We start from the raw sequence: 51525 nt of genomic DNA, 5'->3' as shown, positions 1-51525 counted from the left end.
CAAATCAGTCCCGCCGTATGGACTGATTGCAGTACAGCAGTGGGCGCCTCGGCGCCGAAAAGTCAACCCGGCAGCAATCAGGCCGGTGGGAATGGCAGCGATGTTTTCGCTGTCGGCAAACAGTGGTCCGGCGCTACCGCGTCGTGCTCGCTGTGGCAATCCGGGCGTTGACCTGGAGAGTCAGTTGTCAAACGGGCCACAAGCCCGCGTCAGGGTCGATGGTGTGGGAAACCATCGTCTTGCAGTACGGCCGTAGACCGTTATCTACCCGGTCCAGTGGTGATGCCCTATGGCGGATCTGCTGTGCTCTATTTGCAGTTGACTGGCCTAAACCAGAGGGGGATTTCCCCCTCTGGTTTCACCGTTTTCTAACAAGATGAGGTAGACGTATGCTCGGACACCTTGGAATGCACGCATGGGTCGGCAAGGCAATCATGGCCCTGCTGGCGTGGTCGAGTCCGTGGTATTGGGTCGTGCTCGCCGTGGCGTTGGCCACGGTCGGACTGCTGCATCCCGTGCCGTGGACATTGAAGGACGACGAGGACTCATTCGTCGCTCATCTTGTGTTGTGGGTCCGCAAAGCGGCGGCATACACCGCGCTTTGGGGCATCTTGGCGATACCGTTGTTGGTGTATTGCAGCTTCGTTCTCTCGGCTGACACGTCTTCTGGGCAAGCGTCTAGCGTGTTCCTGGAGTGGGGCGCTGATCGTCTGGGCCGCTACTGGATGATGGTCGCGGGAGCGTTCGTGGTTGGCCTGGCGCTGCGTTTCCTGTGGGACCGCTACGCTGTTCCAGTGCTTTCAAAGTATTGGCGATCGCTTCGCATCGAGCAGGAGACTGACAAGTTGGTCGATGCACGGGAGGAAGTCGCCACGCTCAAGGCGAAGGAGTTCAAGCCGGAAGATTACTTTGTCGACGGCAAAATCTTCTACGGCTTGGACGATGATGGCCAGCCGATTTACTTCGATTTGGACAGGTTCCGCACGACGCACCACGCCATCCTCGGCCCGACGAACTATGGCAAGGGCATCGTGCTGCAGAGCATCTTCAAGCAGTGCATCCGGTTTGGTTTCGGCATTTTTTACGTCGATCCGAAGGGCGACAACTGGCTGCCCTACCTGCTGCAGAACGAAGCGAAGGCGGCCGGCCGCCGCTTCGTCTATCTCGATTTGAATCCGGAAGGGCGTGGCGTTTGGCATCCGTTCCTGGGCGGCGCATTCCGCCAACGACGCACGCGCATCGTGCGCGCGTTCAACCTGGAATCTTTCGGCACGGACGCCGATGTGCACAAGGCGAAGGAGCGCGGGCTGCTCGATGACGCGCTCGAAGGCACTGACGGCACGATCAAATCGCTGTTGGAATACGTGAAAAAGAACGCCGAAACAGGGCGCGACAACCTGTCGACCTTGCGCGATTCCTTGCGTGAATGGTCGCGTGTCGACACGTTCTCACAGTCCGTGAAGCGCAAAGGCCATTCGATCGAACAGTGCCTGATGAACAACGCGATTGTGTATGTGCGTGGTGACCTGGCCGACCCGGTGATTAAGGCCGCGACCAAGGCATACATATCGGAGCTGGTGACGGAAATTAAGCGGCTCGATGCAACGCGGCCGGCGCACGTTGTGCTCGGCATTGACGAGCTGAAGTTCCTGGCCTGCGCGGAAATCAATGAGGCGCTGGCCACGATCCGACAGCACCAGTGCAACATGCTGCTGGCCGCGCAGTCGATTGCGAACCTGGAAGCACCGGACGACAAGCGGCTCGATGGTAAGGCGCTGGCACGGGAATTCGAGGTCAACACGCCGATCAAGTTCGTTTACCGCGCTGCTGACGAGCGCACTGCCGAGTGGGCGGAAAACCTGTCGGCGGGGCAATGGCTCAATGTGGTGCAACGCGAGCAGACGAAGGCGAACAAACACGGGGGCGAGCAGTGGGAAGCGAATCGGACGGTTGGCAAGGAGGAACAGCCGGTCGTTTCGCGCAACACGTTGCTGAATCTGCCTGAGCGCATCGCCATTGCTTACATGCCAGGCCGGATTGCTTCCAAGCTGTACACCTGCCACACGCAAATTGACAACAGTGTCGCATCGTGGAAAAAGCCGGAGGAAGACACGACGATGGCGGCATAGCAACCAGGCGGCTCGCCAGGTGCGCATGCACCTGGTGCGCGGCGCCGCCGGCGGTGCGCATGGTTCGGTGCCGGCACAGCCGGCGCTGAACCGGGCGAGCCGCGCGCCTCTGTCTCTGCCATGGCCGCACCTGGTGGCCACCGTCAGAAATATCCCGTTCCGCACGCCAGTTGCGCGATAGTGCGGCTGGCAACGGCGATGGCTTCTAGCGTCTTCCTGGAATATGAACGAACAAAGGGCGGGAACCGAAAGGTTCCCGCCCTTTGTTTTGGCCTGGCGCCGCACGCCCGGCGCGGCCGCAAGGCGGAGGCGCCGGGTTGGGGCACCGCAGGTGCCACGAGCTGGGGCGCCGGCGGCCGCCGGCGTCTCAGCTGGGCGGCCGCGCGATCCAGGCATGACGGCTGCCTGATCCTACGGCGGCACCTCGGGCGGTCGCGTTTCAAAGGGACATACGAAATCGAGCGCAAAGCCCATCACCGCCTCCGCTCGGCCGCGAGCGCGGCCGGGTAGTGCTTGGCCAAGATGAGATTGAGCTTGTCCACCAGATCGGGCCGCTTGAACGTGGCATGCCCGTTCCCGTTCTTGAACCAGCGCAAATGCAGATAGGCGTTTTCGGCTTCTCTGCGCCTTTCGTGCCGCGCGCCGGAAATCAGCGCGTGCATGCCGTTCCTGTGGTCCGCTTCGGGCTGGCCGTCGAGCACGTGGAAGACGCGCATCAGATCGTCCAGTTCGTTCGTCGCGCGGCTGCCTGCATAGCCGCCTGTCATCAGGCCCGTCACGATGACCCGCTTGCCGAACTTGAATGGCTGATTGGTTTTGTAGTCCCAAGAAAGTCGGCGGAAGCATTGCAGGACGCCGCGCTCGAACATGTCGCCGCGCGCCTCGTAGAGTTGACCGAACGTCGCCTCGATGTTGGCGGCGGTCAGTTCAGGCACCTCGCCCTCGGCAATCTGTTTTGCCCACGTATCGCGGGCCGTGGCATCCATCAAGGTGCGCAGCCCGGACTCCTGAAGCAGGTAATTCCAGCCCTCGGCGTCGATGGTGTGCAGGATGCAGGTTTCCGCCTCGTCACGCTTCGCGTAGTCGCCCGTCACGCACACGGTGCCGCGCCTCGAATAGCTGTTGTCAATGACGAGGCGCGGAAAGCCGATATGCGCGCCGCTGGCCAGCTTCTGGGCCTCGCCCAGCAGGTCCAGCGCTTGGCGCACACGTTCCACCACTGCCGCGCGCTGGCTCGCCAGATTGGCGATGCTGACGCTCTTTACCAAGTCGCTCATGATGGGTCTCGCTAGATCGTGGCTGCGGTCTTGTAGTCGGGATGAAAAATGCCGACGCTGTACGCGAGCGAATCGCGCGCACGGCACACAGCCTGGTCATGGTTGCCGCGCGCCATCAGGTCGCGCGCATCGAGCAGGCACAGTGCGGCGCTGCTTTGCATGGCCGCCGTCGTGGTTTCCAGGTTTCGCGCGGCGAGGTTGATTGCGCGGGTAGCATCGTCTTGGGACTTGAGCATGGTGTTTCCCTGCGGTGATGGGGCAGATGACAGCCCCGGCACGCTGGCCGGGGCCAGAGACGTTCAGCATTGCCAGTTCGCGCGCAAGCCGCGCCAGTCTCGGGCCACAAAGCCCGTGGCCGACTCCAGCGCGGCGGCCACGGCTTCGGCGCGTTGGTCCGTCGAGTGGCGGCGGATCGCTGCGGCAAACTCGGGCAAGGTCAGCCGGGAACCCCAGCGCACGAGGTAGCCGCATGCTGTGATGGCGTGGCGGATCAGTTCGTTTTTGTCGGACTTGGCTGCGGTGGTCTTGGTCATGATTGGTCTTCAATAGATTGTGGCTTGCGTGGTCCGAGCCCTCGGCTCGGACCACCTTTGTCGGGTTGCCCGCGCGAGCGGGCGGGGCCGTCTTTTTCTAAGGCGTAGCGCTGGCTTGCAGGACGGAGGGCAGCCAGCGCTTGCCCGCGAGCGCGCGCGCGGCGGCCTCCACCATTTGCCCCTTCTTCATCGCGGCGAGCGGTGCCGCCTCGGCGGCACCGACGCCTTCCGTGACTGCGGCCAGCACTTGTGCCTTGGGCACGTGCGACAAGTAGCTCTCGGTGGTGGCTTCCCACCAGTCGGCCATGTCGAGCGCGACGGATTGCGCGATCACATCGGTTTCGTGCTCGCCCGCGCGCGGCTGGATGCCGTTCACTGTCACGGCAGTGCAGAAGGCCAGCAGCGACAGCAGTTCGTCGCGCGGCATCGCCAGAAGCACCGGCCACAGCGCATCGAGTTCTTCCGGCAGGCGGGTCTTCCAAGCTTCGCTTGCGGCCTCGATCTGCTGCCACGCGCGCGAGGTTTCGATGCTGGCATCAGCCTGTGTGACGGTGTAGCGCATGTCGGTGGTGCGCACGCCGACCGCGTTGGCACGCCAATAGCGTTCCGACCACAGCGACGAAACCAGCCCATAAGCGAGCGTGGCGAGCGCAACATCGGTGCGCTCGATCAGCACCGCCTGCAGGGCCGTGGTGCGTTGTGCGGTCAGGGCGCGGGTGAGCTTTTCTGAAAGGGTGGGTGCGGGTGCAGCGTCGGTGCCGTCACCGTCACCGGATGCGGCGCGCGTGGCGGCGCGCTCGATCTTGGCAGCGGCCTTGCGGTCTTCCGGCTTGATCGCGCCGCGCAGAATCTTGACGGTGTTGTGCTGGAAGAGAACGACAACGCCCGCAAGACTCTTGTCGGCCACGACCTGCATCTGGTCGCTCAGGTCGCTCAATTCGCTTTCGATCTTGTCCCACTCGTCAGACAGCGCCGCATACGCCTCGGATTCTTCCTCGCCTCGTTCCTCCATGCTGCCCATGTCGCGCTCGATCTTGGCTTTGCGGGTATCCAGCTTCTTGATCGCGGCGGCTTCCTTCTTGGTCGGTTCGCGCAGGGTTGTCGGAGCGTGGCCGAAAGCGTCCATATCGCTGTAGCTCGGATTCAGCAGCGCCAGCGCCCATGCCCAGCCCTCGGCGGTGCGGATCGCCTCGGCCTCTGCGCCCATCTTGCCCAGCGCCATATCCCGCACGAGCGCACCGTCAAGCCAGTAGGCAGCGGACTGGAACAAGTCCACCTGCATGCGCCCACCCGCAGCGAGATAGGCATCCTTGCCGACATAGGCGGCGAGGGGGCTGTCCGAGCGCACGGTGTCCTGTCCGAGCAGCGCGCGGCGCAGCTTTTCCGGCGTGCGCTCATGGTGAGGCTGAAACTTCCACACCTGTTCTTGCGCCGCGTGATCGTCCGTGACGGTCATAGCCATCAGTTGTTCAAGCGACATATCGTCAGCGCGATAGGCGGCGATCAGCGCGGGCGACACCTTGGCCAGCTTCAGGCGCCGCTCCACGACAGCGGGCGTGACGCCGTAGCGCGCTGCCACGTCCTCGATGCTGGTGCCGGCGTCCACCATCCTGCGGAAGGCTTCATATTCGTCGGCGGGGTGCATGTCTTCGCGCTCGATGTTCTCCGCCGTGGACAGTTCCAGTGCCTCCGCTTCGCTCTCCGCCAGCAGGCACAGCACTTCATGATCGGCATCGATCGCGCCTTGATCGCGCAGCAGTTCCAGAGCGGCGCGGCGCCGACGCCCTGCGGCGACGGGATAGCAGGTCTTGCGGCCCTTTTTGACTTCGGTGACGACCAGCGGGTGCATGAGGCCATGCACGCGGATAGTCGCGGCAAGCGCCGGGATGTTCGGCAGTTCGCCGGTGCGCACGTTGGCGTCGGAATCGACAAGGCAGGACAGGGGGACGGTAATCAGGTTGCGTTGCATGATGGGTATCCAATGAGAGAAGAGGGAAAGCGGCCAGCGCCCGCCCGGGCGCTGGCCGCGATGGGCTAGGCCTTGAGCTTGCGCATTTCCTCAGCGAGCACCCACAGGGCGCGATTGAGCTTGACGCCCTGGTCAATGCCGTTCACGGCGCGCGTGGTGGTGCGCTTGCCGGTCGCATTGCGACCGCGCACACCGCCCTTGATGATGTTTTCTTGCACGCGGTTGAACGTGGTCCACAGGTCGGGCGCGCGATCATCCATGCGGCGGACGCTCAGCAGGTCGGTATCGGTGATGGGAGCGGGTGCCACGGTTTCGTCGTAGCGCAGGGCGAGCGCGGCACGCGCGAAAGCCTGCTGCTCGCCGCCGTTGAGCGTGAGCGCCTTCATGCCGTCGCGCTGCGTGTCCACAGCCTCGAACGTATCGAGCACGGTGAATGCGCCCTCGATGACTTGATCGATCACGTTGCCCTTGTGCGGGATACGGATGTCCGCGAAGTCGTCGCCAACCACCAAGCCGTTAGAGCAGATGAAGCGATGAACACCGGCCCGCATCTGGTAGGCGCTCGATCCATCGTGGCTGTTGAGCAGGACGATTTCGTTTACCTCTTGCCCCACGTCGACCACGTGGTCGACATGGCGCAGGCGCAACAGGTGTTTGGTGTGCTCGCGCTTGCCATCGTCGCGCACGCGGGTCTGCATTGCCATGTACGGCTGAAAACCTTCCTTGCGCAGGCCGTTCAGCACGTCGATGGTGGGAATGTAGGTATACCGATCGGAGCGGCTTTCGTGCTTGCCGTCCGCGAAGATGGAGGGCGCAACGCGGCGGATGTCGTCATCGGCCAGCGGGGTCTTGGAGCGCACGACGTTGGCATTGCGCAGCGACAGGTAAGACATGGTGAATCTCCTTTAGAGGTTGTTGAGAGCGATCCTCTCGCTCGGACCTTCCTCGCTCCCGCCCCTGGGGGCGGGCGGGGGGTGGGGAGATAAGCCCCTTCCCTCACGGGAAGGGGTTGGGGAAGGGTGGGGTGATGGCAGCGTGAGACACAGCCTGTCGGCCGCGTCGTCAAAGCATCCCCCCACAAGTCCCCCTCACCCCAGGTGCGGGGGTTGTGGGGGGATGCAGACGCGGCTGACGGGCTGTGTGCTGCCGGTTTTCGAGGGGGCCGAGAAGCGGCCGACGTGACAGTGCGCGTAGCGCGCTGGCGCGGCGGATGCCGGCACCCTCGCGCGGCGTGGCAAGGGCCGTGACAGGACAAGCCAGACACGTGACAGTGCGCAGCGCTGGCGCGGGTCTGGCCCTGGCGCGGTCGTTGCTGCCGCTCGTCGGACTGCGCTCCTGGAAGGAGCGCCACAACAGGGGGTGCACCGCTGGCTGGCCAGCGGAAGCGTCAGGGATGGAAGCCCGCCACTGGCGGGGCGAGACAGGCACAGCCTGGCTCGATGCGCAGCACGAGAGCCCGGCCCGAAGCGAAGCGCAGGGAGACGCCCAGGGTGGCAATTGACGGCCAGGCTGCAGACGGAAAACGACGCAGCATCACCAGCAAAAAAATACCTGTTTGCTCCGCAAAATCGCAGGCATAGAATGGCCCGGTGTTGATCGACGTTCTGCCATTCGCGGGGCGTCGATTGACGCTCCCGAGTGGCCTTTTTCATTGGAGGCCATCATGTTGTCTGCAAACCTTATCCCTGAAGTCGAGCTGAACCTGTCTTGCCTGTCTGAAGGGCCTGATTTTCGCCCTGAGAGCAGCGAGGCATATGGCTCCTGGATCATGAAGGGCGCAATACAGATCGGCAGAGGAGCTGGTGCGATCTGGGCTGTTCTGGACGCGCTTCCGAGTCATCCAGACGCAGCTTGGTCGATGACGCTGTACACCAGAAAAGGCACGTGTGTGGGATCGCTTTGGTGCAATGCGAAAACGCACAATTGCCAGGGGCGTCTTTGGATGATCTCGGATGCCTACCCTGCGCTGATGTTGCACTGGTGGTTCAGACTGCCGGCCTGGATACAACGGCTGAGCCGCTTGCATCGAGCTGGCTACGAGCTGAAGCTGATGGGGTGCTATTGGTTGGACGGCAGAATCACTATGAAACCCAGCTGGGAATAATGGTGAGAAGTCGTCAGGCAGCAAGCGGGAAAGGCTTTTTAGCCGCGCGAACGGGGAGGGTGAAAACCTTCCCCGTTTTTCTTGTGACATCTCCAAAACGCCGGTTGTAAAATGACCAGGCATTGATCGACGTTTCGCCATTCGCGGGGCGTCGATCGACGCTCCCGGATGGCTCCACTCAACTTTGGAGATCCATCATGACTCAGACGTATGGTTTGCTGGCCAAGCAGTGGTGTAACAAGCGACTGCCGTTGCGGGTTCTCAAGTCGAACGCCGGGTATTACATTGGCACGGCTGACGAAGACGGCCCATGCTCGCGCGAGTCTGTGGAATATTTCCGCACACAAGCGACGGCACAACAGGCGCTCGACGACGGTGCTTGGACGCAAAAAGAAACGCCGTGAGACACACGGGAATCGGCTCCTATAGCCAACGCAGCACCAAAGCGAGAGGGTTCACCCCTCTCGCTTTTTTCTTGCCGCCGGCGCGCCGGCGCAAGCCTGCGTGGTCACTTCTTCTTGATGAGCGAGCGCAACGCCGCGATGCGGGCCCGGGCGGTGTCTGCGCTGGTCAGCGCAAGGTCGCTCGGGATCGCGATGCCGAGTGCTTTGGCCACGTTGGACACGTAGGGCCGGCGTTGGCCAGCGAGCTGCGCGACGGCGGCCTCGATGGCAGCGTCGCCGACCTGTTCGCGCAACCAGGCGAGGGATCGCCGGTCACGATCGTTGGCGACGATGACGCCAGACCCATCAACGCCGGCCTGCAGGCCGGCGTTGATGGGGGGCGTGTCAGCTGCTGCCGCCACTCGCCCGCCTGCTGGCGGACGCCCTGAAACATCGTCGTCAATTGTTTCCATGGGAAACCCGAAATTTCACCAGCGCTTACGGCAGGAACACCATACCTGGATTGTCGGTAAGCGGAATATCGGAATCGGCCACGACCCGCACCTCTCGGCCGAAGATTTCCGCAAATGCCGTCTGAAGCGAGTACCGCGTGCAGTCGAGATCCCCGTGCGCATTCATGTGCGGACCATCCTTCAACGTGATCTCGGCCAGCACTTCATCTGTAGCGTCTTTTGCTTTGATAAAGATTTTTGTGGTGTTGCCGGTTGTCATCATCCGTCTCCTTTGCCGGCCAGGCCGGCTCATTCTTGAGTCGCTGCCGTTGAGAATCACTGCGTGCCCAGCGCAGCGGTCAGCGCTTCCACCTGGCCAACGGTGAGATCCGCCAGCGCGACGTGCGCGCGGCCGTCATAGATCATCAGGCCGTAGATGCAGGCGAGGGCCCGGGCTTGCGCGTTCAAGGCGAACTCACCGCCAGGCTCTGCTGCACGCCAGTAGTTGATGGCTTGCTCGATCTGCGAGATGGTGTACGTAGTCATATCGCCCCTTGACGTTTCAATGCATTAGAAATGCGTTCCTTTGCGATGGCGCATATCGGATCATTGACATAGCGAGACTCAAGGAACGCCTTGATTTGAATACTCGAAAAATCCGCCCAAGGATGTTCGCAGACAAGGTTCGCGTTGTAATCCTTCAGCACAGGCCACGCAACGGTTGCCATTACTGCTACGAAGGCTGCTCCTACGATAAGTCGAAGGATTCTCTCAGTACGACCTGTCGTCATAAGCCACGCGACAAACGCGAGAAGGGTTGCGCCAATGAGAAATAGAAGAAGCATGTCGTTGCCTTCAACGATCTGAATACGGCATTGATTGCGCGTGCAGCTGCAGGAATGCCTGCGCATAGAGCTGCGCGAGCTGAGGGTTGCCGCGAAACACATTCCAATTTTCGGAATTCCTCTCGTCGCCGGCGCGCGTGAAATTCATGCTGCCCAGGCCCACGATGTTGTCGTCGATAACGACGGTCTTCTGGTGCATGCGAGGATGCGTCCAGTCGATCCGCACGTGCACGCCGGCGTGCACCAGGTAGGTTGCCACGCTGTAGGACGAACGAACGTTCTCCTGGTCAAGCACCACGCGCACGTCGACATGCCGGCGCGGATCTGCAGCTTGCGCAAGCGCGCGGGCGATGCGTGGGTGCGTGAACTCGTAGCCGGCAAGCCACACGCGCGTGTGGGCCGCCTCGATGGACCGCGCGATCGCGTCGGCGGCACCGCCGGCCGGCGAGAAATAGACGGTGACGGTGCCGGTGTTCTGCAGCGAGACGCCTTCTGCATAGCTGCCGATCGGAGACAGTGCAACAGTGCTGGCCAGCACCAGGCCGGGCACAAACGAGGGTAGGCGGCGCGGCGTCATTTCATGGCTCCGGCGTTGAGTGGATGGAGCAGCGCGCTCACGTCCGCCTGGCAGTTCATAAGCACCTTGACACCCTTGTGGATGGCCAGCGCGCAGAATTCCGGTTCTGGAATCTGCGCCGTTTGTGCCGCCTCTCGCATTCGCCTGTAGTCATCAGGATGCATTTCAAGCGTGACCGTGATCCGCTGCATGTTGTGGCCTGTCCATTCGGTATCAGTCGTCTGGTGCGTCACATCAGGAAACCTAGATTTCGAGCTTGATGCCGCGTGTTTCGGCCCATGCGGCAAACGCCTTGTCGCGGCGCAGGTGCTGACGCAGGATGTATTCGCCGATGTCATCCATGGATAGTTCGGCTTCGTTCATCTCCCGATAGGCATCCTGGTAATGCAGCAGCGCGGCATGCAAGCCCGCTGGAATAGTCAACTTGAGCGTGGCGTGCTGCGGAACCGGCTTGGCGACGGGCAGCATGAGGCGAGCTTTCTTTTCAGTCATGGTTTTGCGTTGAGGGTGGGTGAGTTGGGCACGTTGACGGCGCGCAGAAGCGGAACGCCGGCAATGCGTGCAATAGAAGAAATGCTTTGACGCTGAATCTCGCCAACGGCCAGGCCGTCGTCAAACCAGTTGTTGGCAAGGCCGAGCAGCACATCCGGGCGAACCAGGAACAGGCGCCAGTGCGGCCAGAACAGGAAGTCTTCGTAGCAGATGGAAAACGCCGCACGGTGGCCATCGATGGTGAGGAAGTCTTGGCTAAGGTCACCTAGAACGGCGCTCAGGGGCGCCATGGGCCGCCACAGGCCTGCCGGCACCGGCTGGCGGCTGTCGAATCGGCCATCGCCAGCGCCGAGCACGATGGCGCTGTCAGCGTAGCGGCGGGGTGATTCCGAAACGAGCAGGTCAACACCCATGACGAGTGTTTGCCTTGAGTCCTTGAGTTGAGTAAGTGAGCTATCCCACCAGAACTGCGTAGAGTCCCGCCACAGACCGGTCATTTCTTCCGGCAAGACGACCACGCGCGCGCCGGCGTCGAACGCCTTGCGTGCGGCGAGCTGCAACGCTTCGGAGCGCGCATAGAGGGCTGCATAGCTGGCCTGGTCGAGCTGGCCCATTGCCGTATTGACCGCGACCCAGCCCGCCGGCGGCCGTGGAAGCGCCTCGGATGAGGCCACAGGAGCAACCAGGAGCACCAACGCAGCGCCGAGCGCGGCGGGCCGACGCACAGGGAACAGCCACAAGGGATAGCACGCCAGCCCGGCTAAAACGAGAACGGCATACACCAGGCTGTAGATGCCGGCACCCGGGAGCAAGACGCTGGCGACATGCAACGGCGAGACCCAGCCGACGATGCCGATGGGTGGCACGGTCGATACCAGCAGCGCCAACGCCGCGCGCCACCAGAGGCCGCGTTGACGCGATGCCGGCGCCGGCTTGAGCACCATCCATGGCATTGCAAGCACGCAGGCCTGGGCGATCCAGAACGCGACGCCGACGGCGAGTGCCGGCGTCGCACCCAGTTCGCCGTGGACCGAGAAAAACCGGGCGCATACGACCGGGATGTCACGAGCGGCCACCAGGTAGTAGCCGGCCCACATCGTGCCCGCTGCAACTCGGCCCGGGCTTGCCGCCCAGAGCACCGGCAGCGCAAGCAGCACGATCACCCAGTTGCCGGGATACCAGGCGGCGAACGCGATGCCAGCACCGGCCGCGGCGTAGGCGAGAGCTGAGAGCAACGTTTTGGCCTGCATGCTGGCTTACTGGTCTTGTGACGCCGCTGCGCCCGTGGTCTTGACCGGCGCGGCAGCGCCGCGCAACACCACCTGTGGCACACCATCCACGTACCACCTCGTTGCCCGAGCTTCCTGGTTGCCCGCGCGGAAGATCAGCACATTGGCCTGATAGCTGATGACGATGTATGGATAGCTGCGGCGCCAGCTGAGAAGTGCGGTGCCGTTGGGCGTCTCAGTGAGGATGGCGGGCACGTGCGCCGGATCATCGAATTGAACGTAGATGTACTGGCCATCGTCGAAGACCTGGAACGGTTTCACCATGTCGGCGCCGCTGGTGGTCCAGCCGAAGTTGTACGCATTCGGAGCCGCGAATGCGCTGGCGGGCAGAACGGCGGCGAGCATCAGCGCGCAAATGAAGCGAACAAAGGATTTCATTGGTAGCACTCCCCAGCAACGGTATTAGGTGGAATTCGGATAGGCGCTTTGGTGATGAAAACAAGCTTCTGGCCAGGATCGAGCCGCAATGTCGGCTGGATGTTGGAGTTGCGCTGCAGGATCGTCTGCGTGGTCTGCGAAACCGCCTGTCCAGCAGCGGAGGTCAAGCCGGTGGCACCGCCGCCGCCATTGATATTGAGCGTCGTGCCGGTTGGCTGGCTTTGATTGCGGCCGATGTATTGAGCGATGCCGGCAATCAGGAACGTGGAGCCGAAAATCTTGAAGAAGTGATTGTTGACGTCGGCTGACACGCCGGCTTCACCGTTCGGATCGGCTCCGTTCAACCCATCGAGCACCATCGATGCGCCGTTACGGAAGATCATGAGCGCGGCGCCCATCTGCATACGCTCCTGTCCGATCGCTACGTCGCTATTGCTCGCCCCGACGATCCGAGTGCCTTTTGCGATCAATCGGCATGAGCCATTGATGCTGTCGTAGATGTCCCGGTCGACGGTCGCGCTGTACTGCCCGGGCATGTCGCTGTTGACGCCTTGGTTGAGCACAACCGGGATGGGCGTGCCGGGCATAACCATGAACGGCGATTCGGCGGCTTGCGGGGTCAACGTTGCGCTCTGGCCTTGGTTCGTCTGCTGTCCCTGCCACGCGACGTGACGCGCGTTCGTTGCGGAACCGGGCGTGTTCTGGCTCTGGCTGTTGGCCGCCGCAAGCGCGGCGAGCTGCGCTTGAATGGCAGGTGTCCCAGCTTCACCAGGCGCGGTACGTTTGTCGGCCTGTTGACGCTGCAGCGACGCGATGTAATCGGAAATCGGATTGGTGCCGGCACTGGCTGCAGCGCCTTGCTCGCGATCGCCATAGGACACCACCGCCATGGTGTCGGTCTCCTGGGAGGCTCGCTGCAGCGCAAGACGCTGCTCCGGGGTCAGCCCTTCCTGGGAACCAGGCGCACCCGCCGGCACGCCGGCCGGCGCGGATGCGCCGCCTACCATGCCGTTCGGCACAGGGCCGGATGGCGGCGTCTTCGGCGCCGCCGGCGCCGCGGGTGCCGGATGCTCCGTTTGTGCGCGCGTGAATTGATTCTCCAGCTTCTGAGCAAGCGCATCTCCCGAAGCCGGCTGTTCCTTCGCCAGTTGTTCGAGCTGTTCGCGCCGTGCCCGTTGGTCGGCCGTTTCACGCGGGTGCGTGAAATAGCGCACAAACACGATCGACAGAATCGTGGCACCGAAGAAAATGGAGATCGTCTTGGCCAGCCCCCGTCGCACACGAACGCGCGGGGCAGGCTCATTGGTCATGGGGGCCGCATTGCGGTCAGGCGTGGCCATCAAGCGCCCCCATCGATGTTCTTCACAGGCTTCGTATCGCAGCTGAAGAAACCACAGCCTGACCCCTTGCCATTGAAGATCCGCACCTCGTCCTTGCCTCGCTTGAGCAGCGCGCCGTACGTGACAACCTCCTGGATCTGGTACATGTCGTTGCCGAGCGGAATCACGCGCGCCATTTCACCCTGGCCATCCTTGTCCAGGATGAACACGGCCGACAGCTTGGCGTCGTGCGGCAGTTGGTAATACGTCATGCGGCCATCGTCGAACACCATCACCGGCTTGAACTCGGCGTTGCCCTCGATGCGGTAGTTCGTGTTCATGCGCGTCGCGTCGATGCGCGGGCTCCCCGTTTTCGAGCCTCCCGCTTCTGGGCGACCTGGTACACCAGGCGTAGCCGGAATTTCGAAACCGAATACGGTCGGACTTGCGCCGACACCATCGCCCAACGTGTCTGTGTATTGCCAACTCACACGTTGATATGCCGGGCCGTCGTCACCCGAGCACAGTTGAAGCTCGTAGCGTCGTTTCGACGTGATGATCGTCGCGGCCGCGCGCTGTCCAGCTGCAGCCGGCACGATGAAGAGGTCGCGCTTGGTGACCGATGGCATCGTTGGCCAGAGCTTCTTGTTTCGGTCGCCGAGTGTGAACGACACCAACGTCTCGTCGTCACCCAGCACCAGGTGCGTCTGCTGATTGGGCCGCATCGGAATCGGATATGTGTAATCCGCGTCGTAGGCGTAGGTCGCAAGCGTCGGGTCTTGCTGCTCAGCAAAGGGGCCGAAAGCAGAAGACTTGGCGCAGGGCGACGCCGCGCGAGCTGCCGGCGCAACCTTCGACATGCGGCCGAACTCGCCCTGGGGGCGAGGAGCGGCTGCAGGGACATCGGCATAGACCGATGCGGCATGCGTTGCCATCGCAGCAATGATGAGAATGGCGCGAGGTAGCGTCTTCATTTCGTCGATCCTGGGGTAATGCCGGTGTACGGAGTAATGGACAGGCCCGTGATGCGCATGCCGATCGGGTTGTCCTTCCTGTCTTCCGGCTTGAGTTGTTGCGGCGCGGTGAGGAAGTTGATGGTGAGCAGCTTCTGCTTGGGCGTCTGGCGAACGCCGGCAATGCTCTCGGTCAGAGTGACGATCATGTAGGCGATGTTGCCGTCGGCCGAGAACGATATGGAGTTGTCTTCGAACTGACGGGTCAGCCCGGGCGTGTTGACGACGCGCTGGGCCACCGGATCGGTTTCAGTGATGTAGGTGTCGAGCTCCTTGGTTGCGGCACCGGAGGTCCACGTGCGTGCAAGCGGGATCTGTCGCTTCAGGGTGTCTTGCGCATCCAGGTTGATCGTGAATACGCGGGTAGCCCACTTGCGCAGGAAATAGGCGTTGTTGTCGGCGGTCGGGGTGAACGCCTCGGCGTATTTCTCGCTGTAGTAGACGGCACCGCTTTGCTTGTCGCGTTCGACGAAATAGGGCTTCGGGCCAGAGTTATCGCTAATTCTGACGATCGCGACGGTCTGCCCGATGGAGATAGCCGCGAACACAATGGCGACTTTCGTTGCCAGGTGCTTGTCGAGAATTGGTTTCTGAAACGCAGCAAACCATCCACGGACGCCCTGGCCAGTTCCGGGCGGCGGAGTAATTTGCATTTCAGGGGTGGATCTGGAGGAGAAAAGTTTCATCAGGATGCTCCGTTACCTTGTGCCATCTTCGAAATAGCGCCTTTGCCAAAGCCCTTGAGCGAAGCTCCGCCGCCGCCGGCGTACGTGCTGGCGATTGCCGGGACCTGCCACATCAAGAACGCGCCGATCGAGGCGACGAGGGCGAGGGCGATCAGGGCCAGATAGGCCGTGTTGTAGTAGATCTCGCTGCCGACGCCGTTGGTCGCGGCGACCTTCTGCAGCAAGGCATTGAAGCCAGGCACAACGCCCTTCATGACGAGGCCCATCATGATCCAGGCGATGACCTTGTAGAGGCCTGCGCCAATGACGGCTCTCAACCAGTTCTCGAAGAGAAATTCCGTTGGCGGGAAGACGAACCAGGGCACAAGAATGGGACCAAGGCAAAAGGCGATGTGAAGCAGGATCGAGCCCATTTGCACGACCACAACGAAGATCAGCACGCAGAGCACCATGGCGATCAGAGCGATGGCCTTTGCGAGAAGCGTGAGCAGCACAACTGGCAACGTTTTGAAGGCTGTCCAGAAACTGGTGTTGTCCAATGCGTTGTCGTTGACGTCATGACAATCCTGGTGGCTGGTGCCAGTAGGAATGCCGCCGTCCAGCGTGTAATCCGGGACATCGGTACAGACTGTGTGCGATTGGGTGCGCGTGCCGGACATGACCGTCTGGATGGCGCCGACCAGGGTGTTGGCGAGCGTATTCGAGTCGGCACTGCCACCGGCGACGCGATCGGCCATGGTTTGCATGTTGCTCACGAAGTAGCTGTGCACCGTGCCTGACCAGGTGGTGAGGATCAGGAGGAGTACCGCGACCTTGACGACGTGGCGCAACATCATCGAGAAGTAGTTCGGAAAATCACCATCGAGCAGCCACAGCAAGGTGTGCCAGGTCGCGACGATCAATCCAAGCGCCGCAAGCAAGTCGATGCCGTCAGAAACAAAGAGGTTTTCGAGAGATGAGCCCGCACTTTGTACGGCGGCGAACAGTTGGTTGATTGTGCTGAGGATGTCATCCATAGCGTTAATCCAGGACTCCGGTTGCGTAGAGGGTTCCCATCACCAGCGCGGCCGGCACGGCGACGATGGCGGCGGCCAGGATCTGAGGCGATTCCGCTTGCACAACGAGAATGGCGTAGACCATCGACAGGCGCGCTGAGCGGCGCACACGCGCGTCCTTGACGCGGTGGCGAGGCTGCAGCGCGCCACGTTGAAACAGATTGGAGAAACGCAACGGTGGCGTCCGCTCCTGGGCGGTCGCGTGCTGCGCTGCCAGGTACGCGCGCACGACGCGGATCACGCACCGCAATTCGGCACGTGATCGACAGAGTTGGAGGATGAGCCACCGTATCAGCATGGTGAAGTCGTGTTCTTTATGAGAGTCAGAAGGGGTTATTGATCGCGCGGCAGTTGGAATGCCGGGGCGTTCTGGATCATGGTTTGTTCCTTCGTATTGATGTCCGCAGCCTGTGCCGAGCGAGCTTTGAGCAGCTGTGCCACGTTGTCGCGGTTCTGCGACTGGTCCGCCTTGTCTTGCATCTGCATGGCGACTTGTCGCTGCATGAGGGCATGCAGATCGATCATTTCGCCGGCCAGGACGTTGGTTTGCTGATTCAGCATCTGCAGCCCCTGAACGTTGCCGGTGACGCCTGGGATCTTGGATTGGATGCTTTGCAGGTTCTGAGCACGTTTGGCCAGCGAGCTGATGGCATTCAAGTCCTGGTTGAGTTGTGCCCGGTACACGCCGCCTTGCGATTTCGCGAGTGACGACAGCGCCGACAGCCACTGCGACGGCTTCAAGTTGGCCGAGCTCATGTCCGACATGGCATTGCTGAACAACTGGCTGGTGGACTGGGCCGCTTGTTGCAGGTCCGTCACGGCCGAGTAGAGGGACCGGAAGTTGTCGAGCTGCTGGGTGTAGGGCGCGATGGTCTCGTTGATGAGCTCGCCCGGCACCTGGGCGAGGTTTTGCAGCCGGGTGATTTGCGCCTGGATGTTCTGCTCGACCATCTGGGCTTGCTGGGCAACCGAGGACACCAGTTCGGCGTTGTTGAGCAACTGCGTAATCTCGGTCGCGCCGCCGAAGCCAGCCACGCTGCCGGCGAATGCTGAAGCTGACGTGCAGAGCGCGAGCGCTGCGGCCGCGCGCTTCGCCGTGCGGGCAATACGCGAGGCCTTGACTGCATTCACCTCAGCGGAGGTCAAGCTGAGTTCTTCGTACTGCTTCCGGGTTTCGGGTTCGAGTGCCTTGGGGGCAGCAAATACGCGCACCTCGATGTCATTGCGAATGAAGGTCTTATGCATGGCGGTCCTCGTCGTCTAGGTTGAGTTTGTCGGCTTCGATCTGTGCAGTGGCCTCCTCGATGTAGCGCTCCTTCCAGTCCGGCTCCCCGGAACGCATATGCCGATCGAAGAGGATCTGCGCCTGCAGTTCGGAGCGCAGGATGGCCTCCGTGCGCGGAGGCAGGGGAACTGAGACGCTGCGGGAGATCCCGCCGTCCTCGGTAATGAAGTAGTCGCGCTTGGCTTTGAGCTTCTTGATCGCGTCCTGCTGGGTCTGCGTGAGACCAAACTTTTCCTCGTAAGCCTTCTTGGTATCCGGCTTGAAATCCTTGACGGGCACGAAGACGCGGATCAGAACGTTGTCGCGGATGGCGGGCCAAATCGGTGAGTTGGCGACTTGTTCGGGGGTCTGTGCGTCCATCCAAACGCAACCGAGCAGCTTGCGCATGGTCACGATCCATTCACCGATCTGCTTGGCGAACTGGTTGTCATCGAGCAGCGACCAGATTTCCGGGAGCATGACGACGGTTGGCGCGATGACCCCGCGCAACCGGCGTTGCTCGATTTCGTCCTGAATACGGTAGGTCGCGTAGGAGAGGAACGGGCGCGCAACGGCGTGATCCTTGAGGACCTTGTCCGTTGCAATCGAGGTCCACTGCGTGTCGTCGAAACCGTCTTGTTCGTTATCGAAGTAGAGCGCGTCGACCGCCTCGCCCACCCACTGGTCAAGCTCGTTTTTCAGCGGGCCATTGGGCAGGGAGGCGTGCACGAACCGCAGACGCCAGAATTGAGGGTCGCGCGTAGCAGCTGCGCGTATCGCCTTCTCGATGGCTTTTCGATCGTCCGTGGTGGGCCGATAGCCTCGCTGGCTGGCCAGCAGCACGGTCCAGTCGACCAGGAACTTGAGATGGCGGAGATGACCCAGCAGAACATAGGGATTGCAGGTTGCCCGCTCCTCTTCGGCCACGGTGTTGGCATCGGCCGCAAATTGCAGATAGCGCCCACCCTGCAGGACAGTCGGAATGCGCATCGACAAATTCATGTCGAAGCCGATCAGCCGCGCGTTCGGATATTTCCGGAACAGTGTCGCGCACAGCAACATGAAGATGGTCTTGCCGAAGCCCGAGCGGCCACAGATGAGCATGTGGCCAAGGTCCATCAGGTAGGCGGTAAACCAGAAAGGCGTACCGTATTCGGTGGTAAACGCCGCCAGCGCCGGAATCCGTGTGCGCATCTGCTTGGACAGATGCGCATTGAACATTGAGCCGCGCGAGACGCCGCGCAGCGGCAGCAAGCGGGAAACGGCTTCGGTGTCGAGAAATGCCCAGCGCGCGCACTCGCGCCACATACCCGGAATGGTGGTCGCAAACGCCGACATGGCGTGCAGAGTCTCGCGCACCGGTATGAACTGGGCTGCGCGCAGAACGTCTTCCACGGCGTTGTGTGTCGCCACGGCTTTCTTGTAGGCCTGCTCGCCGGCAAGACCCTTCGAGGCCGGCGTTTCCTCGAACACGGGCGAGTATGCAATGACGGTGAAGTTGTAGAAGCCGTAGATCTCCTCAAGCATTTCGACCTTGCCGGCGCGTGTGTTCGCCTCTTCGGCGGCCTTCAGGCGCGTTTTGTTCTGGCGCCCTGGCTTGGCGTCCATATCAGTCCCGCGCAGGGTCGCCGCGAGCAGCTGGCGCACATCGAAGCGCTGGCCTTCGTGGTACTTGCGGATACTGTCGATGAAACGCTTTGCTGCGCTGGGTGACGACACACGGAAGCAGTGGCTGATGGTGAGCTCACCCTTGATCTTCAGGAGGTCGTCCAGGGTCTTGGGCGACGCATTGCTTGGCCAGTAGTCCCGCTTCCCCGGAATCCCCGTTGCAATGCCGTATCGCTGGCGCCCGTTCGAGTAGAAGTGCAGGTAGTCGTGGCCCGGCGTAATTTCCGTGTCGCACATCGCCTGGTCGAGTGCCGGCGTTTCCGGGATGTCCAGTTCAGTGATGTGATCGCTTGGCGGGGAGCAAACCGCGTGCATAAATCCGCCGAGGCGCTTGCCGGCCAGACGCCGCATTTTGATGTGCGGGTTGTCGGCAGCGAAGCCGTGCAGGATAGATTCAAAGGTTTCAACAGCTGCCTCCAGTTCGGACTGCGTGTAGGCGAACTGGTACTGGTCGGAAAACGTGGCGCGCACGGCCTCCCAGAGCGCGCTCGGGATCGACAGGTCGTCATGCGTAACGCCATGCATGACGCGCGAGGCGAATGCGTCGAGCCCGACCTGGGGAAGAAGCGAGAACGTGACGAAATGCCGGTTGACGTAGTTGCCTTCGGCCAAGAAATTCGCGTGCCGATCGTCGTCGACCATCTGCGCAACCTTGTCCGGCATGGGCAGGGTGACATAGCGCGAATCCAAGCGCCGATGGACCGTCCACCAGAGCGAGATGGGATAGCGCGACAGGTTGCCCAGGCTGGCGGCGACGTGCTCGTAAAGTTCACGCATCACCGTCATGGAAATGCTGTTGGAATCAGGTGCCGTGAATTCAAAGGACACCATCAAGGCTGAATCCTTGTTGGCGATCATGAAATCGCTGTACTTGAATAGCCACGGCACGAGCTCAGCGGTCGATCGCCTCCGGCCTGCTAGGCGTTCCTCGATCTGTGTGAGCGATTCTCGGTCGAACGGCGAGAGCGTAGGGTTGTTCAGCACAGTTCACCTCGCGCGAAGCCCTTGGGGCGAGCATTACGTGTCTGGCGAAGCATCGGCCGCGGCTCGTAGAAGTCGCCCTGTTTGCTGTAGCGCAAATAGCAGTTGAATTGGTCAGGATCGCGTTTCGTCGCGAGCCACAGGATCAGATGCGTCGGCGGGAGCGCCAGCAGGACCCACGGATTGCGCAGGCCTACGGCGGTGAATATGAGGATGGCGAGCTCGCCGGCGCAGAGCTTCCTGTCAATGCCCCCCATCAGGAACTTTTCGAGCATGGTCTTGCGGATGGGCACGGACAGGGAGTCGGCGGGCGTATCCGCCGCCGGCGTGCCGGCTTCGATCGCGGTCGTCATGATCGTCAGGCGGTGCAGGCCACGCCCTTGTTAAAGAGCTGCGACCACAGCACCGGCATGTTGATCAGCGCCATGGTGCCGACGAACCCGCGCAGGATGTTCTGCTTGATCTTGCTGTGGCCGTCATCGAGCAGCCACAAGATGAACGCCCCGGCAAATGCAGCGAGGGACACGATCATGATCAGTTCGTTGTCAAGCACCTGCTGGTAGATGTTGCACAGGCCCCCGTTCCAGATGCCAGCACGCGCGAGGCCGGGGATGGCTTCGATCCAGAGCGCCAACAGCACGCTGCGGATCAAGCTGCGGTGACGATCCACCTGCGCGTGAATCGCTTGCTTCGTGTCCGCAAGGCGCGAGTGCGTGGTGAGATAGCCCTGCGTAACGAGGTTGGTGATGCGGTGCAGTTGGGACAGAACGTTCATTACAGACTCCTGGTTGATTAGGCGAAACGGGAAAACAAAAGGCGTGTCTTGTAGCGGCCGTCCTCAACGCCCAGCACTTCGCGGAGCTCAACAGGCCCGCGCGTGCCATCACCTTGTCGATCGGCATGCAAGAAGAAGCGGAAGGTCGAGGCGATCTTTTTGCGGAGATCCTCGGTGGCGATCAGGCGGCCTTCCTCGCTCATGCGGATGTACGACTCCAACTTGTAGGGTGCTTCATCCGCGCTCGTGGCGTGCAGTGTGCAAATCGAGCCGTCATGCCCGGTGTTCAGTGCTTCCACCAGGTCGAAGGCCTCGGCGCCCCGGACCTCGCCCACAAAGATGCGGTCGGGCCGAATGCGCAGTGCGAACTTAATGAGATTGCGAATCGTGATGTTCTGGTTCGCTTCGAACGACACGAAGTTGGGCAAAGCGATCTTCAGTTCGGCGGTGTCCTCGATGGTGACAATGCGATCGGATTCCGGAATCGCTTCGAGCAACGCATTGAGCAGGGTGGTCTTGCCGGATGAGGTGCCGCCGGAGAACACAATGTTGTAGCGCTGGCGCATGATCCATTGCAGGCAGCGCATCAACGCCTCGCCGCCTTCAGCGGCGTGGTCGAGAACAGTCCGATCCTGCCGGCCGATGAAGCGGTTCTGCGAGGCGGGCAACACGGCGAAAGCACCGTTGCGCACGTAATCATCCAAGGCGATGCGCCGCACGGAGTGCTTGCGGATCGACATCATGTCGCCGTGGATTGACACGGGGAATCGGGCGGCTGCGATGCGCAGGCCTGGCAGGCGCGCATCGAGCAGCGGCGCCTGATCCTTGTCGTTGATATTGGTCAGAACCGTGATGGCGGTATCGAGCGCGGCAGGCGCGATCGCCAGCCCTTCGATGCGCTCCATCACACCGCGCCGCTCGCGGTACACGACATCGTGGCGGTTGATCATGATTTCGTTGGTTTCCGGGTCTGCCATCATTTCCTGCAGATCACGCAGGTAGTCATGGAGGACCTCGAACGCGAAACCACGTGTCTGCTGGTCATTCATTGGGTGGCTCCCAGGAGACGATGGTGATGTCCGATGACGTGTTCGTCTGCAGGCGGCGCGCAGCAGCACGCGGCGCCTCCACAGGCCGTACTGAGGCTACTGGGTTGGCAATTGCGCGGCTCGGCGTAGAGCTGGCCGTCGCCAACGCCTGATAGACCTTTCGCGCGTAGGCGAGACGCTTTGCCGGGCTCTTGGCGTTGTAGGCCCCGACGGCATCCCACGTGAGGCCGAGCTGCTGGATATTGCGAGACAGAATCCAACTTCCTACGTAGGCGTTGACACAAGCATCAAACAGATGCGCCCGGGTGATGCCATAGCGCGCCAGGCTGGGTAGCCAGCTTGAGTTGATCTGCATGAGACCGATGTCGGTACTGCCATCGCTGTTGGCGCCAACGGCGTCCGCGTGCATCCGCGACTCCACCTGGGCGATGGCGCGCACCAAGCGCGCATCGACCTGGTGGAACCTGGCGGCTTCGTCAATACAGTCGGCAAAGGCCAGCGCCGGCAATAGCGCCATGACGAGCAGGAATGCAGAGCCCTTCATGACGCATCCCGATCGAAAAGGTCACGGGTCCGCTCACAGCGATGCGCGGGAATGGCTTCGCCGACGCGGACAAATGCCGTGCAGCAGGGCTGCCCGTCCTGGGCGTACTGCCATTCCTTGGGGTACTGCGCGTCCTCGATGGTGTATGCAAAGGTGGCCCCGACGATGAGGCAGGCGCTCGCATCAAATTCGAGAGGTTCCATCCCGGCGTGCGTAGCTCGCACGCAGTTGCGGCACCAGGCGTCGATGAAAAGCTCTCCTTCGACGCCGTTGTGCGGCCGGTATTTCTCTCCGGCGCGGGCCGCACAGAACTGGGCGAGACTGTCAGGAAAGATGGCGCGCGAGTTCATCGACGGGCTCCGTGGATGAATCACAGCGGAATCTCGTCTTCGCTCTCGAAATCGTTAGCGCCTGCCGTGCCACGATCGCCGGGCGCCTTGCCAAGCATCTGCAGTTGGTCTGCGACGATTTCGGTGCTGTATTGCTTCTGGCCGTCCTTCTCCCACTGGCGAGTCTTGAGGCGGCCTTCGATGTAGACCTGCGAGCCCTTCTTCAGGTATTCGCCGGCGATCTCGGCCAGTCGACCGAAGAAGGCGATGCGGTGCCACTCGGTGGTTTCCTTCATCTCGCCGCTGGCCTTGTCCTTGTAGCGGTCGGTGGTCGCCACGCGGATGTTGGTGACGGCATCACCGCTGGGCATGTAGCGCGTTTCGGGATCGGCGCCGAGATTGCCGACGATGATGACTTTGTTGACGGATGCCATGCTGTAGGTCCTCCTGGTGCTAGTGCGGGTTGGGAATCAATCGCCTTTGGGCTGGTGCGCGCGTACATACGCCAGGCACGGTTCGTTGCGAACAGGCTGGTCGAAGAACACGCGCGTCGCCAAGGTGCTCAGCGTATGAAATGCCGCGGCATTGACGATCTGCAGGCGCTGCAGCGTTGCTTCGATTTCGTCGAAGCCCTCAGCTGCGGCATCTGTGAGCGCCTGCCGTTCAAGAACAGTCAGGTGCATGCCAACTTCTCCCGGAAAATCACGGACAGTCAGAAACGGCAAATCCGCTGGGTAAGCTGGCTCGCAGGCAGAGAGGGCAGACAGAAAATCGCCCGAGACACGACACCGCGCGAGGCTGGAATGGCAACGCCACTGCTCGTGAGCGCGCGCACGTTGGCGTGAGGCTGTGACAGCCGCAGCGCGCAACGTTGCACGCGCATACGGAGATGATGGAAGGCGGCGCGAATATTCGCGCCCGCTTTGGCTGAAAAGGCGAGTGCCATGGTTCATTCCTCTGTTGGGAAACTGGGGCTTTTGCGGTAACGCGCGCTTCGGTGGTGCAAACACCTTGGCGAGCGATTCGTTCAGATGACTATGGGCCGTTTTTCATGGGCGTGATCTGTTGAGCAGAAGGGTTCTTTTCAGGAAGACGTTTGCGCTTTAACCCACGACATTGCCGGTCGTGAACGTAAAGTTACGCGAGAACGCCGTGCCGTTGACGGTGCCGGTCAGAGTGACCGAATACTGCGTATTCGGCAGCAGCGGCGACGTCGGGTAGGCGACGGCCTGATATGCACCAAGAGCTTTGTTCGGGTCAGTTGTCGAATTCAGGATCTGAAGTGCAACGCTGCCTGACGGGCCAGTCATGGATGCGTTCTGCAGGATGATCGTGTCGGACGTGTTGCCCATCACGACAACCGGCGTGCCCCAGCCCGAGTTCGAGACGTTCGGCGGAGTGGGGCTCTCGCTTGTCGATTTATACGGCACACCGGTAACCCCTTGGCAGGGGAACGTAAGCGGCGTGTTGCTAAAAATCGAAGACTGGCTGACCAGCACGCTGATGCTTTCCCACGCATTCGTCCAAGCCAGACCACTGCTGGTAGATTGCGTTTCGTATTCCCCAATCCCCATCGTATTGGAAGGGTAAGCAACGATTGCAGCGTGGTACACCCCCGCCAGCAGGGAATTGACAAACATCTGCCCTGCTTGAGCAGCCGTAAAGCCGTTAGTTGTGATCGAAGCACCTCCGCTCACACCTGTGCTAAACGTGGAAGTCGGCAATCCTGCGGCCACCGCTCGATCTTGATAAGACGCACCGGTAAATCCAGTGCTTCCCGATGTTTCGCTATCCGATATGGCGCTGTTGAGGCCCATGTACTTTGCATGGCTCTGTGCTGCCTGATCCAGTACGGTGTTCTCCTGCAGCGCGGGAATGCCGCACTGGGCACGGTATTGATTGAGCAGATTGAAGGCCGTGATTTGCGCGCTGCCGCTCGTGTATTGAGGCGTTGATAGCGTGCCAGTTACGGTTTGCGACGTCGATCCTCCTGACGAACTTGAAGATCCGCTTGTCGACGAGGAAGTGCTACTGTCTCCACCGCCACCACCGCACGCTGCGAGTGCGGCAACGAGGGAGAGCGAGGCAAGCGACTTGGTGATGCAGATTGTTTGGCTGGTGTTTCGCATTCTTCTTCTCCAGTTGAGCTTTGGCGAGAGGCGACCTCTCTGGGTGTTCATGATATCATCGTAGCATGCTATCTTGCTATCAGCGAAATATATTCGCTCTCAAATTTGATCAGGACAATCATGACTGAAGACAAAAAAGGGGTATTGGTTCGCCTACCGCAGAAACTCCACCAGGACTTGCTGCGCGAAGCTTCACAGGAATCTGTGAAGCGTGGCGAGACTGTTTCGGTCCCACGCCTCATCTTGGAAATTCTTCAGGCACGGGCCAAGGCGAAGAAATGAGGTAACTGGCGGGTCTGGTTAACTTAGCCCACGCCACCACCACATGCCCACGGGTTGTTGACAAAGAAGACACGCGACAAGTATTGGGTCGCGGTATTCGGGTCCGAAGGCTGGGGGATGTACATCGGCTGATAGTAACGAGCGTAGTTCTGGTTCATATATGCCGCTCCATTGCTGAACATCTGATCCCAAGTACCAGAGAAAGACTGGCTCCAATCGGGATTGCTTGCGTCATACGTCCCGTCAGCATATGTATTGAAGGCCCCAAGGGTTCCGCAGCTGTTGGTGGTGGCCGTTGCCACAACCACGTGACCTGGCGGCGGTGACGGTGGAGCAGGCGGCGGAATTACCGCGCACACCGGCTGGCTCCATGCTTCCCCGTTCCACACAGGAGCTGATGTTTGGGTGCTGCCCGCCGGGCACGTAGGCGCGGGCGGCGGATTGTTTGTCAGACATCGCAGCAAGCCGCCATGACTTGGCGACGATCCCCAATGATCGCCCGGATGACAATCCGCGACTGTGAACGGTACGGCTGGCAATTTAACCAGCTGCGCTTGAGCCTCACCGAATAACGCGGCGCAGATCGCAGCGCAGGACAACACCGTCAAGGCCACTTGCTTCTTGCACATTTCTCTTCTCCTCACACGTTCGGTCAATACTGACAGCCCGTTGTCAGCGTACCCACGAGCTGGCCACCAAGATTTCCGGTGTCGTTCCCGCTGTACCAGGTCGACGACGAGCGGGCCGATGCCTGCGCATACCAGACCGCGCCTTGGTCGATAGCGGTGAAAAGGTTTCCTTCAATTGGCGGATTCACATAGCCGGTATCGTTCACAAGGAATGTCCCCGGCGTATACATGGCCCAAGGCGTGCCGCCGGGACAACTATCTTTGGCGAAGGTCATACCGTCAGTAACATTTGTGAACTGGCGATTGATCGCGAATCTGCCCATCGCATTGTTGATCGCCACATATTGATTGTTTTTACAGATATAACCGGCATTGGTTGCATCTGTGGCGATCTGACCGTTGTTGTTGCAGGGCATGCCATTGGTGACGTTAGCTACTGCGGTGCCAATCGGCTCCCAGACGCCGGTGCTGGCGCTGCAGATCACTAGGCCGGTTCCCGTCGCGCTGGTGCGAATAGCACCGGCGCTTGCGCATGCCGTGTTTGGGGCGCCAGTACCGGTCAGATGCGCCTGTGTGGCGTTCGCATTGCCGATGTTGTTGATGTCGTTGCCCGTCATGTCGAGCGCTGTCTGCATCTGGTTGAGTTCCGGGTGTCCAGGAACCTGTACCCGGTACAGATAGTTGTTGTTGACCTGTGCGCCGCCAAACGCCAACAGCGAAGCCAGGTGGCCGCTTCCAGGGTTCGTGTAACCGGTGAGCGACACACGCCAGCCGCCGAACGCGCCATAGGCATTGTTAGGTGTCATGGTGGCGTCGCCCAATTGCCCGGTGTAAGGCACGAAACCACCTTGCGCTCCAGCCTGCGCCGCGATCTGCACCAGCTGCTTGACGTCGGTGACCGCCCGGCCGCCCTGTGTGGTCACAAGGGATTGCAGCGTGTTCGCAGACGGCTGCAGCACCTGTAGTAGCCAGGTTTGACCGAAGGCATTGGTCGACGAAAATCCCGCAGGCAGATATGAGGGGGTTGAATTGATCAACGTGGCCGTGGTCACCGACACCGGCGTAGTAGCTGTAGCCTGAGCCACGAGCGTAGCGGCGTTGTCCTGCACGTACTGCTGCGCAGCTTTGTTGAAGACGAGCATCTGGCTCGCCACGGCCGCAGTTTGCACGTTAGTGACACCGACCTTGGCCCATGTCGTGAAGCCGGCAAGACTTAGCATCGACAGCACCAGCGCGACGATGTATCCCAATAGGGCGTCCATGAATCAATTCCTCAGGTAGTCGTTTGCACCCAATCAATCAGCGCGCCAACGGGAATCATGGTTGGCACGGCGTAGGTCACGCCGGTCATCATGTTCACAGCCGTGCCCTGCCTGCTGACCCGAAACCACGCCGCATTGCCCTGGGTGTTTTGGATCAAGAATCCCGCCGCGCCGGGTGCCACCGGCATATAGCCGTAGATGTCGCGGCCGCCGCCAGCGCGAGCAGCAGCCATGCATACCGCGCCAGCCGGCGTCGAGACGCCAGCTGGCAGTGCTGGTGAAATGCTTACGCTAATCAGGCCCGGCGTCGCGCTAGCTGTTGCCACGCAAGCCGCACCGAAGACCAGCGCCTGTTGTGCCGACACGTTGGCCGCGGCTTCCATGCGGCCCGGCACGCCCGCGCCGGGCACAGCCTGCGCGAGCTGCCAGGCCTGGACTCCGACACCCAGGAAAAAAAGCACTGTGATGATGGGCAGCATCAAGAAAGCCATGGCGCTGACTCCAGCTTGTGAAACATCATGCTCACTGGAACGTCACGGAAAACGTGGCCGTGGCGCTGCAGGCCGCACCAGCAGTGACCTGATCCGGCAGGTTCGCTTGAGTAAAAACCTGACCGTTGATGTCCAGTGATACATAGTCCTTCATGCCGGTGGCTACCTTCACGCATTGCGAGGCAGTCTCGCTGCCGCCGCCACCGAAGCCGACCACGCCTTGCGAGGCGTTATTGGTCGAAGCAAGCGTGACCGGGTTACCCCATGGATCAACGACCGTATTGCCACGCACCATGTCGGTCGGGAACATACCGCCGTTGATCATTGCCGGAACGTTGGCCGTGGTGAAATTTGCATAGCCGTTATTGCTTTGTGAGAACCCTGCACGGGCATTGGTAATCATCTGCGCGACGTCGTTGACTACCACGCCCGCCTTGTGATTTTGGAAGCCGTTGTAGCCCGCGTAGGCGAGTCCGACGAGCGCCAAGAGCGTCAGAACAATGGCGATAATGTTTCCGAGAAGACGATCCATGAATAACCTCTAAAAGTGAAATCACGCCCGAGCCATCAGATTTGCCCCATCGCGGACGTGAGAATCGATGAAAGCGAGTTGGCGCCAAGCTGCAGCACCACGAAAGCGAGAAACATGAACCCCGTGAAGACCGCCGACATCAACATGCCCCGCGCGAGCAGTTGCCGCTCGATGACTTCCGCGTACTGGCGCACGGCCACGGCGATCTTGTCGGTGAAGTCGTCAAAGCCGGCGTAGGCGCCGATCTCATCGATCAAGTCCGGGGATGGAAAGCCGTACCCGGTAGCCCGCATGGCTTCCGGTAGGCTCAGGCCATCAATCAGCCCATTGCGGATAGGTTTCAGACGCGAGGCAAGCCACGGCGAAGCGGACGCAATCTGGTTGTCCAGCGCCACCGTGTCTGGGATGCCGGCGCGCAATAGCGCGACGAACGACAGTAACCAGGTGAAGCCGGTGATTTCCCGATACACCGTGAAGGGGAACAAGCGCCTGTCGCAGAACGCGCGCGCGGGTCCAATCCAGCGCGGCAGCGCCCACCATGACCAGACGGCATAGATCAGCAGCCCGCCGAAGCAAATCGGTGCCGGCCAGCCGACGGCGAGATCCCCCATCAGGTACATCGCATAGGCCCAGTCGGTCCACTTGGAGAGCGGCAGCACGTCCAGGAACTGCGGCACGATCGAGGCACCAATCAACAACAGCACCGCGTACAAGCTAACCAGGTAGACGGAGGGTGCGAAGAAACTCGCCTGCAGCTTCTGACGTAGGCGCGTGGTGAGATCACGCACTTCCATCACCAGGCGCATGGAATCCGGCAACTGGCCGGCTTGGTCGCCGGCATCGAGCACGCTGCGCTCCAAGTCCGAAAGGTCGTCGCCCAAAGCTAGAACGAAGGGATCGCCGTCCACCACCCGTCGCGCAACCTCATCGGCGGCCTCTGCGGCACGCTTGCGCCCACGGCGCGCTAAGCGCGTGCTGAACTCCCCAAGCACCTGCGAAAGCGTCATCCCGTTATCTAGTTGCGACGAAGCCTGTTGATACAGGCGCCGGCGCAGCGTCCACGACAGGCCGCTCATGGTGTCACCTCCGACGTTTCGTCCGGCGGCAGATCGATTTCATCCCGCATCGGAATGGCATCGACTCGGCGCTGGGCATCGCGAGGGTCCAGCCGGCCCGCGAGCACAAGATCGATCGCGTGGGCAATCATCGGCTTATCGGAGCCGGCACGCCGGCGGTGGTTACGACGTGCTACCAACACGCCGTGCTCGATGCAATCCTGCATCAGCGCTTCGCTGGTCACCACCACCTCGGCCACTGCTTGCTCACCAGCGATGCCTTTGCCGTCGCAGTGCGGGCAACCCGTGCCGCGCACGCGCACGCCGGACAAGTCCCCCCAGGTATGCAAGGCTCGCAGCATGTAGGCTGGCAACTGTTCGCTGGCCTGATCGAGAGGTACACTGCAGTGCGGGCACAGCATCTGCACGATGCGCTGCGCGATCAGGCCGATAATCAGGTTGTGGTTGCAGATGATTTCCAGTGACAGCCGCACATGGTCCATGCCCATCAACCGCGTGAACGTCTCGAATGGGTCAGTCACGTGCAGCGTGGTGGGCACCTGGTGCCCGGTTGCGGCGGCCTGCAGGGTGGCCTCGCCCGCGTCCGCGTCGCGGATCTCGCCGAGCAGGACAACATCAGGGTCCATGCGCAGCGTCTTGGTCAGCATCTGCGGAAAGCTTTTGCTGTCGGTGACGAGCTGGATCGCCCAGTTCATCGGGTATTCGGTGGGGTCCTCGATGGTGATCAGGCGGTCATGCGGGAGCAGGCGCGCCCGTTCCCGCGTGTATTCATAGAGCGTGGTAGTTTTACCCGAGCCCGTAGGGCCGGTCACGATGACAGCACCCATCGGGCGATGCATCAGCCGTGAGACGAGTTCCACCTGCAGCGGCGTGTAACCCATCTCTCCCAAGCGGAAAGCGCCCGGTGGCGCTTTGGGCGTGCACAAATCCAAGCGCTTCGCAACTTCTGGGGAGCCCTCGGATTGCGCCGCAAGATCACGATATTGCAGACGTGCAACCAAGAAGCCGCCACCGGACTCCACCGGAAATGATGGCCCTCGAATAATCCGAACAGAGGTGAGCCCCGTGCCGGGCAACGCTTCACCTGTGATCTGTGCATTCTGGAAGTTCAGCGCCTTGTAGCTGTCCTCCTTGATGGTGGCCAAGCCCGAATACATAGAGCGCGTCAGGCGTTCACCTTCCTCGCGGCGCATCGACATCGAGGCGACTGTCCACAGATCGCCCTTGATGCGGATCTGGACCTCGGTGTGGTCCTCGCGCACCAGGATGTGAATGTCAGAGGCGCCGACTGCGGCAGCATCGGCGATCAGTTGACGCGCCTTGGCCAGGGTCTGTAGATCGGTATCGTCCAGCCGCCCGGCATTGGCCAACTCCCGGCGCAGCGCCGCCAGGTCCTGAGCGGAGGCTTTTCTGACCTGGGGCGTGGCACCCAGGCGCCGTAGCGCGGCTTCCCATGCCAGAAAGCGCGGGGTGCCATAGTGACGTGCATCCACGTGCACGACAAAACCCTGCGCGGCCAGCACACGTTGCACCTGTTCGGACGATAGGCCGAACGTCGGCGCCAGGTATTCGACATACCCACCCTGCCCCGCAGCCCGCTGGCGCAGTGCCTGGGCCTGGCCTGTAGAGAGCAGGTTCAGATCAACTGCGATCTGTTCAAAACGCGGGCCGAACACTCGCGGATAGACGACGTGGGGTGCCAGCGCTTCGGGCGGTTCGGGCACCAAATTGGCCTTGTCCGTGGCTGCCACGGCACCGCCACGGCCAGCCTCGCCGGGATCGAGCCGCGCCGGTTTGCGAACAAAACGGTTCAGGAAGGCAAACATCAAATTCCTCCGTGTACAGGCGCCGCGCCTCGCGCGGTGTAAAGCGTGCCGTTGGCGGTCCATTGTTGAGCTCGCGCGTCGTAGCCCAGGTCGACTACGCGCAGGCCCGGCACTACATCGAAAGCCGCGGCCAAATCCAACCAGGGCGGTGCGGCCAGCGTGAAATTCGCCGTCACCTGAATCCAAGGATCGGGGGGTGGCGCATCCTTGTCCGCCTGCGCTGGCGAAGGCGGTGGATCGGTCAAGCGCAAAGTCAAGCCATGTTCCTGCGCGAGCATCCAGATGTTCTTGCGTGCGGCAGTAAGGGGGAGCACGTCGACATTTGCCGGCGGCCCAAAAGGCGAGGAGGCCTCACGAGAATGATTGGCCGACTGCCCGTCAGCCGAGAGTGCGCCAGGCGCATCCGCCGCAAGGCCGCCTTCTCGGTTCCACGATGTCTCGATGGCAATGCGGCCAGCTTCGGGGGCGTTACCAGGACGGGGCTTGCAATGCCAACTGGCGAGCGTCCAGCCACGCATGGCCAACTCCTGCTCGTGCCAGGCCGCCCGGCAGGCCTCGAAGAACATCGCCGGCGTGGGCTCGCGAAGCCAAGGTTGGATGCGTTGCTGGGCAGCAGCAGCAGCTTTACGCGCGGCCGCTGCCTTCTGGCGGGCCTGAGCCGCCAAGCGTTCGGCCTCTTGCTGTTGGTCATACAAGTACCAGCCGCCAAAGACAGTTCCCACCACAAGCGCAGTTGCCGTTACGGCAAGCGCGGCAGTCCGCCAGGAGCCAGACTGCACGTCGTGTAAAGCCGGCACGCTCGTGGCCTGGCGTGCAAGGTTGGCCAAGTCGTCTAGATTGCCCTCGATCTCTGTCCAGCCTGGTAGCGATTGGTGATAAGCGCGAATCGCAGCCAGTTCGCTGAGCGTGCCAACCTGATCGCCGCCGGCGATGACAGCTTGCCCCTGGCGTACTGCGATGTACCAGTAATGCTCGCCGCCCAGGTGATACAGGCCTGCCCAGGGTTGCGGATGCGCAGTGGCGACAATGGCCGCTAGAGGTCTGGCCCGTGACGGTTTGACGCCTGCGATTGGTTCACACAGCGCACTTTGAAAGGTGCCATGCGCATTCTTGAACGCTACGCCCCATCGCACGTTGGGCCCGAGCTGACGTGCCAGCTTGCGCAAGCTTTGTGCCTTTGGCAGGTTTTCCTCGTGTTGCCACGACAAACCAACTGCAAAAGCACCCTTCGCACCGGAAAAGGTAAGTGCGTGCGCCATGGTTAGGGCCTCAGAATACGCACACGCTTGCCGTTGACGATCTTGATGCCCGCGTCATCAACGCCAGCGACCTTCCAGCCGCCGTCAAGCGTGTCGCCAGCGCGTACAGGAATCGCCTGGCCGTTTACCTCCACCATCGCGGTGTACTTGCCGTCGTAGGCGTGCAGCGAAATCGCGCGCGGCCCTGCAGCAAGCGCGGATGCGGCCGGTGCAGCTGCGGGGACGGCCCCCTGTGCTGCTGCCATGGTGGCTGCCGGCAGCGGCGCGGCCAATCCCACGGCCGGCTCCGATTTACGGACCTCGGCCTGGTACTTGGCGATTTCGGCACGTGCTTTCCACAGCGGAATCTGCTTCTGCAGGTTGACCAACTCATCGGACTCGGAGCTGCGTGCACCTTGACCGAGCTGCGCGCCTGCGGCGGCGGCCGGGCGGACAGCTGACGACGTGCCTTGCTGTGCGCCGGCACTGGCCAGAGAAGCTTGCGGTGCTGAAGCGTTCTGCGCGCGAGCGGAAATCGCAATACCGGCCAGCAGCGCACTCGCCAAGACATTCATGAGGGTTCTGTTCATGTCGGAATCTCCCTTGGTTAGAGCAGGCGCGCAGTGATGACGACAGCGATCATCGTGTCCTTCTTCTGCGCATCGACGCCACCGCCCAGCAGCGGCATGTACGGCGAGCCGATACCGTTGTTGGTTGTGCTCGTGGATTGCTCGCGCATGCCAGTGAGTACCAGCGTTTCGCCAGGCCTGAGCCCCACCGACTGCTCGAAGCGCGCCAGAGGCATCGTTCGCAGTTGGACGGTCGACTGACTCGCACTGCTGCCCGAAGTAAAGGTTTGCAGCGGTTGAAGCTCCGAGATGGTCATATCGAAGACCATCATGATTCGGCCATTGATGACCTTGGGCCGGAAATTGCCGGTGAAGCCGGAGATGTTGGTAGAGGTTTGAATAGCCGTCGTAGAGCCGACGTTGCTGGCTAGCGTTGTTTGCGTGCCTTGCACGAAGTCCTGCAGCGTCGCGTCCTGCAGCGCAAGAACCTTGCCGTTTTGTGTGACGCCACCGCGTTGCAGAACCCGCGAGACATTGCCCAAGGTGGACAGCGCTTGGAGCGCGGCCTTGGTGCCGTCCAACTTGCCGCCGACGATGGTGGCGCCAAAGGTCATTGGCGATGCCGTGCTCGTTACGCTTGGAACACCAGCTCCAGTGAATGTCGCGCCGGTATGGCCGTTGCCGGACTTGTAAGCAAGCGACAGATTCAAACCGTAGTTGTCTTCCTGCGACAACCGGACTTCATAGATCTTCACGTCAATGCCGATCTGTTTGCCGAACATGGCGTCCAGACCTTTGACCCATTCTTCAAGGCGATCACATTGCGGCGGCGTGGCTGTGACCGTTACCGAACCGAGATGCTTGTCGGCCACCACTGTTGCATCTGCTCCTGCGATTGTCTTGGCGATCTTCTCCAGATTCAGCCACGGATCAGATACCACAGCGAGCGTCGCTGTCTGGCCGCCGTTGCCGGAACCGCTCGATGAACCGGTGCCCGTCGATGCCGTGCTCGTGCCGGACGATCCCGAGCCAGCCGCCCCAGTTGAGTTAGCCGAAATCGAGCCATTCATTGAGGCGACTTCGCCCAGGTCTGGCAACGGGAAGGTGCGCGTTTCAGTCTTGAAAAATGCAACGGTGCCGTCGCGGTAGCGATCCCACACGCCCCAGTGTGCGTCAATCGTTTCAAGGAAACCGCGCAGGTTGCCGGTATAGCTCAACACCAGTGGCGCGACCGCCGCGCTCGCCGTCGTGCCAGCAGAGATTGCGGCGCCGGTCGGTGAGAGTGGCGCCGCACCAGTGCCGTAGCTCGATGGCAGGGGGCCGTTCAAATCCGACATGCGTTGGGGCGCGTTCCCGGAGCTGGACCGGGCCATCTGGAGCGGGATAGTGGCGGCCGAAGCTTCGACGGTGGCACGTACGCCAACGTTCTGGGCGATCCAATCCGCCGCTTCAGTGAGACTAGCGAGCGACCCCTTGAACACCACCTGCTTGCTGAAAATCTCCGGCTGCGGTTTGCTTGCGCGGATCTTCTCGCCCATCAGCCAAGATCCATCGTGAATCCGGACTACCGGGCGGCTACGAGGTGCCCCGTCAAGCTTGGCCTGTGCGTCCGAAACGATTGCCGCTTGGTTCTCACGTACCTGCGTAATGCCGCAACCCTGCAGAGCAGTTACGGCGATCAGTGCTACCACCAGGGGCTTGATTTGAGGATTCCAGTTTTTCATTCGCCTACTCCTGCTTGGTGTACCACCATCACCTGGTTGCCTTTCCAAATGTCCGCTTGCACGTCGGCACCGTTGGCAGCAAGCTGCTCGATCGTCTGTTGCGCGGCGCGCGCAAAGTCGTTACCGAGAGGCTGATCGTTGGGAACGATCCAGCCGTCCGGCACATTCCATTCCACAGTCCAGCCCGCGCGTGCCGCCCACGCCTCTAGTTGCGCCTGCATGGATTTGCCCCTGACCAGTACGAAGGCATCAGCCGCCGGCGCGGGTGGCGAAACAGGTGCCACGGATGAGCGGGAGATTTCGGATGGACGCTTACCGTTCGGCATTTCAGTCGCGACTCCCGATCGCACTTGAACTGATTTACTCGGTGAGGCCGGCGTCGATCCGAGCAGTTGCCAGCCTTCTTCAGGAGACGGCTCCATAGCGCCCTTGGCATCGGCGATTCGTTGCCAAGTACCATCAGGCATTTCTTGCCAGTCCGTAGCTGCTTTGGCCTGGGCCGGCGCTGTTCGCGCCTGGGCGTCAACGGTCACGCCAAGGCCAGTCAGCAAGTAGAAGATGAGCATTGCTCGGTGGAATGGATGGAATGTGCGCATGGTTTTGAACTCGTTAGATCAGAGAGAAATCAAGGCAATGCCGCGCGCTGCAGCGATTGCCACCGCGTGTAGATCTGATTGGCATATCTGAGCTGCTTGGCGGGTGTCGTCGCGTTGTAGGCGCCAACCGCGCGCCATGTCGCGCCAAACCGGTCGATGTTGGCGTGCAAGATCCAAGCGCCCACATACGCGTTAATGCAAGCGTCGAGCAGCTGCTGCCGCGTGATGCCATAGCGGGCCAACCGTGGCAGATGCGCGGAATTGATTTGCATAAGGCCCAGGTCCTGCGAGCCATCACGATTTCGATTGATGGCCAGAGGATTCATGTGCGATTCATGCAGCGCGATGCTGCGCAGGAGCGCGCCATCGACGCGGTGGTACGCCGCTGCGTCGTCCAGGCAATCTGCGTGGGCAGTTGGAGACGACAGAGACAGAACCAGTAGCAGAATCGGGCCGAGGCGTTTCATGGGCGCACCGTGCTAGGCCGCTCATAGAAGCGCACCCGCGCAATGCGATCGACATGCACGACCTCGCCATCAGCGATAACAGCGAGCTGCCTTGCGATGCCATTGAGCCTGTAGTACCGGCCTTTGAGCGTGCCGCTGATCGAATGTCCATCGCCAAGCACCGAAACGCCGCCTTTGGGCTCGTCGAAGGCGAGATAGGTAGCATCGCCCTCATCGAATACCTGTTCGAGCCCAGTCAAGTTGCTGGCAGGAAATTGGTATTCAGTGCTCTGCACACGAGCGACATCGACGGCTTGACTGAAACCGTTCAGCGTGAACCGAGCTACTGGCGGAAGGCTCAGGATGTTGCCGCGCCAAGTAGCTGGAAGCAGGCGACCTTGCACATCTGTGAGGCGTAGATCCGCTGGCGGTGCACCCTCGAAGCGGATTTCGGTGGCGCCGCCTTTATTGTCCCGAATGGCGATGGCACCGAAGACTGCAGCCAGCATGGACCCCGTTCCTTTGCTGGAAGCCGCCGGCTGCTCGCCTACCTCGGAATTCGGAGTGGATCGGGTTGGGGCGCGATCAGGCGCTGAGAAGGAAATTGCCGTCGCCGCCAAAATGGTCGGCGCACGTTCTGGTGTCTTGGCCTTGCTCAGTTCACACAAGTTGGCTGAGCCAGGCCCCGCAGACACATAGGAGATGATGGCGCCTGGTTGCCCGTCACTATCAAGCGGGCAAAGGACGTTGGTGCGGGCGGCAGCGGGCGTCGTATGAAACAACGCCGTAGTAGAGAAGCATGCTATAAAGCACGCGCGCAACACTGCGCCCGCATTTGCTAGAATGCGGGAAGCCATGAGATCGTTCCTCTGTTGGGAAACTGGGGTAGGCTTTTGGCTAGGCCCGCCTTGGTGGTGCAAACACCTTGGCGGGCCGCTTTTTGCGCGGCTTGCTACGGACTTCTATTCACCGCGGACCTCCTAATGAGTGCAGAAGGCCACGATGCCGATCTGGTGAGTCGTGACATTCTTCATTTCTTCCCTTCCCGATCGCCGTCTCGACTCGACTGCGCCTCGGGGTCAGTCTTCAAAACACTCCCCACCTTGCGGGGCGGGTGATCAGCCAGAACCAATTCATCCCATGCCACCTTTCGCGGGTAGCGGGCGCGGAAGAACTTGAGCCACGCTCTTGGGATGTAGTTGCCTGTCTGCCATTGGTAGATGCGGCCCTCTGTCAAGCCGGTTAACTTCACCAGCTTCGGGACCCCCCCAAGGGCGGCAATCAGTTCTCGTGCGTTCATACGCCCCGATCTTAGAACACTAAGGAAATAAACTCAATAAGCAAAGGGTGTAATCGCTTAGTTTTCTAAGATGCTTAGCGAACGAATCGAAACCATCCTCAGAGAGACAGGGACCAAGATCGGAGCTCTCGGGGAAGTGGCTGGCGTCTCTAGCGGGACGGCGAGCATGTGGTTAACCGGTCAGATCAAATCTATAAAGCTTCAGTACGCGATAAAAATTCAACGAAAGTACGGCTACAACGCTACCTGGATCGTTCTTGGGGAGGGGCCTAAGACATTGATCCCTCAGTCGAACAACCTGTCGCCCAGCATCCAAGCGCTTGCGCTTCGAGTGGGCGCACTCAGCTCGCAACGTCGAGCCCGCATCGAAAGCATCATCTCTGCGTGTCTTGTCGATGCCGAGCAGTTGGACAAGCTCGAAGCCATCGAACAAGGCTCGAACCCTGTCTTAGCTGCAGAGGGTGCCCGTCGTTTGTCCGAATAGGTGCACTTCTCTGACTGGTCGGTAAGTTCCGCCAGATTTTTTACTCCCCCACGCGCGAGTCGGGTGGCTTCGCGCGTTCGCAAGACATTACCATAATTTCCTATGGACGCGAAGCCGCATTTATTATGGTGGGTAGCACGCTAGCTTCATGAGATGCCTCTCTATGAACGAATGCAACTCATACGCAGCGAGACCGCTGTTTCAGTCGCTGCCATTGCCAATGCTGCCGGCGTTTCTAAAGCGCTGGTAGAGCATTGGCTGAGCGGCCATGTCCAAAAAATTAGACTGGAGCATGCCATTGGCATCCAAGATAGATACGGGTACAACGCTATCTGGATTGTGCTTGGCCGAGGCCCTAGGGAGCTCTCCACGTCGTCCATTTCGGACCTGCGCGAGGAGGTCCAAAGTTTCGCCCGCCGGGCCGCAAAGCTAAGCCCAGCAAGCTTTGCCAAGCTCAAAGGGCATCTGGCAGACTACGAAAAAGTGGATGCGTACGATGCGGCAGCGATCGCCGCTACCAAGGACTTGATAAACGCCGCCTAGTGCGGGTGAAGTAACCCCATACTGCCTAAACTGGAAAGTTTACAACAATTGGTTCTCGCCACCGCGACCCCCCATTAGGAGGGTTTTCTTTCATACGGACTCAATTGCAAAAAAGAGTCAACGAATATTTTCCGTTGTCGAAGAACAACAAATACATTGATATTAAAAAATATCAATTCTGATTTTCATGGTGTTTAATTCTGCGCATGTCGGATACTCCCTGATTTGCGCAAATGAATATGGCGCACTTAATCGGAGCGCTACAGCTTAATCTAGCCTAGCTGACATCGACTCCAGCCTGCTGGCCTACGTCGCTGTGGGAACGTGTCGGCTGCTGCCGCCACTCGCCCACCTGCTGGCGGGCGCCCGGAAGGCGATAACTCAATTAAGTTGAGTAAATACACACCAGAAAAGGAGCTGCCAATTGGAACAGCAAAAAGAGCCCAGCCTTGTCCCCGTCCTGGCCGTGATTGGCGCCCTACTCGTCGCAGCGTTGCTCGCAGCCCTCTACTACCGCAGCATAGAAGCGCAGAAGGCTCGTGACCGGGAAATCGCCGCCAGCCTTGCCAGGCAAAAGCAGGCTGAAGAGATCAACCGCCAGGAACAGGCCGTCATCAAGAAAGCCCCGCCACTGAAGCTGCTGCGCGACTGACGCAACCCCAGCTCAACTGAGCTGAGGGTTCGAGTGCCTCAGTCGATCAAGCGCAGTTGGCCGCGACGCTCTAGCTGCTCGCGGTCGTCCTGGTCGCTGCAGGGCTTTGCCCGCAGACGGGAGGTGCCGCAAAACGTGCAGGTCCAGGTATCGGCCGCCTGGCCGGCATCGAATGGAGTGAGCTGAACGGTAGCGCGAACGTGATCGCGCAGGACACCGCAGGTGGTGCAGCCGATCCAACGTGTGGCGCCTTGCACAGTGCCGCGGCTGACCGTCATAGATTCATCAGAAGCCGCAGCGCATCTTCCACGCGGCGCAGCTGATTCGTGTTCAGCGTCGTGATGGGCTTGTCGCCCATCAGGCGGTCGTTCGAGATCGCGCGGATCTGGTCGATCAGCAGATCGGTCGCCTCGTCGACGGCCTGGCCCGGCAGGCGGCCCAGCGCGACGCGCAGCGGGAAGCAGTCCTCGCGCTCAACGTCCGAGGTGCCCGGGATGACGATGGTGGTCGCGTGGCCAGCATCGTTGAGCAGGTTGGTCTGAATGACAAGAGCCGGGCGGTTGCGCTTGCCCGGCTCCTGCTTGTGGGTCTGCGGCTCGAAATCGACGGCCCAGACCTGGCCGCGTTTGACTTTAGGCGAGGCCATCGGCGATCGAGCCCTCGATGGCTTGGTTTTCCGCCAGATGCTTGGCCGACAGCTTGCGCGACAGCGCAGCGATGCGCTCGGCCATCATGCGCTCGTTCTTCTCGCGCACGGCTTCGCGGATGTAGTCGGAACTCTTCAGGCCGGCCTGCTCGGCCAGCGCGCGCGTCTCGGTGACAAAAGCGTCGCCGGCGCGGAAAGACAGGGTGTGGGCTTGCATGTTTCCCTCCATGGGCATGTCCTGACCGAATATTAGCAGAAAACGTAATACGAAGATGTAAGACAAAAACGCATACGCTTGGTTCGCCCCTTGCCGATAAATGCTATTATCGGCATGGCGTTTTAGCCGCAAAAGCGGGGTTTTGCAGAAAATAGGTCGTAATTTTTGTGTCGCTTAGATCACACGATAAGTGTGCACCGGAGGCACCGCATGAAGATGAACGGCCGTTACGGCCCCCTTCACCCCCAAGCCGGAACAGGCGCCGCACTACCGCAAGCGGCAGCGACGACAGGAAGCGGCCGGTCGCTTTCTACGACGAGATCCACTACGCGCTGCGCTACAGCGGTTGCTGTTTGCCCGAGTGCGAGGCCCAGCTGGAGCAACGCGAGCGCGCGAGCGAAGAAGATTCAGGCACGCCAATTGAGTAGGTGAGTTGATGAAAAACTCAAATCAAGCCATCGATGTAACCCGTGCCCAGTACGCCGCCATACGCGCCTGGCTGCAGGGCGTGGCGGCGGTCGACGTGGCCGACCGTTGGCTGTCGGCCGATCCCGACATCGAGTGGACGGAAAGCCTGGCCCTGCGTGCGCTACGCGCGATTCGCGCCACGCTCGCGCAGCTGGCGCTGCGTCATGAACAGGAAGCGCTGGCCAGCCTGTTGGCCACCGGGCCGCGCTCAACCACGGCGTTGAACCAGGTGCTCGCAGGCCTGCGGCGCCTGGAAGAATTGGGTACGCCGGCACCGGCGACCAAGCACGACGTGCGTTTGTGGTTTGCTGCACCACTGGCACGCCGGCTGCAGGCCGCCGGCGTGGCCACGCTGGGCGAGCTGATGACGCTGGCCAACGATCTGGGCCGAGCCTGGTGGCGCCGTGTGCCACGCATCGGCCCGGCCGCTGCGGCGACCATTGTGCGCACCCTGGCTACAGCTGAAGCGACACTAGGGCGCCTGGGCGCCCACGTCACTGGCGTATCGTTGCCTGCCGCGCTCCCCTCGCCCGAGCTCGTGCCGCACGCCGGGCGCGCGGTGCCGCTCGAAGCGATCCGCCTGCCGGCGGCCCTCGATGGCCGCGCCGGCATCAACCGGGGCGACATCAACCGCTGCCGCATCGACGCACTCAACGACTACCAGGCAATCCAGACCTGGTTGTCGCTGTGGCCAGCCGGTGGTCACACCTGGCGCGCGTATCGCAAGGAAGCGGAACGCTGCTTGGCCTGGGCCATCCTGGAGCGCGGCAAGGCCTTCAGCGATCTGCTGACCGATGATTGCCTGGCGTACCGAGCCTTCTTGGCACAGAAGGATTTCGGGCCACGCTGGAGCGGGCCGCAGGTCGCACGCACACTGCCGGGCTGGCGGCCGTTCCAAGGGCCGCTGTCGACGCGCAGCCGCGCCTATGCTGAGCAGGTCCTGGCGGCCCTATGCGAGTGGCTGGTTGGCCGCCGCTATCTGGACTCGAACCCATGGGACGGCATGCCAGCGCTGCGCGTGGCTGCACTCGATATCGACATCGAGCGCGCGGTGCCGCCGGCGGTCTGGCAAGCGCTGCAGCCATGGCTAGACGCGCAGGCCGCCGATGACGTGCGCTGGCGCACCATCCGCGCCGCCGTGTTGCTGTTGCACGATTCCGGCATGCGTGTGTTCGAGGCCGCCGGCGCCGAACGATCGGGCCTGCGGCCCGCCGGCGGCGATGGCCCGCTGTGGGGCGAGCTACGCATCGTCGGCAAGCGAACCAAAACGCGGATGGTGCCAATCAGCCGCCGCGCACATGACGCCCTGGTGGCGCACTGGCGAGATCTGGGGGACGAACACGCTGCAGAGGGCCCGCTGCTGGCACCTGCCGAGCCCTGCACCAGCCCGCGTGCGCTGGCCAAGGCCGCCGACGGCCGCCGCGGCTACAGCGACCGAGGGCTGCGCCACCTGGTCACTCGCGCCGGCGAGGCTTTCCGTGCGCACCTGGAGCAAACCGACCCAGATCTACGCGCCCAGGCAATCCATCTGCATCCCCATGCGTTCCGGCACGCTTTCGGCACTGCGGGCGCCGAGGCCGGCGTGCCGCTCGATGTGAGGCAAAGCTACCTGGGGCACGCCTCGCCTGCGACTTCGGCGATCTACGACAAGGCCGGCGCCCGCCGGCGCCAACGCGAAGTCGCCAAGCTGTTCAGCGTCTAGCGTCGGGAGTGTCCGCGCCTGGTTAGAGCCGCTAGGGGTCCCCCTGGGGGACATGGAGAGGGTTGCGAGGATCTGGGAGACTGTCGCGCGGCCAGCGCGCCTCGCGGGACCGAGCAGCGGGGATGACCACCAAGTTGTGCCCATGGCCACCAGCACCAGGCAGACCTCCCCTCTGCAAGCTCGCTTTTTGGCCGCGCTGGTGTTCGGAAGAGTCATCTTGTGCCGGCACGCCGGCAAATGAAAAAGCGAGAGGGGGAAACCCTCTCGCTTGGTGCTGCGTCGGCACAGAGCCAACTCCACGTGTTAAAACGCGAGCTCGCTATCACCAACGGGTGCATCGGACTTGGGCGGTGCGATGTCGAGCGAAATACGCGGCGTATTGTCCGCATTTCGCGCGCGACGACCGTACACCTTCAGTCGCGGAGCAGCTTCCCATTCTTCCTTCGTGTATTCATTCTTCACGTCGGGAGTCATGGGCAGAACGATCAGATAACCCGTGTAATCGGGCGACTTGGCGTTCTTCTTCTCGGTGTTGCGGAAAAGCCGACCCGAGAAGTGCTGCTGCCCCCTTGCACCCACCGCCAGGTCCAGGAACTGACTTTCACCACTCTCGGCATCCTTCAGGAAGGCTGCCAGCGGGATCTGCGTATCTTCGAGCTTGATGGAGCCCGAGAACAGCGGACCATTTTCAGTGCGGCGATCGTCGGAAACCGGGAACAGGACGGCAGTGGTCTTGGTAGCTGCATTCAACATGATGAACCTCCTTCAAAGGTAAAAGAGGCCATCCGTGGAGCGTCGTTAGACGACCCACGAATGGCAGGACGTCTAAAGACAGGTTCCAGTCTATGGAGCACTTTTGCAGGATGCAAGAAGATTTTTCGGGCGCCCTATTCCCTGTGTTTTCCACGGCAGCGGGTGCATGATGAAGAATCGATCCAGCGCGGGCAGGTCGTCGTCATCGAGCAAATTGCTCAGTCGCACATAAGTGCTGCCGCTTCCAAAGTACACCCGCACGTCCAGCTCGTCCTCCTCGATGCGGACGACTTTCTCCGGCGCAGCGCCCTCGTTGAGGCGCAAGTACACGTTATCCCCGGCGGTGATACTTGCCTTCAGGACTGCGATCTGTTCTACGCTCCATTTCATGCGATCAATCCTCTATGGTTACCGGTCGTGCGGGGCACTCGCGCGCCATCGTTTTTTTCCAATGTGTGGGTGTCTGAATGGCCTGCCGGCCCCCCGTGGATAGGTACACCCGCAGTTCGATGTTTTCCTAGTCGATGACAGCCGGATAGACGAAATCTGCGTCCGGCGTGAATTCGTATGGTGTCGGGTCGCCCTCGAACAGGACGTAACCCTCCACACCCTTCTCTCGGAGCAGTTTGACCGCGCGTCGCGTGTTCGCGACGACGAACTCATCAATGACACCTGGGTCGACGGGCTTGCCGCCGCTCGATGCCCCGTCACCCCTGATTAGACAAGTCATGTCTTTTCCAGAGCCGACCTTTCGTCCGAAAATTTGGTTCTTCATCGTGACCCTTCCGCAATTACTCACACAGTGGCTCGCGTCAGCGCGTTTTGACCTGCGCTCGCACTGTTGCAATGTGTTCGGGTTGAACAGCGAACTCGGCGTACTCCAGCTCCAAAAATTTCATCATCGCAACGATGCGGTGGCGGCCGTCCGTCAGACTTGCTCGTCCCTGCTCCACGCCCATCCACGGTGTGTAGCACCAGCCTTCGCTTAAATCCCGCCGAACACGACTCCACCGCGCCGGATTGAGGTTCAACTGCTCGTTGTCCGGCAACGTTGCGAGGGCGGCGCGCAGATCTATGGTGACGATCTCAAAACTGTGGCACAGCGGAGGAACCCGAAATTCAAGATCACGTGTCGGGTAATCATGCTTCAAGCAAGGTGGCATGTCCGCCATCGTCTTAAACCGATACCACTCGTCGCCGATCGTCTCGTCGCCTGCAGCGAATCTCATGTAAAAGTACATCGACACGCCTGCAGGAACTGGCGGCAATCTTTTTACTGGCATTGTTCAGCCCTTCTTCCGGTTCTTGCACGCAGCTGGTCACTGTTGCACTGTTCGTTCGCGCAGATAGTAGAGGTATACAAGGCTGATGGGCGCCAGGAAAACGGCCAAGCACCAGCACGCCATCATGGTGGCTAGCTTCCCCAGCGACACCCAGAGAACGCCCAGCATGAACTTGGTATCCCCCATGATGAAGCCCCAAACTCGTTCATAGAGGAACCGTGCATACGGGTACAGCAGGGTGTTTACCACGGCGAGTAGGAACATCCCACCGCTGCCGGGCTGGTGATTCACCTGGGCGAGCAACATGAGCGGGAAAATCAGGGCAAAGCAAAGGTGGCGCAGGTAGTACGGAAGCGTCAGCCCACCGAGCGACTTTTCGATTACGGCATACATTTCATCCTCCATCCATCTGGTTGTCATTGGCGAGGTTCGACAGGCACTCGCAAATCCTGATCCTCCAGGATGCCCGGCCCATCTCTATCTAGCGATTGTCCTTGACGCCAGCAGCAACAAGCCGCTCTGCGTCATTGGCAGACAAGACTGCTCTTGCCGCCCCATATGCGAACACAGGTCCCATCGGGTGACCGCCTTCGATGGAAACCTTAGAAAAGTCCACGCAGAAGGTCACGCTATCGAGAATGAGCGTGTTGGGCGGATGAATTCCGAGATCCTTAACCATTTTCTTGTCCTCTTTTCGTTATGCCGGCGCTGCCGGCGTTCCCCAGGGAATCACTGACCTTCTTCGGATACCAGTTCCGGTCGCCACTCCCTGACAATGGCCTCAAATTGCGAGCCATAGCCCAAGGTGTCCGGATAGTGGTTGTTCCGTGCGGCATAGCCAAACACGACCACCACGTCTTCCACGATCTCGTCGTCGAGCCCCCAGGCCACGGTGATATCGAACCCACCGCATTGGCCCGGGTTCCACCATGCCAACAGAAAGTCGGCGACACGTCGGCTCTGCCCGCTGTCGCGCATCGCGTGTGCGATCAGGCGTTCCAGGGCGGCTCGTTCAGCATCCGTCATCTTGGCCATGTCTTTCTCATGAGTTGAGTTATTGAGTTAAGCCATTGAGTTGCGCATCAGCTAACTGATTTCCTTGCGGATCAGACCACGCACGAGATCTGCGATGGAAATGCCCGCCTCAACTGCTCGCATCTTCAAACGCCGATGTTCGTCCGGGTCCAGGTCGAAGTTCACGCGCACGGGCTTAAGGGGCCGGTTTCCGACCTGCGACTGGACCATCGCAGCGCCGCCGACAAATTCGTCCCTCGACACCGGCTTACCGGCATCGGAACTCTTGGTGGCAATCTTGAATTTACTCATTTGCGTAACTCAAAAGAGTTGTTACTTAAACACTCACGCCTACGCGGCGACCTCAAAGAATTCCTGGGCGAGCAGCTGGATCTCGGCGCACGCCTGGGAATTACTCAACTCAACCACTCCATTTCCGTTGAGTAACGCATCACGGTAGACCTTTCGGTCGCGGATGATGGTGTCCGCGAGTTCGAGCTGATCGAACTGGCTTAGCGCCTCGCGCGCGTCGTCCACCTCTCGAATCGTCGGATTGGAGGGCGCCATCGACAGCACCGCGAAGGCCTTCAGGTCGGGATTCAGGCCTCGGGCCAAGCTGACTAACTCGTTGACCTTCGGCAGCGTCTCCAGATCGGCCTGGCTGGCGCGGGTAGGCACCAGCAACAGGTTGGAAACAGCCATTGCCGACCGCATTTCGCGGGAATCGCGGCCGCCGGCATCTACCACAATCACCTGGTAGCGCCGCGATAAATCGCGCAGCGTCGCCGCGACATCGCCCGTCCGCTGGATACACGGCACCGCTGGGCCGATACCGGCTTCGTCGCGTCGTTCGGAAAACCGAGCGCATGTCGCTTGGCCATCGGTATCGACCAGGACAACATCGACATTCTGGCGAACCAGATGCACGGCGATGTTGCTGGCAATGGTGGACTTCCCCGTACCGCCCTTCTCTGCTGCCACAAGCACGATCATACTCACATCATCACCTCATTTGAGTTGAGTAACAGAGTTAAGTATAAGAGTAACGCATCACTTTATCAACTCATTTGAGTTGATGAGTTGCGCCGATGCGTCACTCTTTTGAGTTAAGTTTTTAAGTGCCTCAACCACATTGATGCGCTGAGTTGAGTTTTTACGCGGAGCTAGTCCTGGCCATCGTCCTGCGCGCACACGGCCATGGCGCCATGCTTGGGGCAGAGGGGCGCCCCGACGAGATCTAGCCACTTCCGAGAAGTCCGGGCCGTGTAGCCGCAGCTGCCGCACTTGCACTTGATGTGCCGCCGCGTCTGTTTCTTCGGCGCCGTCGTCTTGATCCCTGGCGCCTCGCCATCGTCCGAGCTATCTGCGTCTGGCCTGGTCCGCAAGCGCGCATGCGGCAGTGGCCCGGCGTCGTCCAGGATTGGCGTGACGCTTTCCTCAAAGCGCGGGCCGGCCGTCGTTGATCGCATCGGACCCTTCAGGCCAATCCCGACCGCAACATCCCGAAAGGGCTTGCGGTGGCCAGCATCGAGGCCGACCGCGGCGTGCACGAGCTCGTGCGCAAGGATCGCGGCGACTTGCATGGGCATCAGGTCGGCCGACTCCACCAGGTCAGGCCGGATGAAGATCTCGAAGTGTGCATCTTCGCTGCAGCTGGTGTCCCAGCACTCGCCAATCCGCTTACCGCGCTGGCCTGTCGACGTGAATCCGATGGCGATCCGAATCCGACCAGGCAGCGGGGCATCGAGCGCTGCGAACATTGGCGCCATGCGGCGCGCAACATGGTTCAACCAGGCTTCACGATTGGCATGGCGCATCAGCTTCCCCCTCCCGATGGAATGTGTCGCCATTATCGCGATGAGTGCGTGTACACGCTCTATATTTTTCACTCCGAGCGCTTTTTTGGACCACATCGACCCATCCAGGACACCCCGGAGGGTCAACCAGTCCGAAAAAAACGCTCTGAGCGCCCGTATACGCGTCCTAGAGCCCTCGCGGTGGCCAACCCGACCCTCTCTCTGCCAGCAACGTGCTTTGGATGAGCGGAAAGGTGTTTGCGCGCGCCGTCGCGCCCGGATTGAGGCGCCCGGGGACCCCCGCCGAAGGCGTGGGGAGAGCGCCGACCCGGCGTAGCCGGGGCAATCCGGCTCTGCGGTTGTGCTGGCGATCGGGGCAGTCAAGCGCGCTTGCGCGCGTGATAGCCCCGCGTGCGGGGCGTAGATGAACAACCCTCACGGGTGGGCGCGAAGCGCCCGGGTGGGGTTAAAGGCCGCGGTGAAGCGGTTATCCACAGGCAAGCCTCGCACGCGTGTTTTTGGTTTACGTTTTACCGTTTTTAAATCGTTTTAGGCGGCGTAACTCATTGATTTAACGCGGGAAAAATGGCCTCGTTGGGCCTTTTCCCGGGTCTATTGGGCCTTTTTCCGGGCGCAAAGTGGTCATTTTCCGGGTTACTAGGTCTTTTTCCGGGTGCTGTCCACAGGCGTATTGGGACATTTTCCGGGCACCATCCACAGGTGGCACACAACAGTTGTTGACCCAATACGCTGATTGGGCTATGTTTGTTGGTGTCCCAATACCCCGGAAGATGACCCAATGTTAGTCGAGGAAGACAAGCCGGTCGCGTACAGCGAGCCGGCGCTGGCCGAGCGCAACGTCACCATGAGCAACGCGCTCACGCGGGCAGCACACAGCCTGACGCTTGCCGAAAAGCGGTTAATTGCAGCGTGCATCGCAAAGAACGACTCGATCCCGTTTGTCGAGCTGCGAAGGGAAGGCGCCTGGCGGGTGCGGCTCTCTGCGGCCGAGTACGCCGAGGCCTTCGGCGTGGATGCCAACACGGCATACGAGCAGCTGCAGGGGGCTAGCGACAGCCTGTTCAACCGCTACGTGCGCACGGTGCGGGAAACCCGCAGAGGGCCGGAGGAATTCAAGTTCCGCTGGGTGGGTAGTGCGAAGTATCACAAGGGCGAGGGCTGGATCGAGCTGGTCTGGTTCCAGGAAGTGGTGCCGCACCTGTTCGGCTTGCGCCAGGAATTCACGACCTACAAGCTGCGCCAGGCGGCCGCTCTGCGCTCGGTCTACGCCTGGCGCCTGTTCGAGTGCTTCAAGTCCTGGGCGGCCACCGGCCGATACACGCCGACGATCGAGGAATTTCATCGGGCAATGGATGCGTCCGAAAGCCAGCGCAAGAACTTCAAGGATCTGCGCCGGCGCGTCATCGAGCCGGCCGTGAAGGAGCTGCGGGAGAAAAACGGCCTGCACATCGAATGGGAACCCGAGACGGCCGGTCGCAAAGTCGTCAAGCTGGACTTCCGGTTTCGCGTCTCGCCCCAAGGGGCGCTTTTCTGACAGGCGGCGGCCCAGGTGCCGCCGACTTCACCCGGAAAATGTCCCAATAGCCGTGTCCCGGTCGGAGCAAGGGCGGCGAGCCGACGCCGGCCGTACGCATCCACACGCCCGAACCACCCCGGAAAATGTCCCAATAGGCCTCCGCAGCAACGGAGAGGCAGCTGCTGCTGACCGTCAGGTCAGCGGCAACTGCCGATTGCACCCAACCCGGAAAATGTCCCAATGGCTTGTCCCAGTAGTTCGGCCAGAAGGTTAGCGAGGGCTTGCTGCAGTTTCCGGGTTGCCCCCGGCGACACGGAAAATGTCCCAATACAACCCTGCCGAGACCCAGATCGACGTGGCCAGCGTGCCGCTGGCCACGTCGGGCGCAGCGGACCGGAACCCGGAAAATGTCCCAATAGATTGTCGGCCTAGCCGGATTGCTTCTCGCTGCTGGGACCGAACCTGACTCCGTTTTGCAATTCGGCCAGTTGCTGCGCCCGGCGTTCGAGCATCTTCTTTCCGACCTTCTCCATGACGGCAGGATCGGCGTCGCAGACGTCGATCATGGCGCTGACGATTTCCGGCAGATCGATGACCGGCCGGATGAAGGTGCACTCCTTCATCCGCCGCTTGGCGCGCAGGAAGCTGTCGTGAAAGATCAGCACCGCCTTGACCCCAGGCGTTTTCTCCTTGGCCTTGGGCACAATCTTGCGCACGCCAAACGCCTCCGATTCGTCGTCGGCCTCCCACTCAGCGCGAGTAAAGACGACGGTATCAGGCTCGGCCGCCCCATCGTGAATCGGGGGAAGTACAACGAGCGCGTCGTTGTCATGCGGCTTCTGATTGTCCATGCTTCATTTCCTCCTGGTCCTTGAACCAATCGATGACGGTGTAATCGTCGTCGGCGACACGCCGAACGTAGGGTAGGGCGGCCGGCAAGATGAGCGCGGCCGGATCTCGGCCGGCGCGCTCCCACTCCCTGGCGAGAGTAGCGACCAACTTGCCGACCTGGACGCGGGTTGCGCCAAAGCCTGGTGTCTTGAACAGCGATTGGATCACCGCCTGCACCTCTTGCTCCGCCCGCGGCGAGCGGGCGAGTTGCCGGACGGCAGCGCGCCAGGTGTCAAAGCGCTGGTTGGTCATCCGCCAAGTCAGGCGGACGCCGCCGCCATGATTCCGATCGCGTGGCAGCCGCAGGAGTTCGTAGTCGTCCACGCGGATGCGCGTGGACGACTCCAGCGCATCGCGTAGCGGCTCCATCTGCCTGGCCGGGTGGTCACCATCGGACACGAGCAAGAACCAGTGCAGGGTCCCGTTCTTGGCCAGGTCGGCAAGGATCAGCCGGGCATTGCCCTTGCCAAGCCGCTTGCGGTAGGCGCGTTGGTCGCGGTTCAGCGCGACCTCATAGCGTTCCGCGAACTTTTGGCAGAACGCCAATGCCTTCTCGGCCGGAACTTGTGCGGCCGTGTAATGGCAATAGCCATGCCGGACAGAATCCAACAGGCGTTGCATTAGGAGCGTCTTGTATCGGATGACCAAAAAAGTTGTCGGGCGCATGCACAAAAAGAGAGCGTGTACACGCTCTTATCTAGCGATCCACCGGAACGGTCTGACGACCATTCCGGCGGATCGATTCCAACATAATAAAAATCCAACCCAGGCAAAGGAATCCAGTCAGTTGGAACGCACCGCGTTCCAACCTGATTATAAGAGATTCCGCGCGAAGCGCGTGCGGCCAACATATCACGCTACAATGTGATTGCTGACCGCCACAAGCGGCCCACGCGCGCAAGCATCACCTGCGTTGCCGAGGCCGCCACAAGCGGCCAGCAACGCAGCACGAGGGCGACCAACCCTTTGCAGTACGCAGTACAGGACCGGTCGCCCGAAGTGGTAATTGCGCGCGAGCGAAATTACACGGATTGGGGGCAGACCACCGCGACGTTTTGGGGGCTGACCATCCCCAAAATTCCACTCACTTCACACGAAGCTGTAAGGCTCTAGATGCGGGCTTACCACCTGCGTCGAGTACGCCGAAGTCGTATGCGCGTAATGGCGCTGGTACGACTACGACGAGCGCTGGACGGTGTAACTCCGTCCTTCGACTCAATCCCCGGGAGGGGCGAGTTTGGGCGACACGGAAACGGGCTCAGCGAGGAAATGCGCTGAGTTCCTGTGTAGCGTGAAAGCGGTAGACGGTGGCTGTCTGCACCGTCGTTAGCACCGCCCAGGGGCTGCGGGAGACCGTAGAACCTGTGCCACACACGTAGGCTGCTGAGGCGTTCCGAAAGGGCGCAGGCGTGCAAGGGGAAACCTGGCGCACGCGGCACCTACCGGCGCAAGCTGGTGGGGTCGCTGTATAGCTTAAGCGTGTAAATGCGGCCGAAGAGGTCGCTATGTGGTGGGGCATCAAGCCTGTCTGAAGACGAAGCTGTTGAAGGCACAACAGGTAAGCGAGCCGCTTTGGAATCTCGGGCCGCTGAAAACCTAATGGGTGAGAGGGAACACCTCACTGTTGTTGCTGGAGGCGCAGGCGTGAAGTCCTGGCGCGCAGTTTGGCGTCAGTAGCGTTGCACTAACGTGGGAATCGCTAAGGCCATAACCGGGCTGGTAACCCGGTGGCTATGCGAGGGAGAGTGGTTGAGTAGGGCCGCGTGGCGCAAGCCACGTAGCTGTTTGTCGCGATTCGTCTGAAGCGCAAACAGCAGGCGCAAGCCTGTCCGAAAGACTGCGGCGTACGCAAGTGTGAAGTTAGCGGGGTGGTTCCCGCGGTGGTTGTTGGAACGGGCGCGGCTGGTACCCGCGCCCGGACCGAATGGGTAATTCGGTGTCCTCCAACGTGTAATTGAACCCTTGAAAAAGGAGCTACGAAGATGGCAATTGCCAACACCCGGCCGGGCGGATACCCGGCATCGGCAACGGCACCGCCTAGCGGTGCCGGCGTCAGTCTGCAAGCCAGCGCAGTGAGCTGGAGTCAAACCGATAGCAGTTGGATCGGCAGGCAGTTCGGTCGCCCGTATGGGGCCGGTGGCAGCAAAAACGACAGTCCACCATGGCTGTCTCGGCACGCTGATCGCGGTTGGATCAGCGGTCAAATCAGTCCCGCCGTATGGACTGATTGCAGTACAGCAGTGGGCGCCTCGGCGCCGAAAAGTCAACCCGGCAGCAATCAGGCCGGTGGGAATGGCAGCGATGTTTTCGCTGTCGGCAAACAGTGGT

General features: G+C 61.1%; 66 protein-coding genes. 10 read left to right on the top strand and 56 right to left on the bottom strand.

Features of this window, described 5'->3' with window-relative positions; translation table 11 throughout:
• Positions 1-407 precede the first annotated feature (407 nt).
• Positions 408-2129: a type IV secretion system DNA-binding domain-containing protein gene (locus CFE42_RS23570; protein WP_225694743.1), complete on the top strand. Its 1722-nt coding sequence runs from the start codon at positions 408-410 to the stop codon at positions 2127-2129.
• Positions 2130-2602: 473 nt separating this feature from the next.
• On the opposite strand, the gene CFE42_RS23565 is transcribed toward CFE42_RS23570, so the two are convergent.
• From CFE42_RS23565 to CFE42_RS23545, 5 genes are all read right to left on the bottom strand, one after another.
• Positions 2603-3406, bottom strand: a complete 804-nt coding sequence (locus CFE42_RS23565) for a DUF4942 domain-containing protein (RefSeq protein ID WP_004636921.1) — start codon at positions 3404-3406, stop codon at positions 2603-2605.
• 11 nt (positions 3407-3417) lie between these two features.
• Entirely contained in the window at positions 3418-3642 is a 225-nt protein-coding gene (locus tag CFE42_RS23560; protein ID WP_004636923.1) for a hypothetical protein, read from the bottom strand.
• 63 nt (positions 3643-3705) lie between these two features.
• Complete coding sequence (locus CFE42_RS23555) at positions 3706-3939, bottom strand: hypothetical protein (RefSeq protein WP_004636925.1); 234 nt, start codon at positions 3937-3939, stop codon at positions 3706-3708.
• 97 nt (positions 3940-4036) lie between these two features.
• Positions 4037-5908 carry a ParB N-terminal domain-containing protein gene (locus CFE42_RS23550; protein ID WP_009242025.1) on the bottom strand — a complete coding sequence of 624 codons (1872 nt, stop codon included), beginning with the start codon at positions 5906-5908 and terminating at the stop codon, positions 4037-4039.
• A 65-nt stretch (positions 5909-5973) separates the two neighbouring features.
• Positions 5974-6801, bottom strand: a complete 828-nt coding sequence (locus tag CFE42_RS23545; RefSeq protein WP_009242026.1) for a DUF932 domain-containing protein — start codon at positions 6799-6801, stop codon at positions 5974-5976.
• Between the two features lie 770 nt (positions 6802-7571).
• On the opposite strand from CFE42_RS23545, the gene CFE42_RS23540 reads away from it, so the two are divergent.
• Both CFE42_RS23540 and CFE42_RS23535 read left to right on the top strand, forming a co-directional pair.
• Positions 7572-8012 carry a hypothetical protein gene (locus CFE42_RS23540; RefSeq protein WP_004636209.1) on the top strand — a complete coding sequence of 147 codons (441 nt, stop codon included), beginning with the start codon at positions 7572-7574 and terminating at the stop codon, positions 8010-8012.
• A gap of 197 nt (positions 8013-8209) precedes the next feature.
• Positions 8210-8416 (top strand): hypothetical protein, encoded by a 207-nt coding sequence (locus CFE42_RS23535; RefSeq protein ID WP_009242029.1) that lies wholly within the window; start codon positions 8210-8212, stop codon positions 8414-8416.
• Between the two features lie 104 nt (positions 8417-8520).
• Here CFE42_RS23535 and CFE42_RS23530 read toward each other — a convergent pair whose 3' ends face one another.
• The 25 genes from CFE42_RS23530 to CFE42_RS23410 all read right to left on the bottom strand — a co-directional run bounded on the left by CFE42_RS23530 (position 8521) and on the right by CFE42_RS23410 (position 25240).
• On the bottom strand, positions 8521-8868 hold the full coding sequence (locus CFE42_RS23530) for a hypothetical protein (protein ID WP_009242030.1): 348 nt from the start codon (positions 8866-8868) through the stop codon (positions 8521-8523).
• Positions 8869-8893: 25 nt separating this feature from the next.
• Positions 8894-9127 carry a hypothetical protein gene (locus CFE42_RS23525; protein ID WP_004636214.1) on the bottom strand — a complete coding sequence of 78 codons (234 nt, stop codon included), beginning with the start codon at positions 9125-9127 and terminating at the stop codon, positions 8894-8896.
• A 56-nt stretch (positions 9128-9183) separates the two neighbouring features.
• On the bottom strand, positions 9184-9393 hold the full coding sequence (locus tag CFE42_RS23520; protein ID WP_009242031.1) for a DUF3717 domain-containing protein: 210 nt from the start codon (positions 9391-9393) through the stop codon (positions 9184-9186).
• Positions 9390-9692, bottom strand: a complete 303-nt coding sequence (locus CFE42_RS23515) for a hypothetical protein (RefSeq protein ID WP_041668849.1) — start codon at positions 9690-9692, stop codon at positions 9390-9392. Before CFE42_RS23515 ends, CFE42_RS23520 begins: the two co-directional genes overlap by 4 nt.
• Positions 9693-9702: 10 nt before the next feature.
• On the bottom strand, positions 9703-10269 hold the full coding sequence (locus tag CFE42_RS23510; RefSeq protein WP_009242032.1) for a phospholipase D family protein: 567 nt from the start codon (positions 10267-10269) through the stop codon (positions 9703-9705).
• A complete protein-coding gene (locus CFE42_RS23505; RefSeq protein ID WP_223293337.1) occupies positions 10266-10502 on the bottom strand; it encodes a hypothetical protein in 237 nt (78 codons plus the stop codon). Before CFE42_RS23505 ends, CFE42_RS23510 begins: the two co-directional genes overlap by 4 nt.
• A 10-nt stretch (positions 10503-10512) precedes the next feature.
• Entirely contained in the window at positions 10513-10761 is a 249-nt protein-coding gene (locus tag CFE42_RS23500; protein WP_004636222.1) for a DUF2274 domain-containing protein, read from the bottom strand.
• On the bottom strand, positions 10758-12011 hold the full coding sequence (locus CFE42_RS23495) for a conjugal transfer protein TraB (protein ID WP_009242033.1): 1254 nt from the start codon (positions 12009-12011) through the stop codon (positions 10758-10760). Before CFE42_RS23495 ends, CFE42_RS23500 begins: the two co-directional genes overlap by 4 nt.
• 6 nt (positions 12012-12017) lie before the next feature.
• Complete coding sequence (locus CFE42_RS23490; protein ID WP_009242034.1) at positions 12018-12428, bottom strand: TrbG/VirB9 family P-type conjugative transfer protein; 411 nt, start codon at positions 12426-12428, stop codon at positions 12018-12020.
• A complete protein-coding gene (locus tag CFE42_RS23485) occupies positions 12425-13318 on the bottom strand; it encodes a TrbI/VirB10 family protein (protein ID WP_287289784.1) in 894 nt (297 codons plus the stop codon). Before CFE42_RS23485 ends, CFE42_RS23490 begins: the two co-directional genes overlap by 4 nt.
• A 449-nt stretch (positions 13319-13767) precedes the next feature.
• A complete protein-coding gene (locus tag CFE42_RS23480; RefSeq protein ID WP_009242036.1) occupies positions 13768-14721 on the bottom strand; it encodes a TrbG/VirB9 family P-type conjugative transfer protein in 954 nt (317 codons plus the stop codon).
• A complete protein-coding gene (locus CFE42_RS23475) occupies positions 14718-15446 on the bottom strand; it encodes a VirB8/TrbF family protein (protein WP_009242037.1) in 729 nt (242 codons plus the stop codon). The genes CFE42_RS23480 and CFE42_RS23475 overlap by 4 nt, the downstream gene beginning before the upstream one ends.
• Positions 15446-16462: a type IV secretion system protein gene (locus CFE42_RS23470; protein ID WP_004636233.1), complete on the bottom strand. Its 1017-nt coding sequence runs from the start codon at positions 16460-16462 to the stop codon at positions 15446-15448. The genes CFE42_RS23475 and CFE42_RS23470 overlap by 1 nt, the downstream gene beginning before the upstream one ends.
• Positions 16463-16466: 4 nt before the next feature.
• Positions 16467-16799, bottom strand: coding sequence for a hypothetical protein (locus CFE42_RS23465; RefSeq protein ID WP_009242038.1), 333 nt, complete (start codon positions 16797-16799; stop codon positions 16467-16469).
• 35 nt (positions 16800-16834) lie between these two features.
• Positions 16835-17746 (bottom strand): hypothetical protein, encoded by a 912-nt coding sequence (locus CFE42_RS23460; protein WP_004636237.1) that lies wholly within the window; start codon positions 17744-17746, stop codon positions 16835-16837.
• Positions 17739-20417 carry a VirB4 family type IV secretion system protein gene (locus tag CFE42_RS23455; protein ID WP_009242039.1) on the bottom strand — a complete coding sequence of 893 codons (2679 nt, stop codon included), beginning with the start codon at positions 20415-20417 and terminating at the stop codon, positions 17739-17741. Before CFE42_RS23455 ends, CFE42_RS23460 begins: the two co-directional genes overlap by 8 nt.
• Entirely contained in the window at positions 20411-20767 is a 357-nt protein-coding gene (locus tag CFE42_RS23450) for a VirB3 family type IV secretion system protein (protein ID WP_004636240.1), read from the bottom strand. The genes CFE42_RS23455 and CFE42_RS23450 overlap by 7 nt, the downstream gene beginning before the upstream one ends.
• 5 nt (positions 20768-20772) lie before the next feature.
• Positions 20773-21189 carry a hypothetical protein gene (locus tag CFE42_RS23445; RefSeq protein WP_004636242.1) on the bottom strand — a complete coding sequence of 139 codons (417 nt, stop codon included), beginning with the start codon at positions 21187-21189 and terminating at the stop codon, positions 20773-20775.
• Between the two features lie 17 nt (positions 21190-21206).
• Positions 21207-22238, bottom strand: coding sequence for an ATPase, T2SS/T4P/T4SS family (locus tag CFE42_RS23440; RefSeq protein WP_004636244.1), 1032 nt, complete (start codon positions 22236-22238; stop codon positions 21207-21209).
• On the bottom strand, positions 22231-22782 hold the full coding sequence (locus CFE42_RS23435; RefSeq protein ID WP_009242040.1) for a lytic transglycosylase domain-containing protein: 552 nt from the start codon (positions 22780-22782) through the stop codon (positions 22231-22233). Before CFE42_RS23435 ends, CFE42_RS23440 begins: the two co-directional genes overlap by 8 nt.
• Positions 22779-23132 carry a hypothetical protein gene (locus tag CFE42_RS23430; RefSeq protein ID WP_004636248.1) on the bottom strand — a complete coding sequence of 118 codons (354 nt, stop codon included), beginning with the start codon at positions 23130-23132 and terminating at the stop codon, positions 22779-22781. The genes CFE42_RS23435 and CFE42_RS23430 overlap by 4 nt, the downstream gene beginning before the upstream one ends.
• 20 nt (positions 23133-23152) lie before the next feature.
• Entirely contained in the window at positions 23153-23545 is a 393-nt protein-coding gene (gene ssb / locus CFE42_RS23425; RefSeq protein ID WP_009242041.1) for a single-stranded DNA-binding protein, read from the bottom strand.
• Between the two features lie 36 nt (positions 23546-23581).
• Positions 23582-23794 carry a hypothetical protein gene (locus CFE42_RS23420; protein ID WP_009242042.1) on the bottom strand — a complete coding sequence of 71 codons (213 nt, stop codon included), beginning with the start codon at positions 23792-23794 and terminating at the stop codon, positions 23582-23584.
• Between the two features lie 29 nt (positions 23795-23823).
• Complete coding sequence (locus CFE42_RS23415; protein WP_004636254.1) at positions 23824-24057, bottom strand: hypothetical protein; 234 nt, start codon at positions 24055-24057, stop codon at positions 23824-23826.
• A 157-nt stretch (positions 24058-24214) separates the two neighbouring features.
• Positions 24215-25240, bottom strand: coding sequence for a CAP domain-containing protein (locus CFE42_RS23410; RefSeq protein WP_009277725.1), 1026 nt, complete (start codon positions 25238-25240; stop codon positions 24215-24217).
• Between the two features lie 120 nt (positions 25241-25360).
• On the opposite strand from CFE42_RS23410, the gene CFE42_RS23405 reads away from it, so the two are divergent.
• Positions 25361-25522 (top strand): hypothetical protein, encoded by a 162-nt coding sequence (locus tag CFE42_RS23405; RefSeq protein ID WP_004636259.1) that lies wholly within the window; start codon positions 25361-25363, stop codon positions 25520-25522.
• Between the two features lie 652 nt (positions 25523-26174).
• Here the strand turns inward: CFE42_RS23405 and pilV are convergent.
• From pilV to CFE42_RS23345, 12 genes are all read right to left on the bottom strand, one after another.
• Positions 26175-27413: a shufflon system plasmid conjugative transfer pilus tip adhesin PilV gene (pilV, locus tag CFE42_RS23400; protein ID WP_009242043.1), complete on the bottom strand. Its 1239-nt coding sequence runs from the start codon at positions 27411-27413 to the stop codon at positions 26175-26177.
• 11 nt (positions 27414-27424) lie between these two features.
• Positions 27425-27904 carry a hypothetical protein gene (locus tag CFE42_RS23395; protein ID WP_009242044.1) on the bottom strand — a complete coding sequence of 160 codons (480 nt, stop codon included), beginning with the start codon at positions 27902-27904 and terminating at the stop codon, positions 27425-27427.
• Between the two features lie 31 nt (positions 27905-27935).
• The gene (locus CFE42_RS23390) at positions 27936-28436 is read right to left on the bottom strand and encodes a type 4 pilus major pilin (RefSeq protein WP_004636266.1); all 501 of its coding nucleotides are present in this window, start codon (positions 28434-28436) and stop codon (positions 27936-27938) included.
• A gap of 35 nt (positions 28437-28471) precedes the next feature.
• Positions 28472-29512, bottom strand: a complete 1041-nt coding sequence (locus CFE42_RS23385; protein ID WP_004636268.1) for a type II secretion system F family protein — start codon at positions 29510-29512, stop codon at positions 28472-28474.
• Positions 29509-31338, bottom strand: coding sequence for an ATPase, T2SS/T4P/T4SS family (locus CFE42_RS23380; protein WP_009242045.1), 1830 nt, complete (start codon positions 31336-31338; stop codon positions 29509-29511). Before CFE42_RS23380 ends, CFE42_RS23385 begins: the two co-directional genes overlap by 4 nt.
• Positions 31338-32597: a type 4b pilus protein PilO2 gene (gene pilO2, locus CFE42_RS23375; protein WP_009242046.1), complete on the bottom strand. Its 1260-nt coding sequence runs from the start codon at positions 32595-32597 to the stop codon at positions 31338-31340. The genes CFE42_RS23380 and pilO2 overlap by 1 nt, the downstream gene beginning before the upstream one ends.
• Positions 32598-32599: 2 nt before the next feature.
• Positions 32600-33166 (bottom strand): type IV pilus biogenesis protein PilP, encoded by a 567-nt coding sequence (gene pilP, locus CFE42_RS23370; RefSeq protein ID WP_009242047.1) that lies wholly within the window; start codon positions 33164-33166, stop codon positions 32600-32602.
• 17 nt (positions 33167-33183) lie between these two features.
• Positions 33184-34869, bottom strand: coding sequence for a pilus assembly protein PilN (locus tag CFE42_RS23365; RefSeq protein WP_009242048.1), 1686 nt, complete (start codon positions 34867-34869; stop codon positions 33184-33186).
• Positions 34866-35465 (bottom strand): toxin co-regulated pilus biosynthesis Q family protein, encoded by a 600-nt coding sequence (locus tag CFE42_RS23360; protein WP_080517557.1) that lies wholly within the window; start codon positions 35463-35465, stop codon positions 34866-34868. The genes CFE42_RS23365 and CFE42_RS23360 overlap by 4 nt, the downstream gene beginning before the upstream one ends.
• A gap of 29 nt (positions 35466-35494) precedes the next feature.
• Complete coding sequence (locus CFE42_RS23355) at positions 35495-35932, bottom strand: lytic transglycosylase domain-containing protein (RefSeq protein ID WP_009242050.1); 438 nt, start codon at positions 35930-35932, stop codon at positions 35495-35497.
• A complete protein-coding gene (locus CFE42_RS23350) occupies positions 35929-36768 on the bottom strand; it encodes a hypothetical protein (RefSeq protein ID WP_009242051.1) in 840 nt (279 codons plus the stop codon). Before CFE42_RS23350 ends, CFE42_RS23355 begins: the two co-directional genes overlap by 4 nt.
• Positions 36769-36941: 173 nt before the next feature.
• Positions 36942-37211, bottom strand: coding sequence for a hypothetical protein (locus tag CFE42_RS23345; protein WP_009242052.1), 270 nt, complete (start codon positions 37209-37211; stop codon positions 36942-36944).
• Positions 37212-37377: 166 nt separating this feature from the next.
• On the opposite strand from CFE42_RS23345, the gene CFE42_RS23340 reads away from it, so the two are divergent.
• From CFE42_RS23340 to CFE42_RS23330, 3 genes are all read left to right on the top strand, one after another.
• On the top strand, positions 37378-37695 hold the full coding sequence (locus tag CFE42_RS23340; protein WP_223293331.1) for a hypothetical protein: 318 nt from the start codon (positions 37378-37380) through the stop codon (positions 37693-37695).
• A 153-nt stretch (positions 37696-37848) separates the two neighbouring features.
• On the top strand, positions 37849-38238 hold the full coding sequence (locus CFE42_RS23335) for a hypothetical protein (RefSeq protein WP_009277722.1): 390 nt from the start codon (positions 37849-37851) through the stop codon (positions 38236-38238).
• Between the two features lie 424 nt (positions 38239-38662).
• Positions 38663-38890: a hypothetical protein gene (locus CFE42_RS23330; protein ID WP_009242055.1), complete on the top strand. Its 228-nt coding sequence runs from the start codon at positions 38663-38665 to the stop codon at positions 38888-38890.
• A gap of 274 nt (positions 38891-39164) precedes the next feature.
• On the opposite strand, the gene CFE42_RS23325 is transcribed toward CFE42_RS23330, so the two are convergent.
• On the bottom strand, positions 39165-39536 hold the full coding sequence (locus CFE42_RS23325; protein WP_009242057.1) for a type II toxin-antitoxin system PemK/MazF family toxin: 372 nt from the start codon (positions 39534-39536) through the stop codon (positions 39165-39167).
• A complete protein-coding gene (locus CFE42_RS23320; RefSeq protein WP_012759886.1) occupies positions 39523-39753 on the bottom strand; it encodes a hypothetical protein in 231 nt (76 codons plus the stop codon). Before CFE42_RS23320 ends, CFE42_RS23325 begins: the two co-directional genes overlap by 14 nt.
• Positions 39754-40189: 436 nt before the next feature.
• On the opposite strand from CFE42_RS23320, the gene CFE42_RS23315 reads away from it, so the two are divergent.
• Complete coding sequence (locus CFE42_RS23315) at positions 40190-41923, top strand: phage integrase family protein (RefSeq protein ID WP_009242013.1); 1734 nt, start codon at positions 40190-40192, stop codon at positions 41921-41923.
• A gap of 303 nt (positions 41924-42226) precedes the next feature.
• Here CFE42_RS23315 and CFE42_RS23310 read toward each other — a convergent pair whose 3' ends face one another.
• The 10 genes from CFE42_RS23310 to CFE42_RS23265 form a co-directional block, all read right to left on the bottom strand.
• Entirely contained in the window at positions 42227-42676 is a 450-nt protein-coding gene (locus tag CFE42_RS23310; protein ID WP_009242014.1) for a hypothetical protein, read from the bottom strand.
• A gap of 90 nt (positions 42677-42766) precedes the next feature.
• A complete protein-coding gene (locus tag CFE42_RS23305; RefSeq protein WP_009242015.1) occupies positions 42767-43066 on the bottom strand; it encodes a hypothetical protein in 300 nt (99 codons plus the stop codon).
• A gap of 127 nt (positions 43067-43193) precedes the next feature.
• The gene (locus CFE42_RS23300) at positions 43194-43406 is read right to left on the bottom strand and encodes a hypothetical protein (RefSeq protein ID WP_223293333.1); all 213 of its coding nucleotides are present in this window, start codon (positions 43404-43406) and stop codon (positions 43194-43196) included.
• Positions 43407-43488: 82 nt separating this feature from the next.
• The gene (locus tag CFE42_RS23295) at positions 43489-43917 is read right to left on the bottom strand and encodes a hypothetical protein (protein WP_009242017.1); all 429 of its coding nucleotides are present in this window, start codon (positions 43915-43917) and stop codon (positions 43489-43491) included.
• A gap of 78 nt (positions 43918-43995) precedes the next feature.
• Positions 43996-44352: a hypothetical protein gene (locus CFE42_RS23290; protein WP_009242018.1), complete on the bottom strand. Its 357-nt coding sequence runs from the start codon at positions 44350-44352 to the stop codon at positions 43996-43998.
• An 88-nt stretch (positions 44353-44440) separates the two neighbouring features.
• On the bottom strand, positions 44441-44638 hold the full coding sequence (locus CFE42_RS23285) for a hypothetical protein (protein ID WP_004636900.1): 198 nt from the start codon (positions 44636-44638) through the stop codon (positions 44441-44443).
• Between the two features lie 50 nt (positions 44639-44688).
• Positions 44689-44994 carry a hypothetical protein gene (locus tag CFE42_RS23280; RefSeq protein WP_009242019.1) on the bottom strand — a complete coding sequence of 102 codons (306 nt, stop codon included), beginning with the start codon at positions 44992-44994 and terminating at the stop codon, positions 44689-44691.
• 51 nt (positions 44995-45045) lie between these two features.
• Positions 45046-45285, bottom strand: coding sequence for a plasmid partition protein ParG (locus tag CFE42_RS23275; protein WP_004636903.1), 240 nt, complete (start codon positions 45283-45285; stop codon positions 45046-45048).
• A gap of 39 nt (positions 45286-45324) precedes the next feature.
• On the bottom strand, positions 45325-45966 hold the full coding sequence (locus tag CFE42_RS23270) for a division plane positioning ATPase MipZ (protein ID WP_004636905.1): 642 nt from the start codon (positions 45964-45966) through the stop codon (positions 45325-45327).
• A 170-nt stretch (positions 45967-46136) separates the two neighbouring features.
• Positions 46137-46886, bottom strand: coding sequence for a transcription elongation protein SprT (locus CFE42_RS23265; protein ID WP_232295873.1), 750 nt, complete (start codon positions 46884-46886; stop codon positions 46137-46139).
• A gap of 682 nt (positions 46887-47568) precedes the next feature.
• Here CFE42_RS23265 and CFE42_RS23260 point away from each other — a divergent pair.
• Positions 47569-48324, top strand: coding sequence for a replication initiation protein (locus CFE42_RS23260; protein ID WP_009242021.1), 756 nt, complete (start codon positions 47569-47571; stop codon positions 48322-48324).
• Between the two features lie 410 nt (positions 48325-48734).
• Here CFE42_RS23260 and CFE42_RS23255 read toward each other — a convergent pair whose 3' ends face one another.
• Together CFE42_RS23255 and CFE42_RS23250 are read right to left on the bottom strand one after the other, a co-directional pair.
• Positions 48735-49157, bottom strand: coding sequence for a hypothetical protein (locus CFE42_RS23255; protein WP_009242022.1), 423 nt, complete (start codon positions 49155-49157; stop codon positions 48735-48737).
• A complete protein-coding gene (locus CFE42_RS23250) occupies positions 49135-49818 on the bottom strand; it encodes a hypothetical protein (protein ID WP_223293335.1) in 684 nt (227 codons plus the stop codon). Before CFE42_RS23250 ends, CFE42_RS23255 begins: the two co-directional genes overlap by 23 nt.
• 1361 nt (positions 49819-51179) lie before the next feature.
• Here CFE42_RS23250 and CFE42_RS23245 point away from each other — a divergent pair.
• Positions 51180-51525: hypothetical protein (locus CFE42_RS23245; RefSeq protein ID WP_296159720.1), on the top strand; the 346-nt coding region annotated here is incomplete at its 3' end.

Origin of the sequence: Ralstonia sp. PBBBR1, from assembly GCF_002256165.1 — a bacterium.
Classification (GTDB): domain Bacteria; phylum Pseudomonadota; class Gammaproteobacteria; order Burkholderiales; family Burkholderiaceae; genus Ralstonia; species Ralstonia thomasii.
This window is presented reverse-complemented; position numbering and strand designations above follow the sequence as displayed.

What these genes read in the sequence shown, in the direction of transcription:
- CFE42_RS23570 (WP_225694743.1), top strand. Translation starts at nt 408, where the DNA reads ATGCACGCATGGGTCGGCAAGGCAATCATGGCCCTGCTGGCGTGGTCG.
- CFE42_RS23565 (WP_004636921.1), bottom strand. Translation starts at nt 3,406, where the DNA reads ATGAGCGACTTGGTAAAGAGCGTCAGCATCGCCAATCTGGCGAGCCAG.
- CFE42_RS23560 (WP_004636923.1), bottom strand. Translation starts at nt 3,642, where the DNA reads ATGCTCAAGTCCCAAGACGATGCTACCCGCGCAATCAACCTCGCCGCG.
- CFE42_RS23555 (WP_004636925.1), bottom strand. Translation starts at nt 3,939, where the DNA reads ATGACCAAGACCACCGCAGCCAAGTCCGACAAAAACGAACTGATCCGC.
- CFE42_RS23550 (WP_009242025.1), bottom strand. Translation starts at nt 5,908, where the DNA reads ATGCAACGCAACCTGATTACCGTCCCCCTGTCCTGCCTTGTCGATTCC.
- CFE42_RS23545 (WP_009242026.1), bottom strand. Translation starts at nt 6,801, where the DNA reads ATGTCTTACCTGTCGCTGCGCAATGCCAACGTCGTGCGCTCCAAGACC.
- CFE42_RS23540 (WP_004636209.1), top strand. Translation starts at nt 7,572, where the DNA reads ATGTTGTCTGCAAACCTTATCCCTGAAGTCGAGCTGAACCTGTCTTGC.
- CFE42_RS23535 (WP_009242029.1), top strand. Translation starts at nt 8,210, where the DNA reads ATGACTCAGACGTATGGTTTGCTGGCCAAGCAGTGGTGTAACAAGCGA.
- CFE42_RS23530 (WP_009242030.1), bottom strand. Translation starts at nt 8,868, where the DNA reads ATGGAAACAATTGACGACGATGTTTCAGGGCGTCCGCCAGCAGGCGGG.
- CFE42_RS23525 (WP_004636214.1), bottom strand. Translation starts at nt 9,127, where the DNA reads ATGACAACCGGCAACACCACAAAAATCTTTATCAAAGCAAAAGACGCT.
- CFE42_RS23520 (WP_009242031.1), bottom strand. Translation starts at nt 9,393, where the DNA reads ATGACTACGTACACCATCTCGCAGATCGAGCAAGCCATCAACTACTGG.
- CFE42_RS23515 (WP_041668849.1), bottom strand. Translation starts at nt 9,692, where the DNA reads ATGCTTCTTCTATTTCTCATTGGCGCAACCCTTCTCGCGTTTGTCGCG.
- CFE42_RS23510 (WP_009242032.1), bottom strand. Translation starts at nt 10,269, where the DNA reads ATGACGCCGCGCCGCCTACCCTCGTTTGTGCCCGGCCTGGTGCTGGCC.
- CFE42_RS23500 (WP_004636222.1), bottom strand. Translation starts at nt 10,761, where the DNA reads ATGACTGAAAAGAAAGCTCGCCTCATGCTGCCCGTCGCCAAGCCGGTT.
- CFE42_RS23495 (WP_009242033.1), bottom strand. Translation starts at nt 12,011, where the DNA reads ATGCAGGCCAAAACGTTGCTCTCAGCTCTCGCCTACGCCGCGGCCGGT.
- CFE42_RS23490 (WP_009242034.1), bottom strand. Translation starts at nt 12,428, where the DNA reads ATGAAATCCTTTGTTCGCTTCATTTGCGCGCTGATGCTCGCCGCCGTT.
- CFE42_RS23485 (WP_287289784.1), bottom strand. Translation starts at nt 13,318, where the DNA reads ATGGCGGTGGTGTCCTATGGCGATCGCGAGCAAGGCGCTGCAGCCAGT.
- CFE42_RS23480 (WP_009242036.1), bottom strand. Translation starts at nt 14,721, where the DNA reads ATGAAGACGCTACCTCGCGCCATTCTCATCATTGCTGCGATGGCAACG.
- CFE42_RS23475 (WP_009242037.1), bottom strand. Translation starts at nt 15,446, where the DNA reads ATGAAACTTTTCTCCTCCAGATCCACCCCTGAAATGCAAATTACTCCG.
- CFE42_RS23470 (WP_004636233.1), bottom strand. Translation starts at nt 16,462, where the DNA reads ATGGATGACATCCTCAGCACAATCAACCAACTGTTCGCCGCCGTACAA.
- CFE42_RS23465 (WP_009242038.1), bottom strand. Translation starts at nt 16,799, where the DNA reads ATGCTGATACGGTGGCTCATCCTCCAACTCTGTCGATCACGTGCCGAA.
- CFE42_RS23460 (WP_004636237.1), bottom strand. Translation starts at nt 17,746, where the DNA reads ATGCATAAGACCTTCATTCGCAATGACATCGAGGTGCGCGTATTTGCT.
- CFE42_RS23450 (WP_004636240.1), bottom strand. Translation starts at nt 20,767, where the DNA reads ATGACGACCGCGATCGAAGCCGGCACGCCGGCGGCGGATACGCCCGCC.
- CFE42_RS23445 (WP_004636242.1), bottom strand. Translation starts at nt 21,189, where the DNA reads ATGAACGTTCTGTCCCAACTGCACCGCATCACCAACCTCGTTACGCAG.
- CFE42_RS23440 (WP_004636244.1), bottom strand. Translation starts at nt 22,238, where the DNA reads ATGAATGACCAGCAGACACGTGGTTTCGCGTTCGAGGTCCTCCATGAC.
- CFE42_RS23435 (WP_009242040.1), bottom strand. Translation starts at nt 22,782, where the DNA reads ATGAAGGGCTCTGCATTCCTGCTCGTCATGGCGCTATTGCCGGCGCTG.
- CFE42_RS23430 (WP_004636248.1), bottom strand. Translation starts at nt 23,132, where the DNA reads ATGAACTCGCGCGCCATCTTTCCTGACAGTCTCGCCCAGTTCTGTGCG.
- ssb (WP_009242041.1), bottom strand. Translation starts at nt 23,545, where the DNA reads ATGGCATCCGTCAACAAAGTCATCATCGTCGGCAATCTCGGCGCCGAT.
- CFE42_RS23420 (WP_009242042.1), bottom strand. Translation starts at nt 23,794, where the DNA reads ATGCACCTGACTGTTCTTGAACGGCAGGCGCTCACAGATGCCGCAGCT.
- CFE42_RS23415 (WP_004636254.1), bottom strand. Translation starts at nt 24,057, where the DNA reads ATGGCACTCGCCTTTTCAGCCAAAGCGGGCGCGAATATTCGCGCCGCC.
- CFE42_RS23410 (WP_009277725.1), bottom strand. Translation starts at nt 25,240, where the DNA reads ATGCGAAACACCAGCCAAACAATCTGCATCACCAAGTCGCTTGCCTCG.
- CFE42_RS23405 (WP_004636259.1), top strand. Translation starts at nt 25,361, where the DNA reads ATGACTGAAGACAAAAAAGGGGTATTGGTTCGCCTACCGCAGAAACTC.
- pilV (WP_009242043.1), bottom strand. Translation starts at nt 27,413, where the DNA reads ATGGACGCCCTATTGGGATACATCGTCGCGCTGGTGCTGTCGATGCTA.
- CFE42_RS23395 (WP_009242044.1), bottom strand. Translation starts at nt 27,904, where the DNA reads ATGGCTTTCTTGATGCTGCCCATCATCACAGTGCTTTTTTTCCTGGGT.
- CFE42_RS23390 (WP_004636266.1), bottom strand. Translation starts at nt 28,436, where the DNA reads ATGGATCGTCTTCTCGGAAACATTATCGCCATTGTTCTGACGCTCTTG.
- CFE42_RS23385 (WP_004636268.1), bottom strand. Translation starts at nt 29,512, where the DNA reads ATGAGCGGCCTGTCGTGGACGCTGCGCCGGCGCCTGTATCAACAGGCT.
- CFE42_RS23380 (WP_009242045.1), bottom strand. Translation starts at nt 31,338, where the DNA reads ATGTTTGCCTTCCTGAACCGTTTTGTTCGCAAACCGGCGCGGCTCGAT.
- pilO2 (WP_009242046.1), bottom strand. Translation starts at nt 32,597, where the DNA reads ATGGCGCACGCACTTACCTTTTCCGGTGCGAAGGGTGCTTTTGCAGTT.
- pilP (WP_009242047.1), bottom strand. Translation starts at nt 33,166, where the DNA reads ATGAACAGAACCCTCATGAATGTCTTGGCGAGTGCGCTGCTGGCCGGT.
- CFE42_RS23365 (WP_009242048.1), bottom strand. Translation starts at nt 34,869, where the DNA reads ATGAAAAACTGGAATCCTCAAATCAAGCCCCTGGTGGTAGCACTGATC.
- CFE42_RS23360 (WP_080517557.1), bottom strand. Translation starts at nt 35,465, where the DNA reads ATGCGCACATTCCATCCATTCCACCGAGCAATGCTCATCTTCTACTTG.
- CFE42_RS23355 (WP_009242050.1), bottom strand. Translation starts at nt 35,932, where the DNA reads ATGAAACGCCTCGGCCCGATTCTGCTACTGGTTCTGTCTCTGTCGTCT.
- CFE42_RS23350 (WP_009242051.1), bottom strand. Translation starts at nt 36,768, where the DNA reads ATGGCTTCCCGCATTCTAGCAAATGCGGGCGCAGTGTTGCGCGCGTGC.
- CFE42_RS23345 (WP_009242052.1), bottom strand. Translation starts at nt 37,211, where the DNA reads ATGAACGCACGAGAACTGATTGCCGCCCTTGGGGGGGTCCCGAAGCTG.
- CFE42_RS23340 (WP_223293331.1), top strand. Translation starts at nt 37,378, where the DNA reads ATGTGGTTAACCGGTCAGATCAAATCTATAAAGCTTCAGTACGCGATA.
- CFE42_RS23335 (WP_009277722.1), top strand. Translation starts at nt 37,849, where the DNA reads ATGCCTCTCTATGAACGAATGCAACTCATACGCAGCGAGACCGCTGTT.
- CFE42_RS23325 (WP_009242057.1), bottom strand. Translation starts at nt 39,536, where the DNA reads ATGGCCTCGCCTAAAGTCAAACGCGGCCAGGTCTGGGCCGTCGATTTC.
- CFE42_RS23320 (WP_012759886.1), bottom strand. Translation starts at nt 39,753, where the DNA reads ATGCAAGCCCACACCCTGTCTTTCCGCGCCGGCGACGCTTTTGTCACC.
- CFE42_RS23315 (WP_009242013.1), top strand. Translation starts at nt 40,190, where the DNA reads ATGAAAAACTCAAATCAAGCCATCGATGTAACCCGTGCCCAGTACGCC.
- CFE42_RS23310 (WP_009242014.1), bottom strand. Translation starts at nt 42,676, where the DNA reads ATGTTGAATGCAGCTACCAAGACCACTGCCGTCCTGTTCCCGGTTTCC.
- CFE42_RS23305 (WP_009242015.1), bottom strand. Translation starts at nt 43,066, where the DNA reads ATGAAATGGAGCGTAGAACAGATCGCAGTCCTGAAGGCAAGTATCACC.
- CFE42_RS23300 (WP_223293333.1), bottom strand. Translation starts at nt 43,406, where the DNA reads ATGACTTGTCTAATCAGGGGTGACGGGGCATCGAGCGGCGGCAAGCCC.
- CFE42_RS23295 (WP_009242017.1), bottom strand. Translation starts at nt 43,917, where the DNA reads ATGTACTTTTACATGAGATTCGCTGCAGGCGACGAGACGATCGGCGAC.
- CFE42_RS23290 (WP_009242018.1), bottom strand. Translation starts at nt 44,352, where the DNA reads ATGTATGCCGTAATCGAAAAGTCGCTCGGTGGGCTGACGCTTCCGTAC.
- CFE42_RS23285 (WP_004636900.1), bottom strand. Translation starts at nt 44,638, where the DNA reads ATGGTTAAGGATCTCGGAATTCATCCGCCCAACACGCTCATTCTCGAT.
- CFE42_RS23280 (WP_009242019.1), bottom strand. Translation starts at nt 44,994, where the DNA reads ATGGCCAAGATGACGGATGCTGAACGAGCCGCCCTGGAACGCCTGATC.
- CFE42_RS23275 (WP_004636903.1), bottom strand. Translation starts at nt 45,285, where the DNA reads ATGAGTAAATTCAAGATTGCCACCAAGAGTTCCGATGCCGGTAAGCCG.
- CFE42_RS23270 (WP_004636905.1), bottom strand. Translation starts at nt 45,966, where the DNA reads ATGATCGTGCTTGTGGCAGCAGAGAAGGGCGGTACGGGGAAGTCCACC.
- CFE42_RS23265 (WP_232295873.1), bottom strand. Translation starts at nt 46,886, where the DNA reads ATGTGGTCCAAAAAAGCGCTCGGAGTGAAAAATATAGAGCGTGTACAC.
- CFE42_RS23260 (WP_009242021.1), top strand. Translation starts at nt 47,569, where the DNA reads ATGTTAGTCGAGGAAGACAAGCCGGTCGCGTACAGCGAGCCGGCGCTG.
- CFE42_RS23255 (WP_009242022.1), bottom strand. Translation starts at nt 49,157, where the DNA reads ATGGACAATCAGAAGCCGCATGACAACGACGCGCTCGTTGTACTTCCC.
- CFE42_RS23250 (WP_223293335.1), bottom strand. Translation starts at nt 49,818, where the DNA reads ATGCAACGCCTGTTGGATTCTGTCCGGCATGGCTATTGCCATTACACG.